The following is a 52,167-nucleotide window of genomic DNA, read 5'->3' as shown; positions in this document are numbered from 1 at the left end:
ACGGTGGCGAGCCGGTGGCCGAGCTCATCGACACGGTGCGCCGAGCGGGCCCGCTCGGCGTGATCTGCCCGTCGTGCGCCGCCGAGATCGGCTTCGCATGCAAGTCGGGCCACGCCACGAAGAAGTGGCCCCTCGGCAGGCCCCTCGCCAAGCCCCACACCACACGCACCCGTGCTGCGGCCGGCGAGCCCCAGCAGTCCCCCCAGGAGCGGGCCGCCGAGGAGGAGCGGATCCGCCAGATGTCAGGACAGGCCCTCGCACGCATGCAGGCCGACCAGGACATCCCCGACGCGGAAATCGTCGACGAGGAGGCGTCATGACTGCAGGTGAGGACGAGATCGGCGTCGACGACATCAAGGCCGTGCGTGCGGAGGGCCGTTCGGAGCTGCGGGCCCTGATGCGGGCACAGATCGACATCGGTCGGTCCCGGCGCGAAGGCGCCCCGAAATCCGCCACGCCGCGTCCGCCAGGCCACCGGCCTGGCGCCTGGCCCACCGGGAGCAGCACGCCCGGCCCGCCGCCCGAATGGTCGCTGCCCGCAGCCGCCTGGGACGCCGCAGTCCGCCACTACCGCAACGAAGAAGCCCACCCCGACGCGCCGTGCGACTGCGGCAACTGCCTGGAGGAAAGCCGATGACGTCTCGCCCGCCCGCCGCCCCGATGCCCATCGAGATCCGCAACCTGATGCGCGCCCGGCAGCATCCGGCACGCGCCGTCGACTGCCCGCACTGCGGTGCCCACGACCGCCGGCCCTGCTTCACCCGCACCGGCCGCCGTATGACAGATCCGCACCCGGGCCGCGTCGCCGCCTGGGCGCGCGCCTCAGCCTGCTGCCCCACCTGTCAGGTCGAGCCGACGATCCCCTGCCACCTCGACGGTCGTGAACTGCCCCACAACTCCGTCCACGCCCGCCGCTACGAGGAAGCTGAGGTCACCGCGGCATGAAGATCCGGGCCGATGTTGCCGAGCTGATCCATCAGGGCTTCAACAACGCGGAGATCTCGGAGCGCTGTGGAGTAGCTGCCCAGCACGTCACGTGGGCGCGGCGGTGCCTGCAGCGTGCCAACGCACCCACTCGCCGAGTTCCGACTGCGCTGGAACGTCTGTACGCGGAAGCTGTGCCGACGGGCAGGGTCCGCGACTACCAGCCGCCCAGTGGTCGCATGCCGTTGTCCGCGGATCAGCAGCGTGCCAACAGAGAGCGTCTTCTGGCTGCGCTTCGAGAGCCGGCTGCTTGATGGCCCGGCGCTGCGCTGGCTGTGGGCGCCCGTTGCGCGCCACACCCGGCCCCTACGGGCCCGTCTGTGCCCGCCGGCTCACCGGCGCCCCGAGACCGGCACCGCGCCTTACGGCCGAACGACCCCCGCACTGCGAGGGACAGGCCGAACTCCCGCTCCACGCCCACCAACCCACCCTCTGGAGCCTCTGATGACCCTCCCGCTCCTCCTCATCGATGTCGACGGCCCCCTCAACCCCTACGCCAGCAGCAACCGCCAGCACCGCCGCAACAAGATCTACCGCGAGTACAGGCTCAACGGCTTCCGCGTCTGGCTCAACCGCGCGCACGGCGAACAGTTCCTCGCCCTCGCCGACCTGTTCGAACTCACCTGGTGCACCACCTGGGAGCACGACGCCAACTCGATGATCGGCCCGCGCATCGGCCTTCCGGAGCTGCCCGTCGTCGAGTTCGACAAGCAGCGCATCGGCTCCGACGACGGCACGTACTTCAAGACCCACGAGATCGTCACCAGCGTCGCCGGCCGCCCCTTCGCGTGGATCGACGACGAGATCACCGACATCGACCGCGAGTACGTCGCCGCCCACCACAACGGTCCGGCACTGCTCCACCACGTCGACCCGCGCCTCGGCCTGCTGCCCGACGACTTCGCCGCCCTCGCCGAGTGGGCGAACAGCCTGACGGCCACATCGTGACCGCCCACACCGACCGCCGCCCCGCCGCCTGACCACCCGCCAACCAACACACCGGAGAAACCCATGACCACACGCCACTTCACCCGCGAGCAGCTCGACGCCATCGGAGTGCCGTTCGAACTCGACGGCGACGACACCTGCGCCACCGAACTCTCCGACGAACTCATCGGCACCGAACGCTGGACCAAAGTTCACCGCCTCGTCTTCCGCGCTCCCGACAGTGAAGCCGCATACCAGGTCACCTACGAAGTCGGCTCCACCGAACACCAGGACGGCATCGACCCGTGGCACCGGCACGGCAAGACCGTCCCCGCCGTTGAGGTCGAGGAGCGGCCCGTCGTCACCAAGCAGTGGCGCTCCGTCGACGCTCCGGCCGATCCGGACCTGAACCTCGTGCTCCCCGCGTGGGAGGCCATGTACGAGCCCGGGAACGTCTCCGACTACCTCATCGGCTACGCCAACAGCGAGGCCGGAGCGAAGGGCGCAGCGGAGGCGTGGCTGCGGTCACAGGCCGAGGTGACCGGCCGCCTGGAGTGGCAGCCGCAGAACCCGCCGGACGGCTACGACACCGAGGCTGAGCTGATCGAGCGCCACACCGACGGCATCGACACCGGGCCCGGGATCACCGTCCGCCACCGCGCCGTCTGAGCCACCCGCACCACCGCCTGACCGGCCTATCCGGTCACGGCCACCCGCGCGCCAACACGACCGCCAGCCAACTGACTTGGAGTCAACATGACCGACCCCCGCATCCTCCAGCTCGCCAAGCGCCGGCAGGACATGGCGCACGAGGAGTCCAGCATCAACCCGTCGTGGGATCAGCTCCACCGGGAGAGCCAGACGGTGCTGCTCTCCGAGGCCGAGGAGTGGCTGCTCGCCACCGTCGAGGCTGGGGTGGCCCCGCCCGCAGAGCGCCCCACCGACAAGCACAGCGCCGTCTGGGTCGACGAGGAGGGCTTCCTGTACGGGGAGTACCAGACCGTCCCGTCGTCGCACGGCGACGCACTCCTGCGCCTCGTCTGGGCCTCCGAGGTGTGCACCTCGAAGCGCGAGATGGAAGCCGAGGGTGCCGAGTTCCGCCTCCTCGGCTGGAGTCAGTGACGTCCCGCGACACGGGCCACCTGCCTGCCGGTAACAGGCGGGTGGCCCGCACCCCGAACCATCCCACCATTCACCTGGAGTTGACCATGACCGATCCGACCGATGACCGTCTCACCGCCGATATCCGTGCCGCCGACCGCCTGGTCGCGGAAGGCCGGCGTGCCGTGCATGAGGCCCTCGTCCTGCTGCCTGCCTGGGAGGCCGACCGGGTCCGCTCTCTCGTCGCCGACCTGGAGACCGCCATCGAAGGGCGTACCGCGATGCGCACGGGGCTGCGGTCCGCCGTGCTCACCGAGGCCGAGCGGCAGTTCCTCAAGTTCGCCCTCGACCTCGCCGCCGACCTCATGGCCTCGCGCGGCGACAAGTTCGAAGAGGACGACCAGACGGCGCTGGACTCACTGCGTCGTCTGGCCTCCGAGGAGCAGCCCGTGCCCGTCGACCGGGCCGCACTCCGCGACCGCATCGCCGACGCGCTGCTCACCACCCGGCGCACGGACTACGCCGACCTCGACGTGAAGGCGAACCACCGGCAGCACCGGTACGACGCCCGGTGCGCTCTGTGCGCCTACGACGTGGACGCGCTCGCCGACGCGGTGCTGGCCGTGCTCGGCACCAACACCGCCGTCCCGTCCGACGCGGCGATGTCCGGCGTGCTGTCCGCCCTGCCCGGTGCGGCCGGGATGGCACAGGCAGCACAGCAGGCCGAGGCGGAGCAGCCGGAGACCACGGCGGACGGCCAGCGGGCCGCGCTCAGTCGGGTCCGTGCGCTCCACCAGCAGTACGCCTTCGGAGCGGACGCACAGGACTACTGCGCTCACTGCAACCAGATCACAGGCGGATGGGTGCCGTGGCCGTGCCCGACGATGCAGACGCTAGAGGCCGTCGTTCCGTCCGCACCCGCCGAGGAGGCGTGACCATGGCCGCCCGCCCGCTGCTCTGCACCCGCTGCGGCTCTCCCGCATCGGTCGCAGAGGACACCGCCGGATACATCGACTGGGGGCCCGCAGTCGTCGGGGACGACGGCGTGGTGCGCCCCCAGTACCCGGACCCTCGCGACCACCATCAGACCGTCGTCAGCGACGCCGGGATCACGGCGTGCCGGGCCTGCTGCTCCAACCCGGAGTGCCTGCACCAGTGGCGCCTCCGCCGCCGCTTCGAGGCGCCCGAGGAGACCACCTCGTGACCGCCGCCCTGTTCATCGACACCCTCGACGCGGTGTCCGCGCTGTGCAACGCGTTCGGCTGGTGGCTCGTGCTCGGCCCCGCCGCGCTCGCGATCACCGCCGAACTCGCCGCCATCGCCGCCGTGTTGCTGCTGCGGCTGGCGTGGCGTGCCGCGCGGCGGGCCGTCCGTGCCGCCGTGACGGCCCTCGGCGGGCGCGTGGCGGCCGAACAGGGCCAGGAGGTACCGGACTTGCCCCGCGCCCCCCACAACGCCCCCAGCGGGCACACAGGAGCACCGACGTACCACGAAGCCGCGTAACCCCAACCACCGAAAGGACCCACCCATGGGCTGGAACAGCGCCAACCGCATCTTCGACCCCGTCGCCCGCGCCCTCATCGACACCGGCGCCGACACCACCACCACCACCCGCAAAGTCCTCAGCGACCTCATCGGCGAACTCCAGGACGGCGACTGGGACACCGGAGACGAATCGCTGGAGGACTTCCTCGACCACTCGGCCGTCGTCTCCGCGTTCGCCGACCGCAACGTCCACCTCGGCGACCGGAGTTGCTGCCGCCGCGAACTCGACGCCGACCTGCGCCAGTGCCTCATCCGCATGCGGCACGACGACATCGACGAGACGGAGATGGCGGCCGCGATCGACGCCTACGCGCAGCAGTTGGCGGAGCAGGCCCGGCGTGCGGACTGCTGCGGCGCGGACGTCTGCGCCTGCCGAGAGATCGCCGCGACTGCCGTAGCCCGCCCCGCCTGACCCCACGCCCCGCCGGGCGGTGCCCCACCACCGCCCCCACCCACGGAGACCCTGATGCTCGTCACCCTCACCTTCGCCCCCGTCGACGGCCCGACCGAAACCGTCACCGCCGACATCCCCCCGGCCCGCTACGCCGAGATGCGCGACCTCATCGGCACCCCGGACTGGACCAACAGCGAAGCCGTCGCATGGATCTGGTGCCGCACCAAGCCCTCGAAGCCCATGCGGGAGCGGCTGTTCCGTCTCGCCCGCATCACCGCCATCGAACCTGCGAGCCAGCCGTGAACAGATCGATCACCGCCCTCCACCTCGGCGCCATCGGCGTCACCGGCTGGGCAGCCCTCGCCTCCGGGAACCACGACTCCGTGCCCTGGACCATCGCGTTCGCCGGCGCGTCCCTGTCCCCGGTCATCGCCCTCGTCCGGGAAACGTCGCTCGCCGACGAACGGTGGCTCCGCCGTCAGGCCGCCACCGAGCTCCGCCGACGCGACACCGTCGACTGGGAGCAGATCCAGCGGGCCTGCTGCCCGACCGGGTGGGCCACGCGCGGCACCGCCCACGACAGCGCCACCTGCAACCAGCACCGGAGCGCAGCATGACCGACCGCCCGACCGGCCGCCCGACCGCGTCCACGATCACCGACAACCAACTCGACGCGCTGTACGCCCGCCTCGACCACGCCGAGGCCGAACTCCTCGCGCGCGGCGAGCAGGACTCCGCTGACGCGGCCGCCGGGTCCTACGCCCTGCGCGCCGAGAAAGCCGAGGCCGCCCTCGACCGCACGCGGGCCGCGCTCCGCCACCTCATGCGCACCCTCGACAACGGGTGCCGCTGGCCGACCTGCCTTCCGGAAGCGGAGCAGCAGGCGCTCGGCGCCGACGTCCTCCGGGAGATGGGCGCCGCCCCGTCAGCGACCGAAGCGACCGAGCAGCCCGGTCTCCGCGAACGGCACCGCGCCAGCCGCCGGCACCTCACCCCGGAGCAGCAGACCGCGTGGCTTGACGGCCTCGACGCCTGGTGCGAGGAGCAGCCCGTCGACACCGCGCCGACCGGCACGGACGCCTGACCCACGACGAAGGGGCGTGCCGTAGACCTCCCCAGGCCAGCACGCCCCATCCGGTGCCGTCACCGTACCCGCCGGCCCGGCGGGCTATGACGCGCCGTCACCGACACCGAGAGTCACGTGATCTAGTCCACGTTTTCGAAGGGTGGTAGCGGTGTAGCGCGGTGTCAGACGGCACTCGATGACACGAAACGGCGTTCAACGCGACAGATTCGAAGGCAACCTGCCAACCCCGTGGCACCCAGTGCATGGACGACACCCACCCGGTGTCGAAACCGTGCCGTAACCTGATTGGCGGCAGTAGACCTTCGAATCGAAGGCCACAGATTTGTGCCCTCACGCAGGGGTGGCTCCCTACGGAGGGCAAGGACCAGGAGGTAACAGCTCCATGGCACGACTGCACAGTAACAAGGCCCTCGCCCCGGGCGATAGTGGGGGCTCCACCCCCTTCGACGCCATCCGCCGCGAGGACGACGGCGACGAGTGGTGGTCCGCCCGCGCCCTCCAGCCCCTCCTCGGCTACGTGAAGTGGGAGCGCTTCGTCGACTCGATCGAGCGCGCGGAGATCGCCATCAGCAACAGCGGACAGACCGCCCACCTGCATGTTTCCCGGCGCCGGGAAGCGGTCCCCGGCAGCAACGTCTTCCGGGCGGACTTCAAGCTCAGCCGGTACGGCGCGTACATGGTTGCCATGAACGGCGACCCGCGGAAGCCCGAAGTCGCCGCCGCCCAGACCTACTTCGCCGTCCAGACCCGCAAGGCCGAAATAGCGGCCACCACCGCGCCCGCCCTCCCGCAGGACTACGAGGAAGCCCTCGTCGCCCTCCTGGAGAACGTCCGCGAGAAGAAGGCCCTCGAAGCCGAGAACAAGGTTCTCGCCCCGAAGGCCGGCAAGTGGGACGAGTTCCTCAACGCCGACGGGCTGTGCGGGATGACCGAGCTCGCCGACCTCCTCCACACCGACGTGCGGACCCTGACTGGCTGGCTCGTCGACCGCAGCGTCTTCCGCCGGCAGGTCTCGCAGCGGGGCGGCGCCCGGAACATGCCGCGGAAGATGTACCAGGACAGCGGCCTGTTCGTCGTGAAGATGGAGACGAAGAACGGCTTCAACTTCCCGACGGCCTACGCGACTGCCGACGGCATCGACCTCGTCGCGGACGCCTGGGCGCAGCACTCGGCCGCGTGACCGTGGCATCCTGACCGTGCTGCGCGCCGACGACGCGCAGCACCCCGTCTGCCGGGACAAGGTCGAGACCAGGTGACTGGACTCCCCACCGATCAGGTGGCGGTGGCCCCCGGAGACACAACCGCCCGCCCTCGGAGCAAGAGGGCGGGCGGACGTGCGTTCAGTGGATCCACACGTCCGACCCGCCACCCCGCCACTCGATTACCTGGCTCCGGACGACGTCCATCTCGTCCACATCCTGTAGCCCCGCCATCTGGAGCAGCGCGGCCACGTCCTGCACGGAGTACGCCATGCCGAGGATCGTGCCGTCGACCCGGACGCGCCGGCCGCCGTCCTCGTCGGGCGGGTAGATCACCACGGGTGCGTCGGCCATACGGCCAGCGTCTCCCGCAGGGCGGGCGGGCGCACGCGGGGGCGTGCCACCCTGGCGACATGCGCGTCTACGGCGCCCCGGCCGGGACTGCGTCCCGCTTGTACAGCGGCGACGGACGGCTGCCCCTCGCGCGGTGCACCGGGTGCGGGAGGATCTGGTCGGAGGGCGGGATGCTCGCCGCGTGACGTGCCATCATGGCGGGTGCTGGCGACGGGACATGCGGCCCGAGCCACGGCTCAACCGACTCGCTTCCCGCCGCCAGCACCCGTAAGATCGCCTGCGCTCCCCTCCACCGGCCCCCGGCCGGAAGCACGGAGACGAGCACCCACCACTGAACCTCCCCCCGGGGAGCCGAGTGAGGAGCTTCGCCTTGCCGAAGACCGCGTACATCTACGTCCCCGCCCCCTCCCGCAGCAACCTCGCCATCGGCCTGGACCGCGGCCTGTGGGGCTGGCACCGTCCCACTCTCGACCGGGCCACCGGACGCGCCGACGTGCAGAGCCTTGAGGTGGGCGACTACCTCGTCCTTGCCCACAAGGGCCCCCAGGCGCGCGTCCCCGCGGGCGGCTGGTCCGACGCCACCCTGCAGCGGGTCATCGTCACCCAGGTCACCCGCCCCTACTTCGAGGACACCACCCCCGTGTGGCCCGACGACGTCTACCCCGAGCGCATCGGCCTCGACGTCCTCGCCGACGAGCAGCGCGTCTCCGGCCGCACCCTGGGAGCCGAAGCCGCCGAAGCGCTGCGCCTGTCCGCGAACAAGCAGGGAACCGCACTCGTCGTGGACGGCACCGCGGCCCTCGCCCAGTTCGCCACCGAACTCCCCGACGACGCGGCCGTACCGGCGGCCACGGTCCCGGCGGCCCTCACCCACAACGGCGCCGACAGCGCCCTCGTCCAGGTCCTCGTGCGCCGCGAGCAGCACAAGCTCCGCAAGGTGATGCTCAACGGCGCCACCTCCTTCACCTGCGCCCTGTGCGGCCGGCACCTGCCCGCCCGCTTCATCCGCGCCGCGCACATCAAGCGCCGCAGTCACGCCACTCACGAGGAGCGGCTGCAGATGGCGAACATCATGCCCGCCTGCCTCTTCGGCTGCGACGAACTGTTCGAGCACGGCTACGTTCACATCACCGACGGCGGCACGATCGCCGTCAGCGACAAGGCGGACGCCACCCCGGACCTGACCGAAGCCGCGAAGGCCCTCGACGGGCGGGCCGTGGCCGACTTCGGGGCGCACCGGGCACCGTTCTTCGCCTGGCACCGGCACAACATCGCCAAGTAGGCGTCGGCTGGAATCACATGGGTACTGCCCGTCTGCACAGAAGAAGCAGGCGGGCAGGTGCGTTCAGGCCTCCGGCTCCGGGTCGCACACGTCGCACCGCTCGACCCCCTCGTCGATCGCCTGCCGCGCCTGCCCCTCCGTCGCCACCCGGGTATACCGGGGCGAGGTCCAGCAGTCCCCGGTGTGCACGGTGTGCGGGTGCTGGTCGGGCGGCCGGTACTCCAGCAGCCAGGCCGGGGCCGGGCGCGCGGGCTCCGGTGTCGGCGGGGCGGGTGCGGGTGTCGGGGCCGGCCGTTCGAGGGCGGCGATCCGCTGGCGGACCTCGGCCAGGCTCAGCGTCAGCCACGTCTCCAGGACGCGGAGGCGCGGCAGATCGGGCGGCAGATCGGACATGTGTTCGAGTCTAAACCGGCCCGGCCGATACCCCCCGATCAAGGGCATCCCCTCGCTACGCTGAGCGGCCTTCGGGGGGAGACGTCGTGAGCTACGACTGGAACACGTGCAAACACTGTGGTGGCTGGGGCTGCGAGCACTGCGGGCAGCCGACATCCAAACGGAAATCCAAGTCGGGACTCTCCGGCTGCGGCGAGTGGATCGTCATCTTTATCATCGCCGCAGTACTAGCGCCGGTGATCATGGGGAAGTGGGGGAACCCGCTCGACAGCTTCTTCCACTGGCTGGGGAACCTGAAGGCCCCCGGTAGCCACTGAGTTGTCAGTGCACGGTCGTACACTCACCCGCACTAACAGCGTTGCGTGCTGGCTGCCGCGGGCTGCTACTCGGGCGCCCCGCCGACCGAACCCGGCGGGGCGCACAACCACGGACGCACGAGCCCCCGCGCGCGCCCTTACTCCGCGCCGCCAGCAGCAGGAAACTGCCCCATGGACTCAGGGCTGATCGTGACCATCGTCGTCATCGCACTGTGCATCTGGGCCGCCGGCCGAGGCAGCAGCAGCCCGCCCGCCAACACCCGACCCTGCACCGTCTGCGGGGGCATGCGCACCGTCCGAGACCCCCACTGGGTACACGGGGAGCAAGGCACCGGGCACATGGCGCAATGGCGGTCGTGCGGCGCCTGCCGAGGTCGGGGCTACGTTGACGCGTAGCCGTGGGACTGCCGGGTCCTACGCCGCCGGCTGAACCCCCGCACGAAAGTCAGAGATCGTTCCGCTCCAGGGCGAAGAACAGCACCGCCTGGTCTCGCGCATGCAGTTGTTCGGTCGCCCACGTCAAGATCCGCTTGAACGACGTCTCCCGCGTATCCCCGCGCTGCGGCTCGAACACGCCATCCAGCGTGCGCGTAAGAGACCCCATGGCCCCCTCCTGCCGATAATGCAGCGTGATCACAAAGTGGTACGTCGGCTTCGCCACGGCCACCCCTCCAAGAGTCGACTGGAAGGCGATCCTTCCCCGGCCCGCAGCAGACCCCGCCGGTTTGGCCAACTCTCCGCACCGTCCCGCCAACACGGGCACCATGCCCCAATGACAGAAGCATGGGCGGCGATCATCGCGGCCATAGCCGGAGGCGTACTCGGCATCGGCGGCACCCTCGCCGGCGTCGTCACCAGCCGGCGCCAAACCGTCGACCAGGCCACCGTCGAACACGGCCAATGGCTCCGCGGCCAACGCCAGACCGCCTACACGGAGACACTCGCCGCATGGGACACGTTCCTCGGCGAGGCCCAACAATTCTGGCAGCGGTACGAGTTCGGCCTCCCCGAAGGGTCCATCCCCCACGAAGCATCCCGGCACCGCAACAACCTGCTTCGAGGGCCGGGAGACAGGGTGGAAAAGGCCCTGGACGCAACCATCCTGCTCAGCAGACAAGACGTTGTAGACGTCGCGGAACAACTGCGGTCGGCCATGACCAGAGTGATCGCCGCACTCCCAACCCCGACCGCCCCCTCCTCAACGGGCATGAGCAGCCCAGAACAAGAACGCGTCTGGGAAGACGCCCTGAACGCAGCCCAGCAAAGCCGGGACGCCTTCTACCGGAAAGCCAGGCACACGCAGCGGACACCCCCAACCGTCGGGACGAAAGGCGGGATGCTGTAGGCCGGGCCATCGAGCCGTCCAACTCCGGCGCCAGGGTCGCCCAACGAGAAAGTGGCCGGACGAATACGAACCGTCCGGCCACGACCAGCGAGGAGACAGAGCTACCTGATACCAGCAGCGAGCCCCAGCTCCCGCACCTGCTCCGCGAACGCCACCAACCGGTCCGCCAGTACGTCCGCCGAAACCGCCGGCCCGTACACGTCCGTCGGATCCCCGACCTCCACCGCCAGTAACGGGCCCGCGTCGTCCGACACCAGGCGCGCCGACAACAGCAACTGCGCCACGCCAGCCTCCCGAGGCACCAGCAGATCCACCGCGGGTGAACTGTGGGAGACGTCCTCAATGAAACGAACGCTGGCCGCAACGTGGTCCTCCGAGCACCACGACGGACAGTCCAACCAGCAAGGTTGACCGTTCACCAGCGCAGGACGCAGATTCGGCGGGGGAGTGGCAGACGAGACCGACGTCGACGCGTTGCCCATCCGCGATTCGTTGTGTACTAAGGTCACTGGAAACCTTCTCTCTGACATGGGCGGGTTGACTGACCAGCGGTTGCACCCGCTGGTTGAACTGGCCGGGCGTTGATAGGCGCCCGGCCGTTCGCGTTCCCGGACCGTAGCCCGGCAACGAAGATGAGACACAACGCTTGCGGCAAGATCCGGCTGCCTCATCTGACTTAAGTCAGATGAGGCAGATCGGCTGCGGAATGACACATAAAACCTTCCCGGCCAGCGCTTTTGCCCGGCCCGGAACCTGCGAGATTGCCTATAGGAAACACTCCAGTGACGACGCGCGACCACTTGTTCGGTGAACGCCCAAATTGGGACACAGGTCGCAAGCCTGACGCGAGTCGCCGGATAGTAAACGGCCGAAACTCTGCGGCCAGCCACCAGCACCCCAGCGCCAGCCACAAACTATGCGATCACCGAGGCCGTCAGCCATCCAACTGTGCTGTAAGCGATCAGAATCAGCAGCCGCGCTCCACGTCCAGGACGTTGTATTCACGGTCACCACCAGCACTGCCAAACAACGTCTGAACTGCGCAAAGACAGTGCACCCCCATGAATGCGGAAAGCGTGAGCCCCAGGTCGCACCGCCCCAACGAGCCGGAAATTGACGAGGGTTGCCTATCCCGGGCTCAAACACCCGCAGCGAAAATGCCCGGAAAGTACCGAAACCCGGGAATGGCTAGATCGTGACGACAGGGGTGCAGCCAGCTGGACTGCGGACCTGCCGCCACGCCCACGGTCCAGGCTCACCGTGCAGTGCTTCCGTCAGCGGCAACGCCGGAGTTGTCTGCCGCTATAGGGCGCGCTACCCCTCGCGGGCAAGTGGTCAGGGGCGGCCGGAAGGTGAGGCTATCCAGGGAAGCCGACCGACCGAGGCCAGTCGTGCGGGAGCTTCACCCGATTCCCTTGTGGATGGGTTACGAAGAGCCCGCGTCCGGGTTGGAAGTCAAGGAAGCCTTCGCCCTGCAGGATCACGGATGCCTTGCTGACGATCCGACTGTGGGCCCCGACAGCCTCGCCGAGAGCCCGCAAGGACGGGATGCGCTGCCCCAGCCCCCATCGGCCGCTTTTGATCTCTGCGCGCATCAAGGCCGCGATCTTCGGAACCTTGTGGCGCGCGTTGATGGTTGGCCATGCGGCCGGATCGAAGGGGGCGTCCTCGTAGTTGTGCTTTTCGTTGTAGCGCGGGCGCTCCGCCCTAATCGCTTCCTGTTCCGCCTTCCGGGCAAGTGATCGGGAGTCGTGCCACTTGATCGTGCGGCGGACGGCCTTCGATGGCCAGTTGTCGGGCCTGGGCTCGTGCAGGTGCGCCTTCCTGCGGAAGTCTGGATCGTTTGAGATGCCGATGTACAGCAGCTCGTCTTTAGCGTCGAAGTACCTGTAGAGCGCGGTGCGCTCGGGTGATTCGGGCATGCCGCTCCCAACTGAGCTTGTGGCGTTGGCCACTCTCACGACTACGACCGTAAGGCTTAATCGTCTTTGTATCAAGCGGCCTAGGCCAGGTACGCAAAAGCCCCCGACTGTAAGCCGGGGGCATACCTTGACTGGCTGTCAGGGCGCTTCGATGCGGTAGCCCATCTTGAAGCGGTGGCTCGGCTTGGTCAGGATTGTTACCTCGATCGGCCTCTCGTGGTCGCTGTACACGATGCGAAAGACCTCGAGCACTGGAACGTCGCGGGGAATCTCAAGCGCTTCGTACTCCTCGGTCGTTGCGGGCCTTGCCGCGACGGCGTCGTCCTGGGAGCGAGTTGGGTATCCCAGGTCGAGGAGTAGTGCTGGCGAGCCGCCCGGAATGAGCCGGCGGTCGGCTAGGCGGGTACCCCGCGCCAGATCGATCGGGTAGTACGAGTGGGCCAGTTCGGCGGGCTGATCGTCGAGGAAGCCGATGCGCGAACGGAGCATGGCTGTGTCGTTGTCCTCGAGTCGAAGTGCACGGCCCACCTCTGCTGGCGGGACGACTTCGCCAACCTCGAGCATCTTGTACTTGCCTCGCTGCTGACGCGTTGTCGCTTCGGTTAGCCAACGGTAGGGCTGGCCGGGTTCCGACGGTGCGATGTAGTGCGCGGGAATGATCGTCTGTGCGTGGTCGCGACGCACGAAGACCCCGACGCCCGTCTGGCCCTCGAGGAATCTCTCGTCCTTCAGGATCTGCAGGGCCCGCTGGATCGTGACGTTGGACGTCTTGTACTGGGCGCGGAGGTCTTCGTTCGTGGGGACCCGCCGGCCCGGCTCCCACTCGCCGGACATGATCGCCTTGCGGATCTCGGCGGCGATGCGCTCGGCCAGGGGGCGCCCGTCCTTGTGTGGTTCGGGCATGTCAGACGACCTCGATCTCATAGTGGAGGCGGCGAGGCGCCTTCATGACCATGAACTGCACTTCGAACGGGCTCCCATCTTCGGTGGCGGTGGTGCGTAGCAGGGTCAGAACGTTCGAGCCTTTACGGAGGCCGAGGGCTGCGCGCTCGAGTTCGTTGGCCTCTCGGAGCTCGAGGTCTTCGGAGGTGTGCCGGGCCTGGTAGCCGAGCGCGGCTAGCAGTGTGGGTGCACCACCCTTGATCTTCTTCCTCTCGAGGAGAGCGGTCCCGCGTGCGATCTCGATGGGGTAGTAGGAGTCGGCCAGCTCGATCGGTAGATCGTCTAGCAGGATGACTCGCCGTCGGACCGCAACTGGTGTGCCGTCCGCAAGGGAGAGGGCTGTGGCGACTTCTCGAGGTGGGACGACCTCGGCCACCTCGGTGAGCCGCTGCCCCCCGCGCTGCTGCGCCTCTGCGCTCCAGGCGTCGACTTGTCCCTGCTCGCGCGGTGCGATGTAGGCGATCGAGTCACTCGGTCGCCGGTTCTCGGCCATCTCTCGAGCCTCCCCTCCGCTATCGATGCTTGTTCTGACCTCCCAACCTTAAGCCCTTGATGATTACAGATGCTGGGGACTGGGTGGCCAGAAGTGTGCCGAGAGGCTTGCTACCTTAAGCGTCAAGCCTGTATACCTGTGGACAGATGCGAAGCACTCGATCGGAGGCGTAATGCTGCGAGTTCGGGACGTCGCGCTGCACTTCCGAGTGCATCCCGCGACCGTCTACCGCTGGATCCACCAGGGCTTTCTTCCTGCCTTCAGGAACGGCCAGCCCTTCAAGCCCGGGGACGGCGCCACCGGCGCACTCCGTATTCCTGAGTCCGTCCTGAATTCGACGGACGGTCCCGGTTCTCACTCCGCTGAGGAGGCGGCGTGAGTGCCGCAACCCCGCCCCCGTCCCTCGCCCCTGTCGTGGCTGAGCAGTACCGCATTGAGCGGGTGGTATCGGCTCTGCGGGTTGGCGAGTCGGCGGTCATCAATGGCACGCCGGTGACGGTGATCAGCTTGAGGGTTGCCGATCTCCTCGATCGGTATTGGGCTGCGTCGTTGCGTTGTCGTCTGTTTGCGGCGGTGGCGGATTACGACGGGTGCCTGGTGGTGGGTGACGAGTTGGCAATGTGCAAGCGCCAGCTTGCTGAGGCCGGAATGTTGCAGCTGATTGAGGAGGTGGCTTGATGGCCACAGTTGTTTCCCCCGCCCTCGCCGCGCTCCTGCCCCCGGGGGTTGCCGCCGCGGTCGTCCGGTACGAGGCGGCGACCGCCCGGTACGACGAGCTGGTGGCGCGACCTGTCGAGGACCTGTCGGACGCCGAGCTGGACGCGATCAGGGCGGCGGAGTGGGCGATGGACGAGGCGTTCAACGTGCTCGCGGACGCCGGCCAGTTCCGTCTGACCAAGCCCGCCGAGATCGCCGCCCGGTACCGGGTGGCGTCGAGGCACTGCCGTCGCCTCGCGACCAGCGGCCGCCTCGACTTCGACGAGTTGCTGTGCGTGCAGGACGAGATGGCGATGTGCCGGTGCCAGCTCGCCGGGATCGGCCGCCTGGACCTGATCGAGGTGGCGGCGTGAGCGTCGACTCGAACGCGTACAGCCTGCGTTGGCAGCGGGACGCGCACCGCGTGCTGGGCGAGTTCCTGGCCGCCACGCAGGAGGCCGGCCTGCCGCCGTTGACGTGGACGATTCCCATTGCGGGTGCCCTGGTTGGCGACGTTGACTCGTTGTCGTGGACCCCGGAGGAGATGCGGGCCGCGTTCAAGGCGTGGACCGACTGGCTGGGCGTCGAGGCGGTCACGGACCGCATGCGCCGTGACGGTGTGACCCACCTGTACGCACAGTTCCGGCGCGGCAAGGGTGCGTCGGAGGTGCGGGGTGCGATCCGTGCCGACATCTACCCGGCACTCCCCGAAGAAGGTGCCCTGTGACCGCCCGGCAGGTGTACGCGTCGGTGCCGGCCGGGAACCCGCGCGGGTCGTGGCCCGCGGAGGAGAAGGCGGCGGAGCTGACCGCGCAGGGTCGGCCGGCCACGGTCGTCATGTCGTTGGACCGCGACGCGTTCCTCGTCGTCCCGGACCGGGGCGACGACCGGTGAGCGCCGAGCACGCGAAGGTCAAGGACCCGCTGCCGCCCCGCCCTCACTCGCAGGGCTGACAGCCCGCCTGTACCGCCGTGGGCGGTGGGTGAGTTGGCTCCCCTCCACCCCGCCGCCCGTGGCTTCCCGCCTGACCCACCCCCACCACACCGCTTGTTGATCCAGAGAGGATCCGTGATTCGTCATGTCTCCGTTCCTGTCCGACGCCGACCTCGCCGGCACCGAACTGGGTGCCCGCCGCCGCAGGGCGACCACGATCGGCGACGCCGCCGACGCGCACGCCGCCACCCTGATCGGCGAGTACCTGACGGCCCGCGCCGAGGGCCGCACCGACGTGATGCAGCTGATCCGCGACCACGCGTTCGCCGTCGACCCGGACCTGCTCCACGAGTTCGACGGCATCGACTACCCGGCCGCCGCCTGATGGCCGCCCTGAAGGCAGGCGATCGCGTGCGCGTCGTCTGGGCGGACCCGGAGAACGCCGGCACCGAAGGGCGTACCGGAACCGTGGTCGACGACGGTTCCCTGTCCGGCGGCCTGGTCGCCTTGAAGGGCATCGACAGCCGCCTCACCGAAGCCGTCAAGGGCTACCGCAGCTACACAGCCGACCAGTTGGAGAAGACGTGACCGGGATGCGTGAGAGCACCTGGGAGCTCCTCAGCTGGCTGATCCCCGCAGCTGCCGCTCTGGTGGTCATCGTCCTCGCCGCCTGCCTCTGACCCGCCCAGGCTCTGGCCGTAGCCCTCGGCCCACGTCCCCCGGACGCGGGCCCTGGAGAACGACCAGCACCCCACCGCCCGTACCCGGAAGGACCCTGACATGCCCTCCATCGTCCTCACCAGTGAAGACCAGAAGGTCATCTTCGCCCGGCTCGCCTCCTACCTCCCTGCCACCCTCAAGAAGATCGAACCGGGCCCCTATGCCGGATTCCGCTACACCTTCACGACCTACACGGGCCGCGAACAGGAACCCTGCACCCCCGCCATCGGCAGGGACCCGCAGCTCACCCCCATGCGTGAGGCCGACAACCCCCACGAGTACAAGATCCGCGCCGCTGCCCGGGACATCCTCGACGGCATCTACGCCGAGGCGCACCGCCACTGGCACAACGCCGCCTACGCCGCAGCCCTGGCGCAGGCCATCGGCGACGCCCCCACCCTTTGGAAGACCTACACCAACGAACTCCGCACCATGACCGCGGCGTTCGACTACCTCCGCGACCCGGAAGCGTCCCGCGAGTGGCCCTCCGCCATCGCCCGCCTCCTCGACGCGCAGGACCGCACCATCGCCGCAGCCGAGGCGTTCGACATCCCCGCCCGGAACATCGCCCGCGTCCACGACGAGTACCTCTACTCCGACTACGGCCACGCTGAAGCCTTCGCCGCGGCCGGCCACCCCAACGCGAAGGACTGGGACATCCCCAGCCACAACACCTGGCGAGGCACCCTCGCGGACAAGATCCGCGAGGCCGTGACCCGGCAGCGCGAGCGCATCGCAACCATCGGCCACCTCACCGGCACCACGCAGGTCACCCGCTGACCTGTCCCGCAGCTTTCGGCCCACGTTCTCGGACGCAGGTCCTGGAGATCGACCAGCACCCCGCCGCCGCCCGCACCCAGAAGGACCCGCAGTGACGACCACCAGCAACATCCCCGCCGCCCTCGCCCCGTTTCTCAACATCATCGCGACCGCCGCCCGAACCCAGCCGGCCGCCACCATCCGCGAGCTGGCCGACCAGCTCACCACCGCCCACCACAACCTCACCGACGCCGGACTCGACGGTGCCGTCTCCCTCGCGGACGCCGCCCAGCTCCTCCTCGACGCCGACGACGCGACGACCGACAACGAGCAGCACGCCGCCTACGTCGCCGAGGCTGCCGAGCACCTCGCGGACACCACCGACCTCGTCGACCAGTACCGCAACCAGGCCTGACGTTCCCTCATTCACCGCTGACCGAAAGGACACCCAGCAGCCATGACCGCCAGCCCGCCCGTCACCAACGGCGCCGCCAGGCCGCGCGTGCAGTTCGCGGACTGGACCATAGGAGACCCCTCCGCGTCGGCGCCCGAAACGCAGGAGAAGGCTCCGGCCCCAGTGCGAGAGTTCGACCTGGTTGCCGCGGCGGAGGCTGCAGCGATCCGGGCGAAGGCCGATGCGGAGGCCGAGCGGGCGCGTGTCCTCGCCCAGGCCGAGGCGGACGCCCTCCGGACCAAGGCCGAGGAAGATGCCCGGAAGTTGCGCCTCGCCAACGACCGCGCCGAACGCAAGGCGGCCGAAGAGCAGGCGGCCTCCCAGGCTCGGATCGCCGAACACAACCGGCGCCGCGACGACGCCGACCGCGCCCGGCAGGCCGCAGCCCGGCAGGCCGAGGACCGGCAGGCCGCCGAGGATGCCGCGGCGGAGGAGATCGAGGCTGCCGACAAGAAGTGGCGGTCCTACGCGATCCGCTTCGCGGTCGTCTGCGGCGTCGTCTCCCTGCCCGTCCAGATGTCGTTCTTCTGGAATCCGCGGGCGCCGTGGATGGCAGCCGCCCCGATCATGCTCGAAGGTGCGGCGTGGGTAGTCCACCGCGGCGCTCGTGCCGCCGCGGTCAGCAGTCGGCCCGTGTGGCATTACCGGACGATCGTGTGGCTCCTCGCCCTCATCGCCGCCGGCGTGAACCTCTACCACGGGCTCCACAGCTTCGACCCCGGTACCGCCGTTGCGACCGCTTTCGCGTCGATCGCCGGCCCCGGCGTGTGGGACCTCCACGAGCACGGCCGGCTCCGCAAGCGCGACGGCATTCCGACCCGTCGGGAGCGGAAGGCCGCCGCGAAGACGGCCAAGGCGGAGGCGAAGCGGAAGGCCGCCGAGGACGCCCGTGCTGCCGCCGAGAAGGAGGCGGCACGAGCCGCGGCCGAGGCGGCCCGGCAGGAGCTGAGGGCAACCCGGCGGACCGTGTTCAAGGACGTGTGGGACGAGGCCGTGAAGATCGGCGCCGCCCTCGGCAAGGACCCCGACGACCCGGCCGTGTGGCCGCGCGCCTACCGCAACATCAAGGGCACCGACCCGGGTGAGTCCATCGAGTCCATCACCGCCCGCCGGACCGCCGAGAAGCGCGTCCAGGCAGCCCTCACCGGCACCCCCGTCAACACCCTCAGCAAGACCACGAACGCGCAGCGTGCTGCTCAAATGCCCCCCGGCCCGAACCGGGTCCTCAAGACCCGTGCAACGCGTCGTCGCGGCGACACCCCCAAGTACGTCAACGCCGCCCGCACACAGGCCGCCATCACGGCCCGAGAAGCGTCCGCGAGCACCCGCCCGAACGCCAACTAACCCCACTCACTGGAGAGATCATCATGAAGGTCACCATCCGTCGGATCGCCGTCTCGGGCAGTGCCGCGGTCGCCCTCCTCGGAGGCGCCGCAGCGATCACCGCGGCAACCCCCGCGCCCGCGTCCGCCGCCGAACTCGACGCGCACATCACCCGTGCCACCGGAACCGCCGTCACCCTGCCCGACGGGCGGACCATGCACGTCACCGGACTCGACAACGCCGCCTACCGGACCGCCCACGCTGGCCACACCGTGACCGTCGCCGACACCGGCGCCACCACGACCGTGCCCGCCACCCAGCAGGTCCCCGCCGGCTACACGCAGCAGGTCACCACCCAGTCCGCAGGCGGCACCATCGCCGTCAGCATCGTCGCGATCCTCATCCTCGGGATCATCGTGTTCGTCAAGGTCAAGCACAGCGGCCTCAAGGCCAGTGACGCCGCGCTCGGCGTCCTCTTCGGCCTCACCCTGTCCGGCACGTTCATCGGGACCATGGGCACGCAGATGACGAACTCCCTCGTCGGTTCGCTGGGTAACGCGCTCAGCAGCCTCGGCTGACCACACCCGGCTCTGGGCCCGCACCTCGCGGGCACCCAACCCACGGAAGGATCCCGGCCAGTGGCCACCGAAGCGCAGCCGCCGATCGCCGCACAGCAGCCCACCGACATCGTCCCCGACCCCACCCGCACCGAGCGAGCCAAGGCCGCGTTCAAGGAGCAGCGCGGTCACGCGGGAGCCCGCACCAAGGAATGGCTGGCCGTCAACGACCTCGACCACGCCGACGTCATTGAGTTGGCCGAACGTCGGAAGCAGCACAGGTACGACGCGCAAGTCGCCCAGCGGCAGCGGACAGTGGCCGAAGCGCACGGGCGGCTCGCCCGCGCAAAGATGCAGGCTGAGGCAGACGGTGGTGTCTCCGCCGGGAACCTCTCGGGCCTCGCGGGACGAGTTGCCGCCGAGGAGGCCAAGCTCGCCGCCCTCCAGGCCACCCCCGTCCTTCCCGCGACCAGCCGTGAGATCTCGGCAGCCCGCACCGGGAAGAAGGCCACCCGCGCTGCGATCGTCGCTGGCGGAGGGCTGATGTCCCTGCCCGCAATGGGTGCCGCCGTCGAGCAGACCGCCCACGGGCAGCCCATGCTCCTCGCCGCCCTCGGTGTCGCCGCCGGGTACGGCTGGTACCTCGTCTCCCGCCCTTTCGTCGCCGGCCAGCCTGTACCTGCCCCGAACACGCAGATGCCGCAGCTGGCCGCCCCGATCAACCTGACCAAGACGGATACGCAACCGCAGCCTGGGGTCCGGGCGTTCGACGCGCCCCCGCCGCCCGCCCTCACGGTTGACGAGCTCGAACAGGCCCTCCGCAACATCGGCGAGGTCAAGCCCAACGAACAGATCCAGATCCTCGCCGTCCCGCAGAGGGAGAGGGACGGCAGCACCACCGTCGTCTTCGACCTGCCGCCGCGAACCACGGTCGCCGAGCTCAAGAAGAAGCTGCCCCGACTGGCCGGCGCCCTCGGCCGCGACGTCTCCATGGTCGACATCGAGAAGGCAGGCAGCGAGGTCCGCACCTCGCTGTGGATGACCGACCGGGACCCCTTCGAGGACACCCGTCCCTCGCCCCTGCTCGCCACCCCCTCCCAGATCGACGCCTGGAAGGACGGGGTGCCCGTCGCGTGGAACAAGCGCGGCAACACCATCCGTCTGGCCATCAACAATCAGTCCTACGTCATCGCCGGCATGACCCGCTCCGGGAAGGGCGTCGGCGCCTCCAACCTGATCGTCGGAACCGGCTTCGACCCGCGGATCAACCTGCGGATCGTCGCCGGGAAGAACAACGGGGAATGGGACCCCCACGCCAAGACCGGTGTCGCGGCAACGTACTTCAAGCCCAACCCGGCCCGGCTCCTCGCCCTCCTCAACGCGCTCCTCGCCGACAAGGACCGTCGGGAAGCGGCGCTCGGCGAGCTCGGCAAGAGCAAGCTCGTCGGCCCGGTCATCGAGCAGATCGGTGGCATCGAACTCCTCGTCATCGACGAGCTCGCCACCTACACGCGGCCCGGTAAGCCGCTGCGGGACGAGATCCTCGAAGCGCTCATCGAACTGTCCGCGGTGGCTGCGGGTGCGGGCATCCTCATGGTGCTGATCACGCAGTACCCGGAGGCCGACGTTATCCCGCAGGCCCTTGCCATGAACTGTGGCGCCCGGTGGGCGATGCGTGTCGAGAACGGCCAGCAGTCGAACGCGATCCTCGGTGGTGGGCAGGCCAGCGCCGGCCGTGACGCCTCCAAGTTCGATCCGCCGCGGCCCGGCTTCGGGTGGCTCGTCAACCCGTTCGCCGGTGTCACCGACCTGGCTCGCAGCTTCGACCTCGACGAGGACGAGCGCGGCGAGATCACCGGGCTCTTGGAGAAGGCCGCGAAGATCCGGGAGGGTGCGGGGCGCCTGGCTGGGAAGTGGGACGACCCGATCGAGAAGCACCTCCTCAACGCCACCGGGCTGTCGTCGTCGGGAGGTGGGCCGAAGAAGGACGGGCAGCCCGGACGCTTCGTGCTTCGGCACACCCCTGAGCAGACGATGCAGATGGACGCGCTCCGTGGCTGCCTGATCGCCATGAACGACCTTGGTCGGGAGATGGCGCAGACCGATGAGATGGCCGAGCTGATCGGCGGCGGCATGGATGAAGAGCGACTTGGCGAGTTGCTTCGCGCGGCCGGCGCCGGCGGAACGACGAAGATCACGGTTCCTCACAAAGCGGGCCGCGTGAACGGCTACCGGCGAGCCCCGATCGCTGACGCTCTTGCCTTCCTGGAGGGTAAATAAGCGGTTGTTATGTACCGCTATCCACCCAGACATCCCCCCGGACACCCCCCGGACGTTGATCTTCGACACCCGGACGTGACCCGGGTCGCGTCCGCCCCCTGTCCGGGGGCACGTCTGGGTGCAAACCGTCACATGTCCTACCCGCTGAAAAGTAGCAAACCCCAACAAACGAGACTGGAGATCACTCATGCCCGGACGCACCTGGGAGCCCACGAAGAAGGGCGCCAAGCAACTCAACGCCGCCCTCCGCGAGGGGATGACCGTGTACACGGTCCGCAACGTGACCAGGGCCCTCGCCCCCTACGAGGACCCGCAGTTGTACTCCGCCCACACCTTCGACTGGTGCTCCCCCGTCACCGGTCACTGGATGGCCGGGCACCTGTCGGCGGCCGGCCTCCTCGGGCAGGAAGGCACCGTCTACGAGAACCCGCCGCGCGGCATGCGGGACATCGCCACCCCTGGCCCGCAGGTCGCCGGTCCCCTCGGCAACGGCGACTACGAAGGCGTCCTCGACGAGGCCGAGCTCCGCGGCCTGGAGAAGCAGGCCGCCCAAGGATCCAACCCCCGCGCCCGTCGCCGTCCCGGCGGCTGGCGCGTCTGAACCACGATCAAGGAGACCCATGCCCGATCTGGAGATCACCCACCAGTCCGTTCACGACTACATCGCCGCGAAGAAGCGCGGCGACCGCCCCACCACCGACCGGATCATCCGCGAGGTCGGCGAGCGCTTCGACACCCGCAAGACCGACGGCAGCGAAATCGCCCAGCTGCACCACGCCACGATGCTCGTCCGATTCGGCGAAGGCGAGTAACAGCAGCTCACCCAACTCATCCCAGGAGAACCGATGCAAACCCAGTCCGACGCAGTCCGCCGTTTCACCGAAGCGTGGAAGAGCGGCAACGACGACTCCATCAACCGGATCACCATGGAGATCACCCAGAGCGGCAACGACGCGGACCTTGCCGCGATCACCCGCGTCATGGGTGGCACGCCGCACGGCGGCGAGTAGCTCGGCCGGGGCGCCCCGCCACGCCTGGCAGCAAAGCCGGGGCGCCCCACCCTCCCGCCCGATTCATGATCAGACAAGGAGAGCTTCATCATGCCCCAGCGCATGACCGACCAGGAATGGGAAGCCCAGAACCGCGGCCCCCACCCCGGCCGCACGCCCGCCGAACTCACCGCCCTCGGCATCTGCTGGCACTGCTCCGGCAACGGCGTCACCTACACCGCATTCGGCGGCAACCAGCGCGCTGTGCCCTGCGCCGAGAACTGCGACAACGGCAAGGTGCCCCGATGAGCACCACCACGGTCGCTCCCACCACACTGGCCGACCCGGGCGCCCTCAATCTCGACGCGCGCATGGCGCTCCGCCTCGCCGACATGACGGCCCGCCTCGACCAGGCCGCGGTCGCATTCGAGGTGAACACCGCGCACCTGCCCGGCGCCGACCCCATTCCCGAGATCGCGGCACCGACGAGGCTCATCCCGACCTCGGCGCCCTGCCCCTACCGGACGTCGATGGCCGGGCTGCTGTGGCGGTCGCGGCAGCGCATCGAGGCCGACGGCTGGTGCCGAGACGCGATCTTCGACGAGGCCGGTGCCATCTGCCCGATCCGCGCCATCCGCCTCGAAGCCGCCACCCGATGGCAGGCCGACGACGCCTGCGTGCTGCTCCTCGAATCGATCCGGCGCAACTTCCCCAACGCGGAAACCATCCCGTCGTGGAACGCGGAGCAGCCCAACGCCCGCCCCGTCCTTATCGAGTTCGGCCGCGCTGTCGAACTCGCCCACGCCCGCAGCCTCTGAAAGGCCCCCGTGCCAGACAAGAACGAGATCCTCGAAGCCGCCGTCAGCGCCCTCGTCTCCGGATACCGGGCCGACAAAGCCGGCGCGTACAGCCCGCCCGGAATCGACGAAGCCGTCACCGCGGCCCGTGCCGTCGGCTTCAGCAGCCACGAAATCTTCGGCACCGCCGACCGCCGGTGGGGTCAAGAACTCATCGACAACGCCGGCCGGCGCTGAGGAGAGCAGACCCCATGCCCGCCTTCACCCGCCACGACCCTGGCACCGGCTGTCAGGCCTACGGCTACGACGACATCACCGAAGGGGCGTCCGTCACCGTGTACGGGGCGGCCGGCGACGTCATCGCCACCGGTTCCCTCGGGCACAGCGAGTCCGTGTCCTACGGCACCTGCAACTTCGACGTGTCCGTACCGGACGTGCCGAAGGGCGAGAAGTTCTACAAGGTGGAAGTCTCGCACCGTGGAACCGTCCAGCTGTCCGCCGAAGAGGCGGAGGGCGGGAAGTTCGCGGCCACCCTCGGCTAGCCAACTCGCCTGAAACCCCTGGTCGTTCACTCGGCCGGGGGTTTCGTCGTGCCCGCCAGGGCCAGAGAGCGGTTGTGTGGGCGTGGAAATGCGACTGGGTGTTGAGGGCGGGCCCGCCGACGGGCGTGAGGTGATCGTGGAAACCGAGAGCGGACTGCCGCCCGGCTGGCAGCAGTTGGCGGGCAGCCAGTACGTGCTGCGGTGGTGGGGTGCGGATCCGCACCCCGATGCGGACTGGCACTACTGCCTGGTCCGCCAGCCTCAAGGGTGAGGTTGTGCGAATGCCCGGCACGTGCCGGCTCGAGGGCGGCAGGATGCCGCCATGCCATCACAGATCAGGTTCAGCGGTGCTGAGAAGGACATGACTCTCGACGAGATCGAGGAGGCCATCGGGCGTGCCCGTTCGCTCGGCGCTGACGGCGGCCAGTACGTGTACGCGGTGCTCAGCACCAGCGGAAAGATCAAAGAGATCGGTGTCGAGGCGCCCGGCACCAGCAGAGACGACTACTAGCCCTGCGCGTTCCGGCCTCGGCTGTCTGCTGCGGTCGAGGCCGCGGGTACGGCGCGCGCGACCCACGAGTTCCCGGCCGCGTCGGTGGGGAGTGTCGCCGGCCGGGCATCCAACAGGGTGCACAGGCGTGCGAGTTCGCGTTCGCAGGCCGCCCTTGTCTTGGCGCGGACCATGAAGACGACATCGTCCATGCCCGCAGTGTGACCGGCCGGTGAGGGCGGCGTGCGGAAACCGTCGAACCGGCACGCGTTGTCGCCCCGTCGAGTACCGGTAGATCCAACTGTCACAACTGGGACACACCGGCATCCTGCGCAGTGCCGGCGGCGCATGATGCCGACCCTGAACACACCGCAGGGGGGCACGTGATCTTCAAGCAGGACCCGGAGAAAGCAGCAGCCAAACAGGCCGCGAAAGCCGAGAAGCAGCAGCAGAAAGAGAAGGCCGCCGCGCAACGCCAGGCAGATAAGGCGGCGTTGAAGGAATGGCGTGAGGCGCATCCAGCCGAGAAGGCCATGAACCTTGCGGCGTCCATGAAGGCGTGGCCCGCTTCCAAGATGGGAGAGACCGTCCTCGGCCCCGTCAAGGGCGGCAACGCCGAGTTCGTCGACTCCGGCGCGCACAAGGCTTGGACCGCCACACGGCTCGTTGCCGGGGTGGCATCCATGGGCACTACCGCCGCCCTGTCCGGCCGGAAGAACAAGGGCGCGGCAATGATCAACGTGGTGTTCGGGAACGGCGCCGTGAAGACTTACAACGTCACCCCGGAGAACGCCACCCTCCGCGCCGCAAACCAGTACGTCACCGCGTTCAACGCCCTCGCCGCCCAGCTTGCCGCCGAGGAAGTCACGGAGTAGCCGTAACCGCATGCTGTGGGGCCCCAGTTCCGCCGTCCGGGACTGGGGCCCCTGCACATCCACACTGGGCTGTTGGCCCGCAGTGTCAACCCCTTGGTGCACCATTGGCTCAAGCGCAACACGTTCCCCGCACCACGAGGAGCCGATCGTGCACGACCACCCCACCACCGACGACTACCAGTGGCCGACCTGCACCGCCCCCCGCTGCGGGCGACAGCTCTGGGTCGCCGAGACAGGCCGCTGGATCTGCCGGCCCTGCGAAGACGCCACCGCCACCCGGCTCGCCGAACTCCCCGGCCTGTACGCCCGGCTGGACACCACGGCAATGCTCATGCGGGGCGCCCGACGGCAAAGCGGCGGAGCGTCCGGCACCAAGACGCCGCCGATCCCGCCGCGGCTCGAAGTCCTCGCCCTCGTCGGGCCCGGGGGAGTGGCTGCCAGGCTGTCAGCGGTCGAGGATGCGTGGCGGCAGGCCCTCGGCTGGACCGTCGCCCCCTGGCGGGGGAGTGCAGCTCAAGCCCTGCCCGAGCAGGTGACGTTCCTCCGCAACAACCTCCTCTGGGCGGCCAGCAGTTACGACGAGGTCGGGCAGGACGTCGAGGAGATCCGCCGACTCCACGCCGAATGCACCGCCCTCGCCTCCGGGGAGAAACGACCCGGCCGCGTCGCCATCGGCCACTGCCCTGTGCGCGTCGACGGCATCCTGTGCGGAGAGCAGCTGACCGCCACCACCAACACGCACCGCGTCCGCTGCCATGGCTGCGGAACTCGCTGGGACGGGCTCGGTGAATGGCGAGACCTCCGGGCCGCGCAAGAAGCCGTGCTCGTCGAGATGGGCGGAGCGGCAGCGTGAACCTTGATGACCCGTTGGATATGACCCGGCCGTCCTGGAAGCTATATCTGGCCCTCCTGGGTGCCGGGATAGACGACAACCTCGCGGGCGAGTTGATGAACGGCTACGCGCACGAACTAGCCGAACGGCAACGGGCCGCGCTGCCCAGGGTGATGGGCTGCTGGCAAGGCGAGTTCCATCAGGGTGTGTTCGAGGCTGTCATTGCCGTGACCGACCCGAAGCTGAGCAGGTGACCGGCGTCGTTGCTCGCCACACATGGCGCTCGATGCTGTTTCGGCAACATGACTTGCCGTTTGATCAGCGGTGAGCGTATCGTCTGCTCCAATCGATCTCGCTGTGCCTGGAGGGCCACCCATAGGTGGCCCTTTCGTCGTGTCCGGGGGTGAACCGATGCCCCCGCACCTCGTCACGGAAGACCTCGCCGCCTACTGGACCGGCAGGCCGGCCGCCACCATCCGCCGATGGGCAGCCGAAGGCCGTCTCACGCGACACGGCGACACCAAGCGGCGACGCAACGGCGTCCTCTACGACCTCGCCGAACTCCCCGCCGCCAACCGCGACAACGACACCCGCGAACTCATCACCCCCGCCGAAGCCCCACCAGTCATCGACCACGGCTTACTCGCCGCCTGAAGCCCCCTGCGTCTGGTCGTCGCAGGGAGGGGCCTTGAAGCGCCACGCGCTCGGCCCCCGTCCGCCCGGCCCGTGGGGGGCCGGGCGGACGCAGAACCCGGGGTGCCGCTCATCACCCCGACGTCCCGCCGCCCCACGCCCCCCGTTGAGGCGGCGGGACACCAACCGCCGGGAGGTGCCGTGGCGTTCCCAACAGGCACCCCCGTCGTCACCGTTGTCGGCACCCTCCCCGCAGCCGTGGCAGGCGCCGGATACGGCGGACAGATCGTCTGCACGCCGTCCGCAGTCCTCACAGACCCCGACCGGCACGCGATCTACCCCGGCGGCGGCAAAACGCCCATCGTCGACGGCGAGTTCTCCGTCCAGCTGATCCCGAACAACGCGCCCGGCATCCTCCCGGACGGGTGGATGTGGCAGGTCGACGTCCAGCCCAGCAAGGGCCGACGCGTCACGTTCTGGGCAGACATCCACGGCAACGACGGCGACACCGTCCACCTCGACGAACTGGTACCCGCCCAGGCGCCCGGCGGCGGCGACGCAGGCGGCAAGTCCGCCTACCAACTGGCCGTTGGCGAGGGCTTCGACGGCACCGTCACCGACTGGCTGGCCTCCCTCATCGGACCGCAAGGGCCGGCCGGTCAGACCGGGCCGCAGGGCGCGGCAGGCGCCGCCGGACCGGCCGGTGCGAAAGGCGACCGCGGCGACACCGGACTGCAAGGCCCCAAGGGCGACACCGGAAACCAGGGCCCCGGAGGCGCGAAGGGCGACACCGGGGCACAGGGGCCAGCCGGGCCGACCGGGACGCCAGGTGCAACGGGCGCCAAGGGTGACACCGGCAGCCAGGGCCCGAAGGGCGACCCCGGAGATCAGGGCCCGGCAGGACAGGCCGGCGCAGACGGGCCGTCCGCCTACCAGGTGGCACAGGCCGCCGGGTACTCCGGCAGTCAGACCGCATGGTTGGCCAGCCTCGTCGGACCCCAGGGACCCGCCGGAGCGAAAGGCGACACGGGTGCAGCCGGCACTCAAGGCCCCAAGGGCGACACCGGTTCCGCAGGCCCCGCCGGAGCGACCGGAGCGACCGGAGCAACGGGCGCCACCGGCCCCAAGGGCGACACCGGCGACCCCGCGACGAACCTTGTAACCAGCGTCGACGGCAAACAGGGCACCATCGTCCTCAACGCCCTGTCCTCGAAAATCTGGCGACGCCGGGACCTCCCGGACCAGGCCCTCGCGGACAGCCTCTACACCGGTACGGCGCCCACGATCAGCACCGCGCAGACCACCACGCCGACGACCGGGTACATCAAGTACGCCCCGGCCGGTGTGGCGTTGACTGGCACCGATGTGACCGGCCTGTTCACGTTTCTCGGTGCGGGCGGCTTCCAGATCGGCACCGTCTCACCGGACACCAGCTACGTCCTGCCGACGTCGAAGTACCCGAACACCTACTCCAGCGGGCAGTCTGTCTGGTCGGTCGAGTTCGGCACGGACGCGCAGACATTCCAGGTGCGGATGAAGTACATCTCCGCCGCGACGATGTACCGGCTGTCGATCGACGGCCGCAAGGTCACCGACCTGATGCAGAGCAGCGGCGGCACGACGGCCGGGTCCGGGCACCTCATCACCATCGACCTCGGCTCCGCGGCACCACGACGCATCCGGTTGGACTTCACGACGTTCCCGTTCGGCGGCATCTACCTGCCCGCGACCGCCACGATGTGGCAAGTCCCCGCCCAGGGCGGCCGGTTGATGGTGTTCGGCGACAGCCTCTCCGACGGCTCCGCCCAGAACACCGGCGCCGGGGCCGGCACATGGTTCGCCCGTGCGGCACGCCTCCTCGGAGCGACCGACGCGTGGGAGCAGGCCCGCGGCGGCACCGGCTACATCACCCCAGGCTCCTACGCCACCCTCGCCGACCGCGTCCAGGCCGACGTCATCGCCTGGGCACCCGACCGGCTAATCGTCTGGGCGGGCTACAACGACAACACCGGCAGCCAGACGGCGATCAAGACGGCTGCGGACAGCCTCTACGCGGCGATCACCGTGGGGCTGCCGACCTGCCAGACCGTCGTCATCGGCTGCTGGGCGCCCACCGGGAGCCCCGGCAGCACGATCACCAACACCGATGCGACGCTCCGCACCGCAGCAGCCGCCGCAGGCCTGCCTTTCATCTCGCCGTACACCGGCTCCTGCTACGACGCGACCGGCACCCTCGTCACCACCCAGGGGGCCTGGATCACCGCGCAGAACGCGGCGGCCTACATCGGCGCCGACGCCATCCACCCGACGGACGCCGGGCACATCTACCTGTCCCGCCGGATCACCACGGCACTCCGTGCCCTCATGCCCGCCTAGGAGGACACGTGGCCGACAACCTCACGAACACGGCCGAGAACCGGGCCCTGGACTGGCTGTGCGGTAACACAACGACCGCGCCGACCACCCCGCTCAAGGTCGCCCTCGTGACCGCGAACGGCAGCGACTCGGCGGCCGGCACCGAGGTCACGGGCGGCTCCTACGCCCGGAAGAACATGACCGTCGCCGCGGCCACGAACGGGGCAACGAGCAACTCGGCCGACCTCGTCTGGTCGGGCATGCCGGCCGCCACCGTCGTCGGTGTGGAGATCTGGGACTCCGCGGGAACCCCGGTCCGCCTCTGGTACGGGGCGCTGACCACATCCCGGACGACCGCATCCGGCGACGACTTCAAGATCGCCGCTGGGGCGCTCGCACTGTCGATCGCGTAGGAGGCGAGCGTGCCGAACGTCAGCACGTTGATCGACAACTTCAACGACAACAGCATCGGCCCGAACTGGGGGGACTCCTACGGCGGGGTCAGCGAGACAGGCGGCAGGGCAAGGGTGCCGTGCATCAGCAGCTACGCCGCCTACCAGTCCGGTGCCGCCTGGACTCTCACCGGCGGCAGCGCCTACGTCAAGCTCGTCACCAAGCCGGCTCTCAGTACCGGTACCACGGTGACCACCGCGTTCGTGGTCGAGTCGGCCACCGAAGGCAAAGCGATCCAGTGGGTGTACGTCGCCGCGGCCACGCCGAAACTCCGCGCACAGTCGATCACCAGCTACGACGACCCGGCGAGCGTCGAACTCACCTACGACGCCACCAACCACGCCTGGCTCCGCATCCGTGAAGCGTCGGGCACCGTGTACTGGGACACCAGCGCCGACGGCACCACCTGGACCAACCGGCGCACCCTCGCCACCCCGTCCTGGGTAGGCACCGACGCCGAGCAGTGCAACATCCAGCTCATCGCCTACCGCAACGCCGGCACCGTCGACTTCGCTGAGTACGACAACTTCAACACCACCGGCAACGGCGCCGTGTTGGTCGGCGCGGCGACGCTCACCTCCGAGACCAGCCTCACCGCCGCAGCAACCCGCGTCATCGCCGTCACCGCCGGGCTCACCGCGGAAGCCGCGCTCACCACGGACACCGCCCTCACCGTCTCCGGGGCAGCCGCCTTCAGCGCCACCGCCAGCCTTACCGCGCAGGCCGCCGGCCCGATCCTCGACACCCTCGTCGGCAGCGCACACGCAGGCTGGGAGGTATCTGGCCCATGGCGATGAGACTCGCAGCCACCAGTACCGAATACGTGCGGCTCACCGCCGTATCCAAAGCCGCCGGGTCCGCGATCAGCATGAGCGCCCCACCGAAGTTTGCGTTCCTCCCAGCCGACGGCGACGACAACCCCGAAGCCGGGGACTGGCTCACCGGTGAGTGGTCAACACCCATGGCCCGCATCCTGATCGGCCCCGCAGGCGGCGCCACCACCCTCACCGCCGGCGACTACGCCGTGTGGATCACCTGGACTGCCGGAGCCGAAACCCCCGTCTACCGGTCACCCGGCACCCTCACCGTCTACTGAAGGGGCCCGCCATGGCCGACGACCTCCTCGTCATCGTCCCCACCCGCGGCAGACCACAGGCCGTGCCGGAGATCGTGCAGGCGTGGGATGACACCGGCGCCACCGCCGACCTGCTGTTCTGCGTCGACAAGGACGACCCGGAGCTTGCCGCCTACAAGGCGCTGGCGAAGGACCTCGCCGGCGACGCCCGGGTGCGGTTCGTGTTCTGGGCGCGGAAGCGGCTGTGCGGCACCCTCAACCAGGCCGCCGTGAAGAACGCAGACCAGTACCGGTACCTCGCGTTCATGGGCGACGACCACCGGCCCCGGCCCGCGGCGATGGCGTGGGACGCCCGGATCCGGGAGTGCCTGTCCGGCGGGCCCGGCATCGTCTACGGCAACGACCTCCTCCAGGGCCAGGCCATGGCCACCGCCGTCGCAATGACCTCCGACATCGTCACCACGCTGGACTACATGGCGCCCCCTCAGCTCGTGCACCTCTGCCTCGACCTCGTCTGGCTCGACTGGGGAAAGGGCATGGGCCGCATCACCTACCTCGACGACATGGTCATCGAGCACCTCCACCCGGCAGCTGGAAAGGCCAGCCTCGACGCGGTCTACGAGGACTGCAACAGCCCGGAACGCTCACAGGCCGACGGCGCCGCCTACATCGCCTACCGCGACAACGGTGGGCTGCAAGCCGACCTCGTCAAGCTGCGGAAGCTCGTCGAGGAGGCAGTATGACCGCCGAAGCCATCATCGCCGCTTGGGATCAGGCCGACCCGGAAGCGATTCACCCCCTGCGCCGCGTGTCCGAGGACGCGTACTGGGACTCCGGGCGGGCGCAGGCCGACATGCTCGCCACCGTGATACCCGCCGGGGCGAAGGTTCTCGACTTTGGGTGCGGCGACGGACGGGTCGCCATCCCCATGGCTGCACTTGGCTACGAGGTGACCGCCGCCGACTCGTCGCAGCGGATGCTCGATCGGCTCACCGACGTCACCGCGGACATCATCACCGCCCACCCGGACATGGCCCTCAACGTCACCACCGTCCAGGCTGCGGCGGACGGCATCGCCAAGCACCTCGGCCGGCGCCGCATGGACGCCGTGTACTGCCTCGCCGTCCTCATCCACCACAGCTGGGCGGACTGCCTCGACATCATCGGCAAGCTGCGGGCCGCGACGAAGCTCGGCGGGATCCTCGTCCTCGACTGGCCCGTCTCCGACCAGCCCAGCGAGGCCGACTCGTGGATCGGTGTCACCACCTGGTCGAAGGGACAGCAAGCCGACGCCTGCGCCGCCCTCGGCCTGGAACCCGTCGACAGCGGACTGCCGTGGGGCGTCTACCGGGCCGTGAAGGTCACTGAGTGACCGGGGCAGTCGCGTTCGGAATCCTCCTCGCCCACCTCGCTGGGGACTACCTCATCCAGTCCGACTGGATGGCGAACGAGAAGACCAAGCGCTGGTGGCCCGCCATCGCGCACGCCGTTACCTACGGTCTGCCGTTCCTGCTGGTTACGCGATCCCCGACTGCGCTGGCGGTCATCGTCATCACGCACGCGGTCATCGATCACTACCGGCTGGCGCGACACGTCGTGTGGGCGAAGAACTTCCTGGCGCCGCGCTCCCACTGGCATCCATGGGCGGAGTGTTCCGGGACGGGCTACCACCAGGACCGCCCGGCATGGCTGGCCGTGTGGCTGATGATCATCGCCGACAACACGATTCACCTTGCTATCAACGCCGCCGCAGTCGCCTGGCTCTGAGGGGGTCCCATGCGCGTTCTCCTCACTGGCGCCTCAGGATTCGTAGGCAGGCACCTGCACCAGGCGCTCCGCGACCGAGGCGACAAGGTCGTCGGCATCGACCTCAACGCCGCCCCACTCGTGCCCAGCGGAGATGCCCTCGACTTCTTCCGCACCGACAACACCCGCTACGACCTCGCCATCCACTGTGCGGCGATCGTCGGCGGCCGGGCCAGCATCGACGGCAGCCCCCTCGGCGTTGGCACCAACCTGGCGCTCGACGCCTGGTACATGCGGTGGCTGATCCGCAGCGGCACCCCGAGGGCCGTGTACTTCTCCAGCAGCGCGGCCTACCCGGTCACGCTTCAGCAGCCCGGTGACGTGCGGCGCCTGTACGAAGAGGACATCAACCTCCAGTACATGGAGGAACCCGACGCCACCTACGGCTGGGCGAAGCTGACGGGGGAGAAGCTCGCCTCCTACGCCGAGGCCGAAGGCTGCCGCATCCTCATCCCGCGGCCGTTCTCCGGCTACGGCGAAGACCAGGACGACGCGTACCCGTTCCCCGCGTTCATCCAGCGGGCCGCCCGCCGTGACGACCCGTTCGAGATCTGGGGCGACGGCAGCAGCACCCGCGACTGGATCCACATCAGCGACCTGGTCGGCGCCACCCTCGCCCTCCTCGACGCCGACGTCACCGGGCCCGTCAACCTCGGCTGGGGCAGGGCCACATCCTTCGATGAACTCGCCCGCATCGTCACCGCAGCAGCTGGCTACCGACCGCAGCTAAAGCACCGCGCCGACGCACCCCGAGGCGTCCACCACCGCGTGTCCGACCCCGGCCGCATGCTCACCCACTACCAGCCCGCCGTCACCCTCGAAGAAGGCGTGCGACGAGCCCTCCACGCCTGACCACCCCACCCGGAAGGCCCGCGCCGTGTTCGACCCCGAAGACCCCCTCACGCAACTCGCAGCTGCAGCAGCCCAGTTGCACGAAGTGTTCCAGGCGCACATCGAAGCTGGCTTCACCGAACAGCAAGCACTGGAGCTGGTGAAGACCATCCTCCTCGCCGGCATGGGCGCCTGATGGATCTCCATACCTGGATAACCCGGCAAGTTGACGCAGCCGAGCGCGTGGCGCGCGACCACGAGCAACCCTCACCTCGCTGGTACTACGACGCCCTCGTCCACGAGATTCGAGACCACGACAACGACGGAACCGTCGCCCTCGTCCACCGCGGCGGAACCGCCCAACACATGATCCGAAACGACCCGGCCGCCGTCCTCCGCCGCTGCGAGGCGGACCGCCGCATCCTTACCCGGCACCGAGTCGATCCGGGTGCGGCTGCGACGGCGCGAGCGGCAGCCTGCGCGGGCTGCGGCGTCGAATGGGTGCAGGACAACTGCAACCCGATCACCGACAATATCAACGACTGCCCAGAGCTACTGGATCTCGCGCACGCCCACGGCATCACGCCGGAGATCCTGGCCAGCCTCGACCGGCCACAGCCGGACGAGCCGAAGTCGCTGGCCGAGCGCTACGCCAACGGCGGCATCCTCACCCCGCCCATCACCACCAGCGACGTGCCCGAGGCGCTCCGAAGGGCCCGCTGGCAGCCCTAACACCAGAGGACGCAATGGCCTACCGAATGGGCGACCCCGTGCGCTCAGTGATCCGCTGCCCGAAGCCCGCCTGCGATCGACTCCTCATCAACAACGAACGCTGCTGCTGCACATGGAAAAAGCCCAGCGAGAACGCCGACCCGCCCACCGGGCAAGCCGTCATCGCAGCCGGCGACGAACTACCCCTCACCGCCACTCAACGCCCCACCTGATCCAGGAGCCCGCGCCATGGCCCGCTACACCATCAACTACCTCACCGGCGACACCGACGAGATCACCGCCACCACGGTGGAACCCCTCGGCGACCAGTACACCGCCTTCCGCGGCAACACCCCCGTCGCCCACATCCCCGCCGCGAACGTCCGCAGCATCATCCGCCAAGACGAGCAGGTGGCCGACTGATGGCCCGCCTCCAGATCCTCGAACTCCCCGAAGGCGCCAACGACGAACGGCCGCCGTTCATTCTCGTCATCGACCAGGCCCCCACCGACGAAGCCGGATTCGACGCCATCCGGCGCGACCTGCTCAGCGACGGCGATCTCGTACCGCGGATCGGCGCCCGAGCCGTCCTCGTCTTCGAGGAGACCATCGACATCCCCGCCAACGACATCCCGGTCGACGCCGACGGCAAGCCCCTCTTCCTCAAGGTCCACGTCGAAGGCGAGTTCGAGAAGTTCCACGAGCAGGTGCAGGACGAGATCCGCAAAGCACAGGACGAACTGAGGAACGCCCGGATCCGCAATGCCTGACGTCACCGTGAAGCTCGGCGACGGCATCCGCGAGATCGCCGTCGAGATCACCGGCAGCAGCGACGGCGACGCCCTCACCCGCGCCGAAGACACCGCTGTCCGCCTCTACGGCATCGCAGTCGCCAGCACCCCACCCGGACAACGAGCCGGATTCGCAGGCTGGGCGCTCACCAGCGACACCGAACGCAGCCCCGAGGAGGTGTGATGTTCCAAGGCGCCGATATCGAGATCATCGAACGCCGGACCACCGCCGACGATCAGCCCGGCTTCCTCGTCCCCAACGCCATCCGCATCAACGGCGTCGAAGTCGCCGTCCCCGCAGACGCCAACATCCAGATCCACGAGATCACCAACGGCGACATTGTCACCGTCACGCTCACCCTCTTCGCCAGAAGTATCAGCATCCGCCACGAGGTATCGGCATGAGCGACACTGACGACCCCAACGCCGAGGCCCACCCATGAGCAGCGGCTGGGCGAACTCAGACCGCAAGGCCCGGCTCCCGTCGAACTGGCGGGCTATCCGAGCCAAGGTGCTCGCCCGCGACGTGGTCTGCAAGATCTGCGGCGTCAGACCGGCCAGCCACTGCGACCACATCGAAGCCAAGACCGACGCCCACGCCGAAGACCGCCTCCAGGGCGTCTGCGCCGAATGCCACGCCCAGAAGAGCAGCCGAGAGGGCAACGCAGCCCAGCGCGCCAACCCCCGCCCCGGCCGCAACAGGCCACAAGAACCACACCCCGGACTGAGGTGACCGTGCCGGCTTACCTCATCGTTCACGCTGAACGCCGCGGCGACGACACCGTCATCGAGGACCCCGACCTCACCGTCGAGTTCGTTGACGGATGGGCGCTCTTCAAGGACCGGGACCCCCACGGCGACATGAACATCGCCCTTGCCATCCCCGCCACGCAAGTCGCCCGCATCGAGCGGGTAGACGACCACCAAGAGCCCATCGAGCAGGAGCCCGCGCCGCAGAAGGAGTGATGATCTGTGGCCAGCAAGGGCCGAGGGAGCCGGAAGAATCGCGGCAACGCCGAGACGCTTCGTCGCTATTGGACGTCTGGGCAGGGGGCGGCCAAGATCAAATGGGGGACTGCTGGGGACTTCGACCGATGCGTTCGGTCCGTCTCCAAGTTCATGGGCGCCCGAGCTCGCGGATACTGCGCCTTGAGGCACAAGGCAGCGACCGGCCTGTGGACCAGCCAGCACGCCAAGGCCCTCCGCGGAGGACGCCGTGGCTAGCTATACCGTCCAGGCCGACGAGTGGGGCGTTCACGGCATCACCCTCGACGCCGGCGCCATCACCACCGTGCACTTCCCCGACGACGTCGACGAGATCGAAGTCCTCAGCCACGACGGGGCCGCACCCATCTACTTCACCGTCGACGGCACCGATCCCGCCGTCGAAGGCCGCGCCTCACGCGTCCTCCCCGCCGCGATCAGCTCCGCCCAGGTCGAGCCGCCCACCGCAGGCCCAACCGTCGTCAAGCTCATCTCCGCCGGGACGCCCAAGGTGTCGGTGACCCGGACATGAGGCGCACCAGCTACAGCCCCAAGATCCCCGACGCGGCGACCAAGGCCATGGTCGACACCGTTGCCAACGCGGCCCTCGCAGACAACGCCGAGGTCGCTGAACGGCTCGCCGCACAGAAAGCTGAACAGGACGCGCTCGCCGCGGAGATGGCCACCCGGCTCGCCACCCTCGCCGACATCGCCGCCCAACTCGCACCGCTGCAGCAGAACGCGAGCACCGAGCACGCCCGCCTCCAAGCGCTGATCGACCAGGCCGAGCAGGAGATCACCGCACTCCGGCCCCTGATCGCCGAAGCACAAGCCGACGCCAACTCGTTCGGGGTCCAAGCCCAAGGCGCCTACGACAAAGCCGGGCTCGCGCTCGCCGCCTCGCAGGACGCCAACGCGGTTGCAGGGCAGGCCAGCACCGCAGCAACATCCGCGACGAACGCCGCCGCCCAAGCGCTTGCTGCGGCAGACCAAGCCGCCGCCACAGCGGGGGCCGCGCAAACAACCGCCAGCCAAGCCGCAACAGACTCCGCCACCGCGAAGACCACGGCCACCTCCGCTCAAGCCGCCGCCACAGCTGCAGGCGCCGACGCCACCGCCGCAAAGACGACGGCCGGCACGGCGAGCACGACAGCGCAGAGCGCAGCCGCCACGGCCGCCTCCGCCAACAGCACGGCCGGGGCAGCCAAGACGGCAGCCGACCAGGCAGCCACCACCGCGACCTCAGCCCAGACCACAGCCAACACGGCAAGCACCAAAGCCGACAGTGCGAACAGTGCAGCAACAGCCGTTGCAAGCAGGGCAACAGCACTGGAGACGCGAGCAGCAGCCCTCGAAGCGCGCACCAATGCGATCCGCCGGGCAGTACCGACGCTGCCGCTCATCGCACTCGGAGCGTCCTACGACCAGGCCATCACCTGGACCACGCCCATGCCGAGCGCCACCTACGACGTCGAGATCGTGGCGAGCGCAGGCCTCATAGGCAAGGCAACCGCGAGGGTCAAGACAGGAACGCAGACGGCGGCCGGCGTCACGGTCACCGTCACTGCGTCCCTCCTGGTCGCGGCAGGGCAGGCCCTCGACGTCACCGCCTACCGGTACGGGTGAGGGGCAGGGCGACCGGCACGGCAGGTGCTGCCTCGTCGGCCGGCATGGCAGGCCAGGGCGAGGTGGCGAGCGCGTGTGGTGGTCACCGCGCGTGCGAGGTGTGGATCTTGGTTGGGGTTGACGGGAAGCCGGTTGATCTTGGCTCCAGCGGTTCATTTGATCTTCGTTGCCAAGATCAAATAGGCCCAAATTTCATGATCCAAATCAACTTTTCCAAGATCAATCCGACCTGGGGGGAGACCCCATGATCATGATCTTTTGGGATCGGCCCCGTATAGCACCTGACATCGCCCCCGGGTTTCCAAGGCGCTGACCTGCACTGATGCTGGCGGCCTGAGTGAGGCCGTTGGTCGGCTTCGCGTCCCAACTGGGTAACTGTGCAGGTCAGTTCGCTGTAGCCGTTAACTCGCACCAGTAGACTGGTCGCATGCCAGGGACGCTTCAGCGGTGCGCGCACTGCGGTGGAGACCTGCCGGTGATGCACCGGTCGGACCGCCGCTACTGCACGGACTCGCACCGCGTCCTTGCAGCTCGCGCCCGTAAGCGCGCCCGTGATGCCGAGCTTGCCGCCAAACAGCAGGCCCGCATCCCGGCCGAGTTGACCGCCCGCCCCCGCTGGGTACGGCACAAGGACAAGGTGCCCATGCGCACCGACGGCCGCTTCGCCGCGGTCAACGACCCTTCCTCCTGGTCCGACTACCAGGCGGTCGCCTCGTCGACGACCGGCGACGGTGTCGGATTCGTTCTGACGGCCGGCGACGGCATCGTGGTCATCGACCTGGACCATGCCGTCGACGGCGGGCGGGTCCTCCCGTGGGCACAGACGATCGTCGACCAACTGCCGCCGACGTACATGGAGCGCGGGCGGTCAGGTACTGGCCTGCATCTCTGGTTCCGCGGTGCGGTTCCGCACGGCCGGCGCATCCGCCGGGGGGAGTTGGCGGTCGAGGTGTACTCGGATCGCCGCTACATCATCATCGGCGACCGGGTTCCGGGTACGCCTCTGAGTCTTGCCGAGCTGCCTGATGCGGCCGGTTTGATCGCTTCGTTCTCGTGACGCCCTGGCGGCGTCCCTGACGGGGCGTCGTCGTTTCCAGCCCGCTGTGCGCCCTGGTGGCGCGCTCTGACCCTGGAGGTCGTCATGGGCGCACGTGGACCTATCGGTAAGCGTTCCGAGGAACGCATGGGCCACCGCTCGAAGGATGAGAAGGACTCGATCACCAAGGCCCCGTCTGGGGCGCCTGCGGATCTGCCGGAACTCCCGGATCCGAGCCCGCTGTGGGATCCGATCGCGACGGACTGGTATCTGTCGCTGCGTAAGTCGGGTCAGGCGGCGTTCTACCAGCCGTCGGACTGGGCTGTGGCCCGGTATGCGGCGGAGCTGATGTCGCGGGTGCTGGACTGCTCGGAGCGTGGCCCGAACGGCCAGTTGGTGGCGGCGTTGAACTCGGTGATGTCGTCGCTGCTGACGACTGAGGGCGACCGCCGGCGGGCCCGCATGGAGCTGGAGCGGAAGAAGCCCTCCGCGCAGGCCGACGCTGACGTGGCGGTGCTTGATGACTACCGTTCCGCCTTCAGCGGCTGAGGTCGACGAGGCCGTTCCGGAGACCATCACCCCGTTCGTGATCGGGCCCACGTGGACCAAGGACGAGGCTGGCGACTACGTCGTACCGGCGTTCACGCTCGGGTACCACGTCGCGGGGTGGGCTCACCGCAATCTGCAGCAGGGCATGGGTAGACCCTGGCGGTACACATCGGAGCAGATTCGCATCTTGTTCTGGTGGTACGCCCTGGACCCCGAGTCGGGTGAGTTCATCTATCGGGACGCGGTGCTTCAACGGCTCAAGGGCTGGGGGAAGGATCCTTTCGGGGCGACGCTCTCGGCTACGGAGTTCGTCGGGCCGTGCCGGTGGAACGGTCGAGTCGCCAAGGCTGGTGAGTTCCGCGGTGTCCCGGCTGGGCAGCCCGTCGGCGAGCCTCATCCGGAAGCGTGGGTGCAGATCGCTGCGGTGTCGAAGGACCAGACCCGCAACACAATGATCATCTTTGGCTCGCTGTTCACGAGAGAAGCCAAGGCCGAGTACGGCATTGAGGTTGGCAAGGAGATCGTCTACGCCCACAAAGGGCTCAGTCGCATCGAGGCGGTCACCTCGTCGCCGCGATCCCTTGAAGGCGGACGTACTACGTTCACCCTGCTCAATGAAACGCATCACTGGATCGAGTCGAATCAGGGCCACGAGATGGCCGCAACGATTGAACGCAACGCCACCAAGTCAGCGGATGGTTCGGCTCGCACGTTCGCGATCACCAACGCATTCGAGCCTGGCGAGGATTCGGTTGCCGAGCAGACCCGGGACGCCTACGAGGCAGCCGAAGCCGGCCGCGCGGAAGACACCGGCATCCTGTACGACTCGCTGGAAGCCCCGCCCGAGGCGAAGCTGACGAAGCCGTGGCTGGAGAAGGTGCTCTTGGCGGTGCGGGGCGACTCGACCTGGCTGAACATTCCGCGCCTGGTGAAGTCGATTCTGGACCCCCGGAACCCTCCGAGCAGGTCACGGCGCTTCTGGTACAACCAGGTCGTCGCTGCCGAGGATGCGTGGATGGCCCGCTACGAGTGGGATGCCTGCAAGCGCGAGGGCCTGCAACTCGTCGACGGCGACGAGATCGTCTTGTTCTTCGACGGCTCCAAGAGCGACGACGCCACGGGGCTGTGCGCGTGCCGTATGTCGGACGGGTTCGTGACGGCGCTCGGGGTGTGGCAGAAGCCGCCGAACTGGCCGGCGCCGAACACCCCGGGGTTCGTGCCGTACCAGGTTCCGCGCGACGAGGTGCACGGCGTTGTGGAGCACACGTTCGCCCGGTTCAAGGTGCTGGCGTTCTTCGCTGACCCGGGGTCGGGCCAGGACGACGAGGGCGAGATGTACTGGGACACGTACATCGACCTCTGGGGTCAGACGTGGGGTCCGAAGCTGGCGCTGCGCTCGGTCCTGTCGGGGCCGAAGGCGCACGCGGTGCGCTGGGACATGCGCGATACCCGCAACCAGGAGACGTTCACCGAGGCCGTGAAGCGGGCTCACGCGGATGTGCTGGAGCGGACGCTCTTGCATGACGGGCACAAGGTGCTGCGTACCCATGTGATCAACGCCCGGCGGCGCACGAACCGTTGGGGCATCACGATCGGTAAGGAGCACCGTGAGTCCGCCAGGAAGATCGACCTCGCGGTGTGTGCGATCGGGGCACGGATGCTGCGCCGCATGATCCTCAACTCGGCAAAACGGCCCAAGAAGAAGGCCACCGGCAAGGGGAGGGTTGTGGTGCTGCGATGACCTCCTACGCTCCTGAACTTCCCCTCACGTTCCTGTCGGACGATGAACTCGCCCTGATCAACGTGTTGCGCGCGGACATGCTGCGGGACCGCTGGGCATTGCAGTTGCGGGATGCCTACTTCAACGGCGAGCAGTTGGTTCGGGATCTCGGTATCAGCATTCCGCCTCAGCTCAAGGGCCTGCACACGGTGATCGGTTGGCCGCGGGTCGGTGTCGAGTCGCTGGAGGAGCGCCTCGATCTGGAGGCGTTCCGGTGGGCTGACGGCGCCGGCTCCAGTGACCTGGCGGAGATCGCCGAGGCGAACGACCTGTTCGACGAGTCGAGCCTCGCCCACCTGGATGCTCTCGTCTACGGCCGCGAGTACCTGGCGGTCGGTTCCGGGGAGTGTGGTGGCGACTGCCCGCCGTTGATCTCGGCAGAGTCGCCGTTGGACATGACGCTGATGTGGGACGCCCGCCTTCGGATGGGTACGGCAGCACTCCGGGAGTGCGCTGCGGACACGTTCATCGAGTCTGGTCCCGACGAGCGGATGCTGGTCCTGTACCTGCCGGATCAGACGGTGATGTGCCTGCCGTCGCAGTCCGGGGGCTGGAAGGTCGTCGACCGCGACATCCACAACCTGGGTGTCGTCCCGGTGGTCAGGCTGGCGAACCGTCAGCGGACTGCGGACCGGGTCGGGAAGTCGGAGATCACCCCGGAGGTCATGTCCGTCACGGACGCTGCATGCCGGCGCCTCATGGGCATGGAAGTTGCCGCGGAGTTCTTCGGCGCCCCGCAGCGGTACATCCTCGGCGCGTCGGAGTCGGCGTTCCAGGAAGCGGACGGCACCGCCAAGAGCGCCTGGGAGACCTACATCGGGCGGGTTCTGGCGCTGGAGCGGGACGAGGAAGGCAACGTGCCGGCCGTCGGCCAGTTCGCTGCGCACGACCCGACCGGCATGACGAAGATCATCGACCTGTATGCGCGGATCATGTCCAGTCAGTTCGGGCTGCCACCGCACATGCTGGGCTACACCACCGACAACCCCGCCTCCGCGGATGCGATCCGCAGCACCGAGGCCAAGCTCGTCAAGCGGTCCGAGCGGCGGATCCGCCGCTTCGGGCACGCCTGGCAGCAGGCCATGCGTCTCGCCTTGTGGGTACGGGACGGCGAACCCCCGGACAAGGCCCGCCGCATTGAGACGGTGTGGCGCAACCCGGCAACGCCAACCGTCGCCGCGCAGGTCGACGCCACGGTGAAGCTGGTGCAGGCGGGTGTGCTGCCTGCGGACTCCGACGTCACGTTGGAGATGGCCGGCTTCACCGAGGGGCAGCGGCAGCGGATCGCAACAGACCGTCGGCGTAGCGCGGGACGCACAGGTAGCAGCGAGTTGATGGACCGCCTTGCCGAACTTGGGGCGGGCTCCACCAGTGGCCCTGCTGCGGAGCCGTCGGAGGCCGACCTTGGCATCGACGACCTCGGATAGCACGGCGGCTGTTGCCCGTTGGCGAAGAGCCCAGTTGGGGTTGACGACGCTGCTGCTGAGGGATCTGCGCGGGTTGCGGCGGTTGATCAACCCGGACCGGTTGCAGGCGACGGTCCCGACGTGGATCGAAGCGGTGGCGGCCCTGGTGGCACGCTACTCGCAGGTGTCCGCGACGTTGGCTGCCGACTTCTACGACGGGGAACGCGAAGCCGCCGGCATAACCGGCGTGTTCACGGTGCCACTCGGGGACCCTCCGCCGGAGGATCAGACGTCGAACTCACTGCGGTGGGCCACGAAAGACCTGTGGCCCCGGACAGAAGACGATGTGGCCACCGATCAGGGGCCGTTCGACACGCGACTGGAGACTGCCATGTCACGTGCTGACGCGGCTGTCGACCGGCTGGTGCTGAATGCCGGCCGCAGCACGGTCACGGACGCTGTCCAGCAGGACCGGGGGGCCGTCGGGTATGCGCGCGCCGCGGCTCTCGGCTGCTGTCCGTTCTGCGCTCTGATGTCCAGCCGCGGCGCCGTGTACAAGGACCGCGGCACAGTCGGCGGGGACGCCAATGACCAGTTCATCGGCAACGACAGCGTGATCAAGTACCACAACTACTGCCGCTGCCAGCCGATCCCTGTCTTCCGCGGCCAGACGTTCGCGCTGTCGCCGAAGGCCCGCGAGTGGGACCGCATCTACCAGCAGTTCGCTCAAGGACATCCGGGGCAGCAACTGCGGCTCTTCCGGGCAGCACTCGCAGACCAGAGGTCGCAAGCGGACCCCGGTTCTTTCTGATCAACAGCCGCCCTGGTGGCGGCCTTTCCCATTTCACAGCCCCTGGAGGGCCGATTCGTCATGCCTGAAGAGACCGAGCAGAGCAGCGAGCAGCAGGAGTCCGGAACCGAGGAGAGCGTCGAGGAGACGACCACCGCGGAACAGGACGGAGCCGAGTCGACGGATGACGCCCAGGAGGCGGAGTCCGGCGAAGAGAGGCCGTTCGACCGGAAGCAAGCCGAGGCGAAGATCCGGAAGGCGAACTCGGAGGCCGCGAACCTCCGTAAGCGCCTGAAGGAACTGGAACCGAAGGCTGCTGAGCTGCAGGCCATCAAGGACGCCGAGAAGTCGGAGTCCGAGCGCCTCAACGACCAGCTGCAGCGGGCCAACGACCAGATCGCGAAGACCCGCCAGAGCTTGGCGAAGGCGCGCGTTCAGGCACTGGCCGGCGCCTCCTCGGAGGATCGCGCCGCGTTCACGGACCCCGAAGACGCGGTTGGTGCGCTCGATCTCGGCTCGTACATCGGCGAAGACGGCGACATCGACGAGTCCGCCATCGAGGCGGATCTCCAGGCGCTGTTGGAGCGCAAGCCGCACTGGGCGAAGGCCCAGCCCCCGGAGGGCTCGCGGCGTCCTGCGCCGGACCGCACTCAGGCGTCCGGCGCCAACAAGACACGCCCCCTCACCCCCGAAGACGAGTTCTCCGGGTGGCTCAAGTCGCAGCTCACGTAGCTGCTGAAAGCGAGAAGTCATGGTGGCTACGGCCCCCCTCAAGCTGTCCGACGTCAACGCCTCACTCCTGCCGCGCACCATCACGGCGCCGATCTTCGAGAAGTCCGTGGAGCAGTCCGCGGTGATGACGCTGGCCCGCCCGGCGCCGCTGGCGATCGACGCGACCACGTCGGTGCCGATCCCGATGGACGTGCCGCAGGCCGACTGGGTCGGGCAGGCGCAGAAGAAGCCTCTGTCGAGTTCTTCGGTCGGCATCAAGCAGATGACGGCGAAGAAGCTCGCCGTGCTCATCCCGGTCGCCGAAGAGGTCGCCATGACCAACGCGGGCGGCCTGTACACGCAGCTCCAGCGTGACCTGCCGACCGCGTTCGCCCGAGCCTTCGACCACGCGGCGATCCACGGTCTGACCATGAAGGGCGCCGCCGGCCCATTCGCCGACTACCTGGCGATGACCACGAACTCGGTGGTTCTCGGCACGGCGTCGCAGAGCACCGGCGGTATCTGGGCCGACCTGGTCAAGGGCATGGAGAAGGTCATCGACGACGACTTCGACTACACGGGGACCGTCGCCGACCACCGCCTGAAGCCGAAGCTGCTGCTCGCGACCGACACGACCGGCCGTCCGATCCTGGTCGACACCCAGACTCCGGGCACCGACATGGCCGCGGCCGGCACGCTGATCGGTGAGCCGCTCGCCTACTCCCGTTCGGTGTCCGGCAAGCAGCGCCGCCAGTCGACCAGCTCGGACTCCGGTCTGCGGGCGATCGGCGGCGACTGGTCGCAGGCCGCCTACGGCGTCGGCATGGACATCACCGTGCGGATCTCGAAGGAGGCCACGTACATCGACGAGGACGGCGGCGTCCACTCGGCGTTCCAGGAGAACCTGGTGCTGATCCTCGCGGAGGCCTACTACGGCTACGTGCAGGGCGACGCGTCCGCGTTCGTGAAGTACACCGGCACCCCGGCCTACGGGTCGTGATCGAGGCCCGCGGCGGCGGGAAGAGCGGCCGGGCGATGCAGGTCGTTGCCCGGCTGCACGCCGCCCCGCCCCGGCACAACGCCGGGGCGGAGTGGATGGCCTGGTCGATGTTCCGTGCTCTCGTCGGGCGCGGGCACGATGTCACGGTGTGGCTGTCCAGGTACGGCGAGGATCACGAGCCGTATGAGCTGGACGGCGTGAAGGTAATTCCGCTGGAGTCGCGTCTGGACTTCGCCAGCGCTGTCCGGCGGGCGAGTGTCCTGGTGTCGCATCTGGAGAATGTGAAGCCGACGGCGGCCCTGGCCCGCGGGTACGGGAAGCCGTTCGTGGCGATCTGCCACAACACGTTCACGCCGACGTTCAAGGGCATGGCGTCTGGTGGGACTGCGCTGGCGGTGTACAACTCGCAGTGGATGGCGCGGGAAGCGGAAGTCTTCTTCGCGGAGTATCCGAAGGCGATTCGCCCCGAGGCTTCGCTGATCATCCGGCCGCCGGTGTTCGCCGAGGACTATGCGACGAAGCCCGGCGACCGGATCACCCTCATCAACACGAACCTTGACAAGGGTGGCGGGTTGTTCCACGACCTGGCCAAACGCATGCCGGACCGGAAGTTCCTTGCGGTGATGGGCGCTTACGGCGAGCAGACCGACTACTCGGACCTGTCGAACGTCGAGGTCGTCGAGCAGATGTCGGGTCACAAGATGCGGGAGGCGGTGTACAGCCGCACGAAGGTGCTGCTCATGCCGTCGCTCTACGAGTCGTGGGGCCGGGCAGGCGTTGAGGCGCTCGCGAGCGGTATCCCTGTTCTCGCGCATCCGACGCCGGGTCTGTGTGAGTCGCTGGCCGAGGGTGGGATCTTCCTGGAGCGGCAGGACTTGGACGGGTGGGAGGCGGTCCTGCGGAAGCTGGAGGCGCCTGCCGAGTACCGGCTGGCGTCGAAGCGGGCGAAGGCCCGCAGTGCCGAACTGGATCCGACGGACGAACTGTCCGCCTGGTGCGATGCCGTGGAGGCGTTGGCTTAGGAGGACGCTGTGGCATTCGTTCCTCCGACCGCAGAGGAGCTCGGGCTCGTCCTAGGTCTCGACGAGATTCACGGCGATCGAGCTGACCTCCTCATCACCACCGCCACGTCGCTCTGCCAGACCGTTGTAAAGCCTCTGCCCGAGGGCGCAGAGGCAGTCGTCCTGTCGGTCGCCGGCCGGGCTTACGTCAATCCCCAGCAGGTGTCTTACGAGACGATCGGCCCGATGTCGGTACAGCGGCCGTCCGGGTCGGGCGGCCTGTATCTGACGAAGGCCGACAAGAGTGCGCTCAAGTCCCTGGCCGGCCGGGGCGGCGCGTTCACTGTGGATCCAACCCCCGGCACCGCCGACCCGTCGCCAACGTGGCCGGTCGACGACGCGGGGATCTACGGAGAGTACGAGCCCGGCTGGGGCTACCCCTGATGCCGGCCCCGTACCCGTATGGGGAGACGGTGCGGATCATCCGCACCGGCGAATCGCCAGGGCGAGGGCCTCGCGGCCAGCCGTTGCCGGGCGCTGACGAGTCGTTCGACCTGGCTGGCTGCGTTGTCGCGCCTCGGGCGGAGACGCCACAGGTGGGGGGCGAGCAGCAGCAGGCTCGGGACACCGTCATCGTTGGCTGGACTGTGTACGCACCGGCAGGCCACCCACGGATGCCGCTACGTACCACCGACAAGGCGCGCGTCCGCGGTGTCGACTGCAACATCACCGGCGAACCCGGAGACTGGGGTCGATCACCCTTCACCGGTACCCGCGGCCCGATCCAATTCGCTGCCGACCGGGTCACCGGCTGAGGAGGTCTGATGGCCACCAAGTTCAAGATGAAGTCGCGGGGAATCGGCCAGATGCTCCGTATGCCGGGCATGCAGGCGGAGATGCTGCGCCGCGCCGAGGTCATCAAGGGTGTTGCCGTAGGTCTGTCCCCGGTCTACGAAGCGGGCCCGCACCCTGGCCACTACAAGGCCTCGTGGCAGGCGAGCAGCACCAGGCGTGGTGGCTACAGCAAGGACCGGGCGGCGGGCATCGTCCGCAACACGGCGTACTACGCGTGGCGGGTGGAGTACGGGACCGAGAAGGTTCGCGCCCATCATGTACTGCTGCGGGCAGCCCGGTTGGGCGGGCGGAACCAGTGACCGCCCTTGTGGATATTGAGCTGGAGCTCATCACCCGGGCAACGGCCCGTTGGCCGGACTCGGTGGTGCGTGATGAGCTCGACAACAGCCTGCTCAGCGAGCTGCCGACGATCCAGATCGAGCAGATCCCCGGCGGCGGCGATGACGGGTTGCGGCTGTCGCGGCCGGTCGTCGACATCAACGTGTACGCCGCGACGAGGGCGGACGCCATCGCCCTGGCCGGCGAGGTCCACGACTGGGTGACGCGTGACCTGCGCGGCAGCGTGAGCACCAACGCCGTCATCGGGCGCACGAGTTGCCTGTCCCTCCCGGCGGCTCGCCCCTACGAGAACACCGCCCTCCGCCGCGTGGGGGCCACCTACGAGCTCTTCTGCCACCCGGTCTCCTGACGACCGGTTTTGGGCCCGCGCCGGACCCCCTGTTCCCGCCCGTGCGCGGGCTTTTCCATGTCTGGAGACATCTCATGGTCAACATCACTCGCGCCGCGGACCTGGCGCTCGTCGGAGCGAACGGCGGGGGATGGGTGGCGCCGGTCGGTACGGCCGCCCCGGCGTCGCCGCTGGCTCAGCCCGTGGCGCCGTGGGAGCCGCTCGGCGCGATCTCGGACGACGGCCTCACCTACGGGTTCGACGAGGACTCCCAGGAGTTCACCCCGTGGGGGCTCACCAGCCCGTTCCGCACGCAGATCACCAAGTCGGTCCGCACTTTCGGCCTGACGGTGTGGGAGACCAGCCGCGTGTCCGTGCAGTCGCTGCAGTACCGGCTGGACGCGGCGGCGCTGGAGCCGGACGAGGACGGCCTCACCAAGTACGCGGAGACCGCGTCCCCGGTGCCGGACCGCCGCGCGTTCTGGTTCCTCGTCATCGACGGATCCAGCTACAAGGGCTTCTACGTCCCGCAGGGAGAGATCAACGACCGCTCCGACGTCAGCTTCAAGCAGGACGAAATGAGCGGCTACGAGTGGACGATCACCACCTACCCGGACGACTCCGGGAACACCGTCTACCACGTCGACAAGATCCCCACCACGCCCACGTACACGGGCTCCTGAACCGGTGGGCGGGCTGGATAGCCAGCCGGCGCGGGCCCCGCCCGCCCACCTCCCTGTCTGCCCGCGCCATGCCTTGAGGAGGCCCGCGCCCATGCCTGCCACGAAGAAGGAACTCGACGCCGCCCGCGAAGCAGCCAACGCCCAGGAGGCCGAGGCGGAGCTCGACGGGGACTACGTCACGGTGCCGCTCGCCGGGTACGACGGCGTCACCAAGGACGTCCGCTGCGTGCCGTCCGGCCGGTGGCGGGCATCGACCATCCGCGCCCTGAACAGCGGCGACATCGACACGTTCATGGAGACGAACCTCCACCCCGACGACTACGAGATCTTCGAAGAACTCGACCCGGACATGGACGGCTTCGGGAAGTTCGTGGGCGACGTCAGCCGCATCTCCGGTGAGTCCCTGGGAAAGTCCAGTGGGTCTTCTCGATCTGGGAGCGGCACCCGGAGGCGGTAGAGGCTGATCTCATTGACCGCGGCTACGACATCACGGATGTACTGACCGGTCGGCGCACGTGGCGGTGGCTTCGGGTGCTAGTTCAGCATCTGCCTGCCGAGTCCCACACCATGACTGCTCTCCGCAACGCGCTTTCCGATGAGGAACTGGCGGAGCAGGCGGAGGCGGGGGAGCCGGAGAAGGCTCGCTGGTCGCAGGTGGAGCAACTCCTGGCGCTGGTAGCGGATCGTGTGGCCCGCCTTGAGTACGTGCTGATCAGCGTCAACGCGGAGAAGAAGTCGCAGCGACCACGTCCACCAGAGCCAATTCGGCGGCCTGGCGCGAAGGCGCCCAGGCCGCAGCAGCAGATCAACGACGAGCAGGCCGAGACGTTGTTCCGCCTGATCAATGGAGGCGCCGCGTAGCGCACTGAGGGGAGGCCCTCAGTGCCAGCGATCTCTGTCGGCTCGGTCGAGGTCGACATCATTCCGAACGCCCAGGGCATCCTTGGGCGGCTGCAGCGGGCTTTGATTCCGCCCGCGACGCAGGTCGGCGACGAGGTCGGCAAGATCATCGGTCAGCGGATTGCCGCACAGATCGGTCCGGCAGTCCGCGATGGCATCAACGACGGCGCCCGCGCCGCGAAGCCGGCCGCAACCCGGCAGGGTGCCGACACGGGTGGTGCGTTCGCCCGCTCCCTGCGGGCGAAGTTGACCGAGGCGTTCCGCAGCATGCCCAAGCTCGACGTCAAACTGGGCGACACCGGCGTGGACGCCGAACTGGCCCGCCTGCGTGCCCGCCTGGAGACCCTCTCGGGGAAGCAGATCGGCGTCGACGTCGATGTCGCCGCGGCGGACGCCGAGATCGCGGACATTGAGGAGAAGCTCCGCCGCCTCGGCGCCGCGCACCCGAACGTTGCGGTGCGCGCAGACACGGCGGCGGCACGGGCAGCCCTCGCTGAGATCCGCGAAGAGATCGATCGAATCTCGGCGAACCCCGGGCGGGTTCGTATCGAGACGGACGGCGGCCTCGGGGCTCGTCTGCGGGCCGCGGTTGAACGCGCGGAGGCGTCCCTCCCGAACATCAACATCGGGGCGGACACCACCGAGGCGCAGGTCCAGATCGCGCAATTGAGGGGCAGCCTCACCTCCCTGCGGGATGCCCGTGTCGGTATCGACATTGACGCCGGCACGGCTCTGGCGCGCATCACGGAGATCCAGGCGAAGCTCGCCCGACTGTCGGCTGCGGACGCGGACGTGGCTGTCCGAGTCGACGCCGGCGCCGCGTCGGCCCAGTTGGCCGCTTTCCAGGCACAGGTCAACTCCCTCGACGGTCAGCACATCGACGTGGACTCGTCCGGTGCAACGTCCAGCATGAACGCCCTGGTGGCTGCGGCGATCACCGTGGGGCCGGCGATCCTGCCGGTACTCCCGGCGATCGCCGCCGGGCTGGGTGCGGTGGCTGCAGCGGGCACGGCTGCTGCAGCCGGTGTCGGCTCGGTGGCCTTGGTCGCGGTCCCTGCTATCAAGCAGATCGGGACGGTGCTGCAGGCGCAGACGGCAGCCCAGAACGCGGCAACGCAGTCAACGAACTCCGGTGCGGCGGCAGGTGCTTCGGCTGCCCGGCAGGCGTTGCAGCAGGCGTCGGCGGCGCAGTCCCTGGCGACTGCCCGACGGAACGCTGCACAGCAGGTCGCGGAGGCGGAGCGCGCTGTGGGCGACGCGGTGAAGTCCGCGGCGAAAGCCAACGCGCAGGCAGCCTCGCAGGTCAAGAGCGCACGCCAGTCTCTGGCGGATGCCTACACGCAGGCCGCGGACCGCATGGAGGCGGCGAACGAGGACGTCGCATCGGCTGAGAAGGATCTCGCCAGCGCCCAGAAGTCCGCGAAGCAGGCCCAGTTGGACCTGACCGCGGCACGTAAGCAGGCCGGGCAGGAGCTGGAAGACCTCAACAACCAGCTCACCGACTCGGCGCTGTCGCAGCGGGACGCCGAGATCCAGCTCAAGGAGGCGACTGCCCAGCGCAACGCTGTCCTGTCGAACGCGGCCTCGACGGCCCTCGACAAGCAGAAGGCGCTACTCCAGTACGACCAGGCCGTTCAGCGTCTCAAGGAGCAGCAGACCGAGACGAAGCGCCTCAAGGACGAGACCGCCGCGGCGAACAAGGCCGGCGTCGAGGGCTCGCAGACGGTCAAGTCCGCCCAGGAGCAGCTGGCTTCGGCCCAGCAGGACGTCGTCGACAAGACGGCCGCGTTGAAGGACGCCCAGGCCGACGTCACGAAGACGCAGATCGACAACTCCCGGCAGATCGCAGACGCCCAGGAGAAGCTCTCCGAGGCGCAGAAGAACGTCGCCGAGACGCAGGCTGCGGGCGCTGAGGCGGTTGCTCGCGCGCAGGAGCGTGTGGTGCAGGCGCAGCAGTCGGGCGCCGATTCGATCGCCTCGGCTCAGCGTCAGATTGCCTCCGCGTCGCTGTCGGCGGCCGGGGGCGTCGATCAGGCTGCCACCGCACAGGCCAAGTACCAGGCCGAGCTGGCGAAGCTGACGCCGGCGGCCCGGCAGACGATGGGCGCCTACCTCGACCTGAAGGACGCGTTCAGCGGCTGGTCGAAGGCCCTACAGCCGCAGGTGATGCCGCTGTTCACTCGGGCCCTGGTGTCACTGCGGAACACGCTGCCGACGCTCACCCCGTTCGTGAAGGGTGCGGTCACCGCGATCAGCGAGTTGCAGGACCGGGCGTCGAAGCAGGTCAGGAACCCGTTCTGGCAGGGGTTCAAGAAGGACATTGCCAGTTCGGTCACCCCCGCGATCGTCGGTCTTGGTGTCGCGTTCGGGAACCTGATCAAGGGGATGGCGGGCATCGTCGACGCCTTCCTGCCGCACATGGACGGCATCTCCGACCGCATGCAGAACATCACCAAGCGGTTCGCGAACTGGGGTGCCGGCTTGAAGGGCAGCCCGGAATTCGAAGCGTTCCTGGACTACGTGAAGCAGACCGGTCCGGAGGTTGGCGAGTTCCTCGGCAAGGCTGTGTCGGCAATGCTCGCTTTCTCGAAGGCGATCGCGCCGACATCGGGCGTGATTTTCGCGGTAGTGGGTCCGCTGCTGGACGGCATCAAGTGGCTGTCCGACAACATGCCGGGTCTCATCCAGACCCTGTGGGGCATGTACGCGGTGTCCAAGGCTGTCGGTATTGCCACGAAGGCATGGGCGGTCGCCGAGGGCCTTTACTCGACGGCAATGACGATTGCCACCCTGGAGACGTGGTCGTTTGCCGCTGCCCTGGCGGCAACGGGGTGGACGGAAATCGTCGCCCTCATCACGGCAATCGTTGTTGTCATCGCCGCCCTGGTTGCCGGGGTCATCTACGCCTACAACCACTGGGGCTGGTTCAGGACGGCCGTTGACGCGACGTGGTCGGCCATCAAGGCGGTGACTCTCGCGGCGTGGAACGGTG

Annotated in this window: 82 protein-coding genes (2 of these 82 cut by a window edge); 74 read left to right on the top strand and 8 right to left on the bottom strand. The window is 68.8% G+C overall.

Going from position 1 to position 52,167, the window contains the following annotated elements:
* From ACFZA0_RS06665 to ACFZA0_RS06600, 14 genes are all read left to right on the top strand, one after another.
* Positions 1-320: the 3' end of a hypothetical protein gene (locus tag ACFZA0_RS06665; RefSeq protein WP_391012418.1), read on the top strand. The gene continues 436 nt to the left of window position 1, outside the view; only the last 320 of its 756 coding nucleotides appear in the window; its start codon lies beyond the left edge, outside the window; it ends in the stop codon at positions 318-320.
* Positions 317-637, top strand: coding sequence for a hypothetical protein (locus tag ACFZA0_RS06660; RefSeq protein ID WP_391012415.1), 321 nt, complete (start codon positions 317-319; stop codon positions 635-637). Before ACFZA0_RS06665 ends, ACFZA0_RS06660 begins: the two co-directional genes overlap by 4 nt.
* On the top strand, positions 634-945 hold the full coding sequence (locus tag ACFZA0_RS06655) for a hypothetical protein (protein ID WP_391012412.1): 312 nt from the start codon (positions 634-636) through the stop codon (positions 943-945). Before ACFZA0_RS06660 ends, ACFZA0_RS06655 begins: the two co-directional genes overlap by 4 nt.
* A gap of 483 nt (positions 946-1,428) precedes the next feature.
* On the top strand, positions 1,429-1,932 hold the full coding sequence (locus ACFZA0_RS06650) for a hypothetical protein (RefSeq protein ID WP_391012409.1): 504 nt from the start codon (positions 1,429-1,431) through the stop codon (positions 1,930-1,932).
* A gap of 63 nt (positions 1,933-1,995) precedes the next feature.
* Positions 1,996-2,580: a hypothetical protein gene (locus ACFZA0_RS06645; protein WP_391012407.1), complete on the top strand. Its 585-nt coding sequence runs from the start codon at positions 1,996-1,998 to the stop codon at positions 2,578-2,580.
* An 87-nt stretch (positions 2,581-2,667) separates the two neighbouring features.
* Positions 2,668-3,033 (top strand): hypothetical protein, encoded by a 366-nt coding sequence (locus ACFZA0_RS06640; RefSeq protein ID WP_391012405.1) that lies wholly within the window; start codon positions 2,668-2,670, stop codon positions 3,031-3,033.
* A gap of 86 nt (positions 3,034-3,119) precedes the next feature.
* Positions 3,120-3,947: a hypothetical protein gene (locus ACFZA0_RS06635; protein ID WP_391012402.1), complete on the top strand. Its 828-nt coding sequence runs from the start codon at positions 3,120-3,122 to the stop codon at positions 3,945-3,947.
* A gap of 2 nt (positions 3,948-3,949) precedes the next feature.
* Complete coding sequence (locus ACFZA0_RS06630) at positions 3,950-4,216, top strand: hypothetical protein (RefSeq protein ID WP_391012399.1); 267 nt, start codon at positions 3,950-3,952, stop codon at positions 4,214-4,216.
* The gene (locus ACFZA0_RS06625; protein ID WP_391012396.1) at positions 4,213-4,515 is read left to right on the top strand and encodes a hypothetical protein; all 303 of its coding nucleotides are present in this window, start codon (positions 4,213-4,215) and stop codon (positions 4,513-4,515) included. The genes ACFZA0_RS06630 and ACFZA0_RS06625 overlap by 4 nt, the downstream gene beginning before the upstream one ends.
* A 25-nt stretch (positions 4,516-4,540) precedes the next feature.
* A complete protein-coding gene (locus ACFZA0_RS06620) occupies positions 4,541-4,969 on the top strand; it encodes a hypothetical protein (RefSeq protein WP_391012393.1) in 429 nt (142 codons plus the stop codon).
* 54 nt (positions 4,970-5,023) lie between these two features.
* Positions 5,024-5,254: a hypothetical protein gene (locus ACFZA0_RS06615; RefSeq protein WP_391012390.1), complete on the top strand. Its 231-nt coding sequence runs from the start codon at positions 5,024-5,026 to the stop codon at positions 5,252-5,254.
* On the top strand, positions 5,251-5,568 hold the full coding sequence (locus ACFZA0_RS06610; RefSeq protein WP_391012387.1) for a hypothetical protein: 318 nt from the start codon (positions 5,251-5,253) through the stop codon (positions 5,566-5,568). The genes ACFZA0_RS06615 and ACFZA0_RS06610 overlap by 4 nt, the downstream gene beginning before the upstream one ends.
* On the top strand, positions 5,565-6,035 hold the full coding sequence (locus ACFZA0_RS06605; protein WP_391012384.1) for a hypothetical protein: 471 nt from the start codon (positions 5,565-5,567) through the stop codon (positions 6,033-6,035). The genes ACFZA0_RS06610 and ACFZA0_RS06605 overlap by 4 nt, the downstream gene beginning before the upstream one ends.
* A gap of 385 nt (positions 6,036-6,420) precedes the next feature.
* Positions 6,421-7,218, top strand: coding sequence for a phage antirepressor KilAC domain-containing protein (locus tag ACFZA0_RS06600; protein ID WP_391012382.1), 798 nt, complete (start codon positions 6,421-6,423; stop codon positions 7,216-7,218).
* Between the two features lie 160 nt (positions 7,219-7,378).
* Here ACFZA0_RS06600 and ACFZA0_RS06595 read toward each other — a convergent pair whose 3' ends face one another.
* Positions 7,379-7,591 (bottom strand): hypothetical protein, encoded by a 213-nt coding sequence (locus tag ACFZA0_RS06595; RefSeq protein WP_391012380.1) that lies wholly within the window; start codon positions 7,589-7,591, stop codon positions 7,379-7,381.
* Between the two features lie 370 nt (positions 7,592-7,961).
* On the opposite strand from ACFZA0_RS06595, the gene ACFZA0_RS06590 reads away from it, so the two are divergent.
* On the top strand, positions 7,962-8,873 hold the full coding sequence (locus ACFZA0_RS06590) for a hypothetical protein (RefSeq protein WP_391012377.1): 912 nt from the start codon (positions 7,962-7,964) through the stop codon (positions 8,871-8,873).
* Between the two features lie 63 nt (positions 8,874-8,936).
* Here the strand turns inward: ACFZA0_RS06590 and ACFZA0_RS06585 are convergent, their stop codons facing one another.
* Positions 8,937-9,266 carry a DUF6233 domain-containing protein gene (locus ACFZA0_RS06585; RefSeq protein WP_391012375.1) on the bottom strand — a complete coding sequence of 110 codons (330 nt, stop codon included), beginning with the start codon at positions 9,264-9,266 and terminating at the stop codon, positions 8,937-8,939.
* A gap of 86 nt (positions 9,267-9,352) precedes the next feature.
* Here ACFZA0_RS06585 and ACFZA0_RS06580 point away from each other — a divergent pair, with 86 nt between their 5' ends.
* The gene (locus ACFZA0_RS06580) at positions 9,353-9,583 is read left to right on the top strand and encodes a hypothetical protein (protein ID WP_391012372.1); all 231 of its coding nucleotides are present in this window, start codon (positions 9,353-9,355) and stop codon (positions 9,581-9,583) included.
* 445 nt (positions 9,584-10,028) lie between these two features.
* Here the strand turns inward: ACFZA0_RS06580 and ACFZA0_RS06575 are convergent, their stop codons facing one another.
* Positions 10,029-10,244, bottom strand: coding sequence for a hypothetical protein (locus ACFZA0_RS06575; RefSeq protein ID WP_391012369.1), 216 nt, complete (start codon positions 10,242-10,244; stop codon positions 10,029-10,031).
* Between the two features lie 111 nt (positions 10,245-10,355).
* Here ACFZA0_RS06575 and ACFZA0_RS06570 point away from each other — a divergent pair, with 111 nt between their 5' ends.
* On the top strand, positions 10,356-10,928 hold the full coding sequence (locus ACFZA0_RS06570; RefSeq protein WP_391012367.1) for a hypothetical protein: 573 nt from the start codon (positions 10,356-10,358) through the stop codon (positions 10,926-10,928).
* Positions 10,929-11,029: 101 nt separating this feature from the next.
* Here ACFZA0_RS06570 and ACFZA0_RS06565 read toward each other — a convergent pair whose 3' ends face one another.
* The 4 genes from ACFZA0_RS06565 to ACFZA0_RS06550 all read right to left on the bottom strand — a co-directional run bounded on the left by ACFZA0_RS06565 (position 11,030) and on the right by ACFZA0_RS06550 (position 14,285).
* Entirely contained in the window at positions 11,030-11,410 is a 381-nt protein-coding gene (locus tag ACFZA0_RS06565; protein WP_391013520.1) for a DUF6907 domain-containing protein, read from the bottom strand.
* A gap of 876 nt (positions 11,411-12,286) precedes the next feature.
* Entirely contained in the window at positions 12,287-12,850 is a 564-nt protein-coding gene (locus ACFZA0_RS06560; protein ID WP_391012364.1) for a GntR family transcriptional regulator, read from the bottom strand.
* Positions 12,851-12,988: 138 nt separating this feature from the next.
* On the bottom strand, positions 12,989-13,753 hold the full coding sequence (locus ACFZA0_RS06555) for a UTRA domain-containing protein (RefSeq protein ID WP_391012361.1): 765 nt from the start codon (positions 13,751-13,753) through the stop codon (positions 12,989-12,991).
* A gap of 1 nt (position 13,754) precedes the next feature.
* Positions 13,755-14,285: a UTRA domain-containing protein gene (locus tag ACFZA0_RS06550; protein ID WP_391012358.1), complete on the bottom strand. Its 531-nt coding sequence runs from the start codon at positions 14,283-14,285 to the stop codon at positions 13,755-13,757.
* A 172-nt stretch (positions 14,286-14,457) separates the two neighbouring features.
* Here ACFZA0_RS06550 and ACFZA0_RS06545 point away from each other — a divergent pair, with 172 nt between their 5' ends.
* From ACFZA0_RS06545 to ACFZA0_RS06445, 21 genes are all read left to right on the top strand, one after another.
* Complete coding sequence (locus ACFZA0_RS06545) at positions 14,458-14,664, top strand: helix-turn-helix domain-containing protein (RefSeq protein WP_391012356.1); 207 nt, start codon at positions 14,458-14,460, stop codon at positions 14,662-14,664.
* A 35-nt stretch (positions 14,665-14,699) separates the two neighbouring features.
* On the top strand, positions 14,700-14,963 hold the full coding sequence (locus tag ACFZA0_RS06540) for a hypothetical protein (protein WP_391012353.1): 264 nt from the start codon (positions 14,700-14,702) through the stop codon (positions 14,961-14,963).
* Complete coding sequence (locus tag ACFZA0_RS06535; protein WP_391012350.1) at positions 14,963-15,355, top strand: hypothetical protein; 393 nt, start codon at positions 14,963-14,965, stop codon at positions 15,353-15,355. Before ACFZA0_RS06540 ends, ACFZA0_RS06535 begins: the two co-directional genes overlap by 1 nt.
* Positions 15,352-15,708: a hypothetical protein gene (locus ACFZA0_RS06530; protein ID WP_391012347.1), complete on the top strand. Its 357-nt coding sequence runs from the start codon at positions 15,352-15,354 to the stop codon at positions 15,706-15,708. The genes ACFZA0_RS06535 and ACFZA0_RS06530 overlap by 4 nt, the downstream gene beginning before the upstream one ends.
* Positions 15,705-15,875 (top strand): hypothetical protein, encoded by a 171-nt coding sequence (locus tag ACFZA0_RS06525; RefSeq protein ID WP_391012345.1) that lies wholly within the window; start codon positions 15,705-15,707, stop codon positions 15,873-15,875. The genes ACFZA0_RS06530 and ACFZA0_RS06525 overlap by 4 nt, the downstream gene beginning before the upstream one ends.
* A gap of 184 nt (positions 15,876-16,059) precedes the next feature.
* Complete coding sequence (locus ACFZA0_RS06520) at positions 16,060-16,299, top strand: hypothetical protein (protein WP_391012343.1); 240 nt, start codon at positions 16,060-16,062, stop codon at positions 16,297-16,299.
* A 26-nt stretch (positions 16,300-16,325) separates the two neighbouring features.
* On the top strand, positions 16,326-16,502 hold the full coding sequence (locus ACFZA0_RS06515; protein WP_391012340.1) for a hypothetical protein: 177 nt from the start codon (positions 16,326-16,328) through the stop codon (positions 16,500-16,502).
* A gap of 192 nt (positions 16,503-16,694) precedes the next feature.
* Complete coding sequence (locus tag ACFZA0_RS06510) at positions 16,695-17,414, top strand: hypothetical protein (RefSeq protein ID WP_391012338.1); 720 nt, start codon at positions 16,695-16,697, stop codon at positions 17,412-17,414.
* A gap of 91 nt (positions 17,415-17,505) precedes the next feature.
* Positions 17,506-17,808 carry a hypothetical protein gene (locus ACFZA0_RS06505; protein ID WP_391012335.1) on the top strand — a complete coding sequence of 101 codons (303 nt, stop codon included), beginning with the start codon at positions 17,506-17,508 and terminating at the stop codon, positions 17,806-17,808.
* A gap of 42 nt (positions 17,809-17,850) precedes the next feature.
* Positions 17,851-19,191, top strand: a complete 1,341-nt coding sequence (locus tag ACFZA0_RS06500; RefSeq protein ID WP_391012332.1) for a hypothetical protein — start codon at positions 17,851-17,853, stop codon at positions 19,189-19,191.
* 23 nt (positions 19,192-19,214) lie between these two features.
* The gene (locus ACFZA0_RS06495; protein WP_391012329.1) at positions 19,215-19,748 is read left to right on the top strand and encodes a hypothetical protein; all 534 of its coding nucleotides are present in this window, start codon (positions 19,215-19,217) and stop codon (positions 19,746-19,748) included.
* A gap of 60 nt (positions 19,749-19,808) precedes the next feature.
* Positions 19,809-22,007, top strand: coding sequence for a hypothetical protein (locus tag ACFZA0_RS06490; protein ID WP_391012326.1), 2,199 nt, complete (start codon positions 19,809-19,811; stop codon positions 22,005-22,007).
* A 187-nt stretch (positions 22,008-22,194) separates the two neighbouring features.
* Entirely contained in the window at positions 22,195-22,608 is a 414-nt protein-coding gene (locus ACFZA0_RS06485) for a hypothetical protein (protein WP_391012323.1), read from the top strand.
* Between the two features lie 19 nt (positions 22,609-22,627).
* Entirely contained in the window at positions 22,628-22,819 is a 192-nt protein-coding gene (locus ACFZA0_RS06480) for a hypothetical protein (protein ID WP_391012320.1), read from the top strand.
* Positions 22,820-22,852: 33 nt separating this feature from the next.
* Positions 22,853-23,017, top strand: a complete 165-nt coding sequence (locus ACFZA0_RS06475) for a hypothetical protein (RefSeq protein WP_391012318.1) — start codon at positions 22,853-22,855, stop codon at positions 23,015-23,017.
* 90 nt (positions 23,018-23,107) lie between these two features.
* Positions 23,108-23,305, top strand: coding sequence for a hypothetical protein (locus ACFZA0_RS06470; RefSeq protein WP_391012316.1), 198 nt, complete (start codon positions 23,108-23,110; stop codon positions 23,303-23,305).
* Positions 23,302-23,814: a hypothetical protein gene (locus ACFZA0_RS06465; RefSeq protein WP_391012313.1), complete on the top strand. Its 513-nt coding sequence runs from the start codon at positions 23,302-23,304 to the stop codon at positions 23,812-23,814. The genes ACFZA0_RS06470 and ACFZA0_RS06465 overlap by 4 nt, the downstream gene beginning before the upstream one ends.
* Before the next feature lie 9 nt (positions 23,815-23,823).
* Positions 23,824-24,030: a hypothetical protein gene (locus ACFZA0_RS06460; protein ID WP_391012311.1), complete on the top strand. Its 207-nt coding sequence runs from the start codon at positions 23,824-23,826 to the stop codon at positions 24,028-24,030.
* 14 nt (positions 24,031-24,044) lie between these two features.
* Entirely contained in the window at positions 24,045-24,335 is a 291-nt protein-coding gene (locus tag ACFZA0_RS06455) for a hypothetical protein (RefSeq protein WP_391012309.1), read from the top strand.
* Between the two features lie 136 nt (positions 24,336-24,471).
* On the top strand, positions 24,472-24,606 hold the full coding sequence (locus ACFZA0_RS06450) for a hypothetical protein (RefSeq protein WP_391012306.1): 135 nt from the start codon (positions 24,472-24,474) through the stop codon (positions 24,604-24,606).
* Between the two features lie 51 nt (positions 24,607-24,657).
* Positions 24,658-24,846 carry a hypothetical protein gene (locus tag ACFZA0_RS06445; protein WP_391012303.1) on the top strand — a complete coding sequence of 63 codons (189 nt, stop codon included), beginning with the start codon at positions 24,658-24,660 and terminating at the stop codon, positions 24,844-24,846.
* On the opposite strand, the gene ACFZA0_RS06440 is transcribed toward ACFZA0_RS06445, so the two are convergent.
* On the bottom strand, positions 24,843-25,037 hold the full coding sequence (locus ACFZA0_RS06440) for a hypothetical protein (RefSeq protein WP_391012300.1): 195 nt from the start codon (positions 25,035-25,037) through the stop codon (positions 24,843-24,845). The genes ACFZA0_RS06445 and ACFZA0_RS06440 overlap by 4 nt on opposite strands.
* 171 nt (positions 25,038-25,208) lie before the next feature.
* Between ACFZA0_RS06440 and ACFZA0_RS06435 the strand changes: the two genes are divergently transcribed.
* The 36 genes from ACFZA0_RS06435 to ACFZA0_RS06260 form a co-directional block, all read left to right on the top strand.
* Positions 25,209-25,700 (top strand): hypothetical protein, encoded by a 492-nt coding sequence (locus ACFZA0_RS06435; RefSeq protein WP_391012298.1) that lies wholly within the window; start codon positions 25,209-25,211, stop codon positions 25,698-25,700.
* A gap of 148 nt (positions 25,701-25,848) precedes the next feature.
* Positions 25,849-26,553: a hypothetical protein gene (locus tag ACFZA0_RS06430; protein WP_391012295.1), complete on the top strand. Its 705-nt coding sequence runs from the start codon at positions 25,849-25,851 to the stop codon at positions 26,551-26,553.
* Positions 26,550-26,786, top strand: a complete 237-nt coding sequence (locus ACFZA0_RS06425; protein ID WP_391012292.1) for a hypothetical protein — start codon at positions 26,550-26,552, stop codon at positions 26,784-26,786. Before ACFZA0_RS06430 ends, ACFZA0_RS06425 begins: the two co-directional genes overlap by 4 nt.
* A 157-nt stretch (positions 26,787-26,943) precedes the next feature.
* The gene (locus ACFZA0_RS06420) at positions 26,944-27,186 is read left to right on the top strand and encodes a DNA-binding protein (protein ID WP_391012290.1); all 243 of its coding nucleotides are present in this window, start codon (positions 26,944-26,946) and stop codon (positions 27,184-27,186) included.
* A gap of 180 nt (positions 27,187-27,366) precedes the next feature.
* Positions 27,367-29,541 carry a GDSL-type esterase/lipase family protein gene (locus ACFZA0_RS06415; protein ID WP_391012288.1) on the top strand — a complete coding sequence of 725 codons (2,175 nt, stop codon included), beginning with the start codon at positions 27,367-27,369 and terminating at the stop codon, positions 29,539-29,541.
* 8 nt (positions 29,542-29,549) lie between these two features.
* The gene (locus ACFZA0_RS06410) at positions 29,550-29,933 is read left to right on the top strand and encodes a hypothetical protein (protein WP_391012285.1); all 384 of its coding nucleotides are present in this window, start codon (positions 29,550-29,552) and stop codon (positions 29,931-29,933) included.
* A gap of 9 nt (positions 29,934-29,942) precedes the next feature.
* Positions 29,943-30,770, top strand: a complete 828-nt coding sequence (locus tag ACFZA0_RS06405) for a hypothetical protein (RefSeq protein ID WP_391012282.1) — start codon at positions 29,943-29,945, stop codon at positions 30,768-30,770.
* Positions 30,761-31,069, top strand: a complete 309-nt coding sequence (locus ACFZA0_RS06400; protein WP_391012280.1) for a hypothetical protein — start codon at positions 30,761-30,763, stop codon at positions 31,067-31,069. The genes ACFZA0_RS06405 and ACFZA0_RS06400 overlap by 10 nt, the downstream gene beginning before the upstream one ends.
* A gap of 11 nt (positions 31,070-31,080) precedes the next feature.
* Entirely contained in the window at positions 31,081-31,791 is a 711-nt protein-coding gene (locus tag ACFZA0_RS06395) for a hypothetical protein (protein ID WP_391012277.1), read from the top strand.
* The gene (locus ACFZA0_RS06390) at positions 31,788-32,420 is read left to right on the top strand and encodes a methyltransferase domain-containing protein (protein ID WP_391012275.1); all 633 of its coding nucleotides are present in this window, start codon (positions 31,788-31,790) and stop codon (positions 32,418-32,420) included. Before ACFZA0_RS06395 ends, ACFZA0_RS06390 begins: the two co-directional genes overlap by 4 nt.
* Positions 32,417-32,815 (top strand): DUF3307 domain-containing protein, encoded by a 399-nt coding sequence (locus ACFZA0_RS06385; RefSeq protein ID WP_391012272.1) that lies wholly within the window; start codon positions 32,417-32,419, stop codon positions 32,813-32,815. Before ACFZA0_RS06390 ends, ACFZA0_RS06385 begins: the two co-directional genes overlap by 4 nt.
* A 9-nt stretch (positions 32,816-32,824) precedes the next feature.
* Positions 32,825-33,706, top strand: coding sequence for an NAD-dependent epimerase/dehydratase family protein (locus ACFZA0_RS06380; protein ID WP_391012269.1), 882 nt, complete (start codon positions 32,825-32,827; stop codon positions 33,704-33,706).
* 25 nt (positions 33,707-33,731) lie between these two features.
* Positions 33,732-33,881 carry a hypothetical protein gene (locus ACFZA0_RS06375; RefSeq protein WP_391012265.1) on the top strand — a complete coding sequence of 50 codons (150 nt, stop codon included), beginning with the start codon at positions 33,732-33,734 and terminating at the stop codon, positions 33,879-33,881.
* Positions 33,881-34,417 carry a DUF6221 family protein gene (locus ACFZA0_RS06370; RefSeq protein ID WP_391012262.1) on the top strand — a complete coding sequence of 179 codons (537 nt, stop codon included), beginning with the start codon at positions 33,881-33,883 and terminating at the stop codon, positions 34,415-34,417. The genes ACFZA0_RS06375 and ACFZA0_RS06370 overlap by 1 nt, the downstream gene beginning before the upstream one ends.
* A gap of 228 nt (positions 34,418-34,645) precedes the next feature.
* Positions 34,646-34,819: a hypothetical protein gene (locus ACFZA0_RS06365; RefSeq protein ID WP_391012259.1), complete on the top strand. Its 174-nt coding sequence runs from the start codon at positions 34,646-34,648 to the stop codon at positions 34,817-34,819.
* Positions 34,819-35,166 carry a hypothetical protein gene (locus ACFZA0_RS06360; protein ID WP_391012256.1) on the top strand — a complete coding sequence of 116 codons (348 nt, stop codon included), beginning with the start codon at positions 34,819-34,821 and terminating at the stop codon, positions 35,164-35,166. Before ACFZA0_RS06365 ends, ACFZA0_RS06360 begins: the two co-directional genes overlap by 1 nt.
* Entirely contained in the window at positions 35,159-35,371 is a 213-nt protein-coding gene (locus tag ACFZA0_RS06355) for a hypothetical protein (RefSeq protein WP_391012253.1), read from the top strand. The genes ACFZA0_RS06360 and ACFZA0_RS06355 overlap by 8 nt, the downstream gene beginning before the upstream one ends.
* A complete protein-coding gene (locus ACFZA0_RS06350; RefSeq protein ID WP_391012250.1) occupies positions 35,371-35,592 on the top strand; it encodes a hypothetical protein in 222 nt (73 codons plus the stop codon). The genes ACFZA0_RS06355 and ACFZA0_RS06350 overlap by 1 nt, the downstream gene beginning before the upstream one ends.
* Positions 35,593-35,922: 330 nt before the next feature.
* On the top strand, positions 35,923-36,153 hold the full coding sequence (locus tag ACFZA0_RS06345; protein WP_391012248.1) for a hypothetical protein: 231 nt from the start codon (positions 35,923-35,925) through the stop codon (positions 36,151-36,153).
* Between the two features lie 250 nt (positions 36,154-36,403).
* Entirely contained in the window at positions 36,404-36,703 is a 300-nt protein-coding gene (locus ACFZA0_RS06340) for a hypothetical protein (RefSeq protein ID WP_391012246.1), read from the top strand.
* Positions 36,700-37,797: a hypothetical protein gene (locus ACFZA0_RS06335; protein WP_391012243.1), complete on the top strand. Its 1,098-nt coding sequence runs from the start codon at positions 36,700-36,702 to the stop codon at positions 37,795-37,797. Before ACFZA0_RS06340 ends, ACFZA0_RS06335 begins: the two co-directional genes overlap by 4 nt.
* Positions 37,798-38,224: 427 nt before the next feature.
* A complete protein-coding gene (locus ACFZA0_RS06330) occupies positions 38,225-38,854 on the top strand; it encodes a bifunctional DNA primase/polymerase (RefSeq protein ID WP_391012240.1) in 630 nt (209 codons plus the stop codon).
* 84 nt (positions 38,855-38,938) lie between these two features.
* Positions 38,939-39,382, top strand: coding sequence for a hypothetical protein (locus tag ACFZA0_RS06325; RefSeq protein ID WP_391012237.1), 444 nt, complete (start codon positions 38,939-38,941; stop codon positions 39,380-39,382).
* Positions 39,354-41,123 (top strand): terminase, encoded by a 1,770-nt coding sequence (locus ACFZA0_RS06320; protein WP_391012234.1) that lies wholly within the window; start codon positions 39,354-39,356, stop codon positions 41,121-41,123. The genes ACFZA0_RS06325 and ACFZA0_RS06320 overlap by 29 nt, the downstream gene beginning before the upstream one ends.
* On the top strand, positions 41,120-42,589 hold the full coding sequence (locus ACFZA0_RS06315) for a phage portal protein (RefSeq protein WP_391012231.1): 1,470 nt from the start codon (positions 41,120-41,122) through the stop codon (positions 42,587-42,589). The genes ACFZA0_RS06320 and ACFZA0_RS06315 overlap by 4 nt, the downstream gene beginning before the upstream one ends.
* Before the next feature lie 40 nt (positions 42,590-42,629).
* Positions 42,630-43,379, top strand: a complete 750-nt coding sequence (locus ACFZA0_RS06310) for a hypothetical protein (protein ID WP_391012228.1) — start codon at positions 42,630-42,632, stop codon at positions 43,377-43,379.
* Positions 43,380-43,439: 60 nt separating this feature from the next.
* Positions 43,440-44,090, top strand: coding sequence for a hypothetical protein (locus ACFZA0_RS06305; protein WP_391012226.1), 651 nt, complete (start codon positions 43,440-43,442; stop codon positions 44,088-44,090).
* Between the two features lie 19 nt (positions 44,091-44,109).
* The gene (locus ACFZA0_RS06300; RefSeq protein ID WP_391012223.1) at positions 44,110-45,069 is read left to right on the top strand and encodes a phage major capsid protein; all 960 of its coding nucleotides are present in this window, start codon (positions 44,110-44,112) and stop codon (positions 45,067-45,069) included.
* Positions 45,066-46,091: a glycosyltransferase gene (locus ACFZA0_RS06295; protein WP_391012220.1), complete on the top strand. Its 1,026-nt coding sequence runs from the start codon at positions 45,066-45,068 to the stop codon at positions 46,089-46,091. The genes ACFZA0_RS06300 and ACFZA0_RS06295 overlap by 4 nt, the downstream gene beginning before the upstream one ends.
* A 9-nt stretch (positions 46,092-46,100) precedes the next feature.
* Complete coding sequence (locus ACFZA0_RS06290) at positions 46,101-46,514, top strand: hypothetical protein (RefSeq protein ID WP_391012218.1); 414 nt, start codon at positions 46,101-46,103, stop codon at positions 46,512-46,514.
* Between the two features lie 380 nt (positions 46,515-46,894).
* On the top strand, positions 46,895-47,224 hold the full coding sequence (locus ACFZA0_RS06285) for an HK97 gp10 family phage protein (protein ID WP_391012216.1): 330 nt from the start codon (positions 46,895-46,897) through the stop codon (positions 47,222-47,224).
* Entirely contained in the window at positions 47,221-47,613 is a 393-nt protein-coding gene (locus ACFZA0_RS06280; protein ID WP_391012213.1) for a hypothetical protein, read from the top strand. The genes ACFZA0_RS06285 and ACFZA0_RS06280 overlap by 4 nt, the downstream gene beginning before the upstream one ends.
* A 74-nt stretch (positions 47,614-47,687) precedes the next feature.
* Positions 47,688-48,275 carry a phage tail protein gene (locus ACFZA0_RS06275; RefSeq protein ID WP_391012210.1) on the top strand — a complete coding sequence of 196 codons (588 nt, stop codon included), beginning with the start codon at positions 47,688-47,690 and terminating at the stop codon, positions 48,273-48,275.
* 91 nt (positions 48,276-48,366) lie between these two features.
* Positions 48,367-48,732 carry a hypothetical protein gene (locus tag ACFZA0_RS06270; RefSeq protein ID WP_391012207.1) on the top strand — a complete coding sequence of 122 codons (366 nt, stop codon included), beginning with the start codon at positions 48,367-48,369 and terminating at the stop codon, positions 48,730-48,732.
* Between the two features lie 110 nt (positions 48,733-48,842).
* Positions 48,843-49,136: a hypothetical protein gene (locus ACFZA0_RS06265; RefSeq protein WP_391012204.1), complete on the top strand. Its 294-nt coding sequence runs from the start codon at positions 48,843-48,845 to the stop codon at positions 49,134-49,136.
* A 21-nt stretch (positions 49,137-49,157) separates the two neighbouring features.
* Positions 49,158-52,167 carry the 5' portion of a hypothetical protein gene (locus ACFZA0_RS06260; protein WP_391012201.1) on the top strand. It continues 1,940 nt past the right edge of the window, so 3,010 of the gene's 4,950 nt are visible here — the first part of the coding sequence; the start codon lies at positions 49,158-49,160; its stop codon lies off the right edge, out of view.

The organism is Streptomyces sp. NPDC008150, assembly GCF_042956945.1.
Lineage (GTDB): Bacteria > Actinomycetota > Actinomycetes > Streptomycetales > Streptomycetaceae > Streptomyces.
This window is presented reverse-complemented; position numbering and strand designations above follow the sequence as displayed.

Coding starts and splice junctions, on each gene's coding strand:
- ACFZA0_RS06660 (WP_391012415.1), top strand. CDS start 317: ATGACTGCAGGTGAGGACGAGATCGGCGTCGACGACATCAAGGCCGTG.
- ACFZA0_RS06655 (WP_391012412.1), top strand. CDS start 634: ATGACGTCTCGCCCGCCCGCCGCCCCGATGCCCATCGAGATCCGCAAC.
- ACFZA0_RS06650 (WP_391012409.1), top strand. CDS start 1,429: ATGACCCTCCCGCTCCTCCTCATCGATGTCGACGGCCCCCTCAACCCC.
- ACFZA0_RS06645 (WP_391012407.1), top strand. CDS start 1,996: ATGACCACACGCCACTTCACCCGCGAGCAGCTCGACGCCATCGGAGTG.
- ACFZA0_RS06640 (WP_391012405.1), top strand. CDS start 2,668: ATGACCGACCCCCGCATCCTCCAGCTCGCCAAGCGCCGGCAGGACATG.
- ACFZA0_RS06635 (WP_391012402.1), top strand. CDS start 3,120: ATGACCGATCCGACCGATGACCGTCTCACCGCCGATATCCGTGCCGCC.
- ACFZA0_RS06630 (WP_391012399.1), top strand. CDS start 3,950: ATGGCCGCCCGCCCGCTGCTCTGCACCCGCTGCGGCTCTCCCGCATCG.
- ACFZA0_RS06620 (WP_391012393.1), top strand. CDS start 4,541: ATGGGCTGGAACAGCGCCAACCGCATCTTCGACCCCGTCGCCCGCGCC.
- ACFZA0_RS06615 (WP_391012390.1), top strand. CDS start 5,024: ATGCTCGTCACCCTCACCTTCGCCCCCGTCGACGGCCCGACCGAAACC.
- ACFZA0_RS06605 (WP_391012384.1), top strand. CDS start 5,565: ATGACCGACCGCCCGACCGGCCGCCCGACCGCGTCCACGATCACCGAC.
- ACFZA0_RS06600 (WP_391012382.1), top strand. CDS start 6,421: ATGGCACGACTGCACAGTAACAAGGCCCTCGCCCCGGGCGATAGTGGG.
- ACFZA0_RS06595 (WP_391012380.1), bottom strand. CDS start 7,591: ATGGCCGACGCACCCGTGGTGATCTACCCGCCCGACGAGGACGGCGGC.
- ACFZA0_RS06585 (WP_391012375.1), bottom strand. CDS start 9,266: ATGTCCGATCTGCCGCCCGATCTGCCGCGCCTCCGCGTCCTGGAGACG.
- ACFZA0_RS06570 (WP_391012367.1), top strand. CDS start 10,356: ATGACAGAAGCATGGGCGGCGATCATCGCGGCCATAGCCGGAGGCGTA.
- ACFZA0_RS06565 (WP_391013520.1), bottom strand. CDS start 11,410: ATGGGCAACGCGTCGACGTCGGTCTCGTCTGCCACTCCCCCGCCGAAT.
- ACFZA0_RS06560 (WP_391012364.1), bottom strand. CDS start 12,850: ATGCCCGAATCACCCGAGCGCACCGCGCTCTACAGGTACTTCGACGCT.
- ACFZA0_RS06555 (WP_391012361.1), bottom strand. CDS start 13,753: ATGCCCGAACCACACAAGGACGGGCGCCCCCTGGCCGAGCGCATCGCC.
- ACFZA0_RS06550 (WP_391012358.1), bottom strand. CDS start 14,285: ATGGCCGAGAACCGGCGACCGAGTGACTCGATCGCCTACATCGCACCG.
- ACFZA0_RS06545 (WP_391012356.1), top strand. CDS start 14,458: ATGCTGCGAGTTCGGGACGTCGCGCTGCACTTCCGAGTGCATCCCGCG.
- ACFZA0_RS06535 (WP_391012350.1), top strand. CDS start 14,963: ATGGCCACAGTTGTTTCCCCCGCCCTCGCCGCGCTCCTGCCCCCGGGG.
- ACFZA0_RS06520 (WP_391012343.1), top strand. CDS start 16,060: ATGTCTCCGTTCCTGTCCGACGCCGACCTCGCCGGCACCGAACTGGGT.
- ACFZA0_RS06510 (WP_391012338.1), top strand. CDS start 16,695: ATGCCCTCCATCGTCCTCACCAGTGAAGACCAGAAGGTCATCTTCGCC.
- ACFZA0_RS06500 (WP_391012332.1), top strand. CDS start 17,851: ATGACCGCCAGCCCGCCCGTCACCAACGGCGCCGCCAGGCCGCGCGTG.
- ACFZA0_RS06495 (WP_391012329.1), top strand. CDS start 19,215: ATGAAGGTCACCATCCGTCGGATCGCCGTCTCGGGCAGTGCCGCGGTC.
- ACFZA0_RS06485 (WP_391012323.1), top strand. CDS start 22,195: ATGCCCGGACGCACCTGGGAGCCCACGAAGAAGGGCGCCAAGCAACTC.
- ACFZA0_RS06480 (WP_391012320.1), top strand. CDS start 22,628: ATGCCCGATCTGGAGATCACCCACCAGTCCGTTCACGACTACATCGCC.
- ACFZA0_RS06475 (WP_391012318.1), top strand. CDS start 22,853: ATGCAAACCCAGTCCGACGCAGTCCGCCGTTTCACCGAAGCGTGGAAG.
- ACFZA0_RS06470 (WP_391012316.1), top strand. CDS start 23,108: ATGCCCCAGCGCATGACCGACCAGGAATGGGAAGCCCAGAACCGCGGC.
- ACFZA0_RS06465 (WP_391012313.1), top strand. CDS start 23,302: ATGAGCACCACCACGGTCGCTCCCACCACACTGGCCGACCCGGGCGCC.
- ACFZA0_RS06455 (WP_391012309.1), top strand. CDS start 24,045: ATGCCCGCCTTCACCCGCCACGACCCTGGCACCGGCTGTCAGGCCTAC.
- ACFZA0_RS06445 (WP_391012303.1), top strand. CDS start 24,658: ATGCCATCACAGATCAGGTTCAGCGGTGCTGAGAAGGACATGACTCTC.
- ACFZA0_RS06440 (WP_391012300.1), bottom strand. CDS start 25,037: ATGGACGATGTCGTCTTCATGGTCCGCGCCAAGACAAGGGCGGCCTGC.
- ACFZA0_RS06420 (WP_391012290.1), top strand. CDS start 26,944: ATGCCCCCGCACCTCGTCACGGAAGACCTCGCCGCCTACTGGACCGGC.
- ACFZA0_RS06400 (WP_391012280.1), top strand. CDS start 30,761: ATGGCGATGAGACTCGCAGCCACCAGTACCGAATACGTGCGGCTCACC.
- ACFZA0_RS06395 (WP_391012277.1), top strand. CDS start 31,081: ATGGCCGACGACCTCCTCGTCATCGTCCCCACCCGCGGCAGACCACAG.
- ACFZA0_RS06390 (WP_391012275.1), top strand. CDS start 31,788: ATGACCGCCGAAGCCATCATCGCCGCTTGGGATCAGGCCGACCCGGAA.
- ACFZA0_RS06380 (WP_391012269.1), top strand. CDS start 32,825: ATGCGCGTTCTCCTCACTGGCGCCTCAGGATTCGTAGGCAGGCACCTG.
- ACFZA0_RS06370 (WP_391012262.1), top strand. CDS start 33,881: ATGGATCTCCATACCTGGATAACCCGGCAAGTTGACGCAGCCGAGCGC.
- ACFZA0_RS06365 (WP_391012259.1), top strand. CDS start 34,646: ATGGCCCGCTACACCATCAACTACCTCACCGGCGACACCGACGAGATC.
- ACFZA0_RS06360 (WP_391012256.1), top strand. CDS start 34,819: ATGGCCCGCCTCCAGATCCTCGAACTCCCCGAAGGCGCCAACGACGAA.
- ACFZA0_RS06355 (WP_391012253.1), top strand. CDS start 35,159: ATGCCTGACGTCACCGTGAAGCTCGGCGACGGCATCCGCGAGATCGCC.
- ACFZA0_RS06350 (WP_391012250.1), top strand. CDS start 35,371: ATGTTCCAAGGCGCCGATATCGAGATCATCGAACGCCGGACCACCGCC.
- ACFZA0_RS06335 (WP_391012243.1), top strand. CDS start 36,700: ATGAGGCGCACCAGCTACAGCCCCAAGATCCCCGACGCGGCGACCAAG.
- ACFZA0_RS06330 (WP_391012240.1), top strand. CDS start 38,225: ATGCCAGGGACGCTTCAGCGGTGCGCGCACTGCGGTGGAGACCTGCCG.
- ACFZA0_RS06325 (WP_391012237.1), top strand. CDS start 38,939: ATGGGCGCACGTGGACCTATCGGTAAGCGTTCCGAGGAACGCATGGGC.
- ACFZA0_RS06320 (WP_391012234.1), top strand. CDS start 39,354: ATGACTACCGTTCCGCCTTCAGCGGCTGAGGTCGACGAGGCCGTTCCG.
- ACFZA0_RS06315 (WP_391012231.1), top strand. CDS start 41,120: ATGACCTCCTACGCTCCTGAACTTCCCCTCACGTTCCTGTCGGACGAT.
- ACFZA0_RS06305 (WP_391012226.1), top strand. CDS start 43,440: ATGCCTGAAGAGACCGAGCAGAGCAGCGAGCAGCAGGAGTCCGGAACC.
- ACFZA0_RS06300 (WP_391012223.1), top strand. CDS start 44,110: ATGGTGGCTACGGCCCCCCTCAAGCTGTCCGACGTCAACGCCTCACTC.
- ACFZA0_RS06285 (WP_391012216.1), top strand. CDS start 46,895: ATGGCCACCAAGTTCAAGATGAAGTCGCGGGGAATCGGCCAGATGCTC.
- ACFZA0_RS06275 (WP_391012210.1), top strand. CDS start 47,688: ATGGTCAACATCACTCGCGCCGCGGACCTGGCGCTCGTCGGAGCGAAC.
- ACFZA0_RS06270 (WP_391012207.1), top strand. CDS start 48,367: ATGCCTGCCACGAAGAAGGAACTCGACGCCGCCCGCGAAGCAGCCAAC.
- ACFZA0_RS06265 (WP_391012204.1), top strand. CDS start 48,843: ATGACTGCTCTCCGCAACGCGCTTTCCGATGAGGAACTGGCGGAGCAG.